Source organism: Micromonospora coxensis (assembly GCF_900090295.1).
Taxonomy (GTDB): Bacteria; Actinomycetota; Actinomycetes; order Mycobacteriales; family Micromonosporaceae; genus Micromonospora; species Micromonospora coxensis.
On the sequence record NZ_LT607753.1, the window covers coordinates 2,384,841 to 2,441,590 of the forward strand.

General features: G+C 74.5%; 47 protein-coding genes, 1 tRNA gene and 1 pseudogene (2 of these 49 cut by a window edge). 20 read left to right on the forward strand and 29 right to left on the reverse strand.

What is annotated here, in order from left to right:
• The 4 genes from GA0070614_RS10655 to prmC all read right to left on the reverse strand — a co-directional run.
• Window positions 1–836, reverse strand: the 5' portion of a protein-coding gene (locus GA0070614_RS10655; RefSeq protein ID WP_088975808.1) for a transglycosylase domain-containing protein. The gene continues 1,282 nt to the left of window position 1, outside the view; 836 of the gene's 2,118 nt are visible here — the first part of the coding sequence; its start codon is at window positions 834–836; the stop codon falls past the left edge of the window.
• A gap of 210 nt (window positions 837–1,046) precedes the next feature.
• Complete coding sequence (locus GA0070614_RS10660; protein WP_088975809.1) at window positions 1,047–1,658, reverse strand: arsenate reductase/protein-tyrosine-phosphatase family protein; 612 nt, start codon at window positions 1,656–1,658, stop codon at window positions 1,047–1,049.
• Window positions 1,659–2,303, reverse strand: coding sequence for an L-threonylcarbamoyladenylate synthase (locus GA0070614_RS10665; RefSeq protein ID WP_088979361.1), 645 nt, complete (start codon window positions 2,301–2,303; stop codon window positions 1,659–1,661).
• On the reverse strand, window positions 2,303–3,250 hold the full coding sequence (gene prmC, locus GA0070614_RS10670; RefSeq protein ID WP_088975810.1) for a peptide chain release factor N(5)-glutamine methyltransferase: 948 nt from the start codon (window positions 3,248–3,250) through the stop codon (window positions 2,303–2,305). Before prmC ends, GA0070614_RS10665 begins: the two co-directional genes overlap by 1 nt.
• A 75-nt stretch (window positions 3,251–3,325) precedes the next feature.
• Here prmC and GA0070614_RS10675 point away from each other — a divergent pair, with 75 nt between their 5' ends.
• The gene (locus tag GA0070614_RS10675; RefSeq protein ID WP_088975811.1) at window positions 3,326–4,870 is read left to right on the forward strand and encodes a GGDEF domain-containing protein; all 1,545 of its coding nucleotides are present in this window, start codon (window positions 3,326–3,328) and stop codon (window positions 4,868–4,870) included.
• Window positions 4,871–5,033: 163 nt separating this feature from the next.
• On the opposite strand, the gene prfA is transcribed toward GA0070614_RS10675, so the two are convergent.
• A complete protein-coding gene (gene prfA, locus GA0070614_RS10680; RefSeq protein ID WP_088975812.1) occupies window positions 5,034–6,122 on the reverse strand; it encodes a peptide chain release factor 1 in 1,089 nt (362 codons plus the stop codon).
• A 123-nt stretch (window positions 6,123–6,245) separates the two neighbouring features.
• The gene (gene rpmE / locus GA0070614_RS10685; RefSeq protein WP_088975813.1) at window positions 6,246–6,470 is read right to left on the reverse strand and encodes a 50S ribosomal protein L31; all 225 of its coding nucleotides are present in this window, start codon (window positions 6,468–6,470) and stop codon (window positions 6,246–6,248) included.
• Window positions 6,471–6,706: 236 nt separating this feature from the next.
• Here rpmE and GA0070614_RS10690 point away from each other — a divergent pair, with 236 nt between their 5' ends.
• Window positions 6,707–7,642: a phosphatase domain-containing protein gene (locus tag GA0070614_RS10690; protein ID WP_231933605.1), complete on the forward strand. Its 936-nt coding sequence runs from the start codon at window positions 6,707–6,709 to the stop codon at window positions 7,640–7,642.
• An 81-nt stretch (window positions 7,643–7,723) separates the two neighbouring features.
• On the opposite strand, the gene GA0070614_RS10695 is transcribed toward GA0070614_RS10690, so the two are convergent.
• The 3 genes from GA0070614_RS10695 to thrB form a co-directional block, all read right to left on the reverse strand.
• Window positions 7,724–11,209 carry a phosphodiester glycosidase family protein gene (locus GA0070614_RS10695; protein WP_088975815.1) on the reverse strand — a complete coding sequence of 1,162 codons (3,486 nt, stop codon included), beginning with the start codon at window positions 11,207–11,209 and terminating at the stop codon, window positions 7,724–7,726.
• Between the two features lie 140 nt (window positions 11,210–11,349).
• Window positions 11,350–13,446, reverse strand: a complete 2,097-nt coding sequence (rho, locus tag GA0070614_RS10700; RefSeq protein ID WP_088975816.1) for a transcription termination factor Rho — start codon at window positions 13,444–13,446, stop codon at window positions 11,350–11,352.
• Window positions 13,447–13,743: 297 nt separating this feature from the next.
• Window positions 13,744–14,688: a homoserine kinase gene (thrB, locus tag GA0070614_RS10705; RefSeq protein WP_088975817.1), complete on the reverse strand. Its 945-nt coding sequence runs from the start codon at window positions 14,686–14,688 to the stop codon at window positions 13,744–13,746.
• Between the two features lie 104 nt (window positions 14,689–14,792).
• On the opposite strand from thrB, the gene GA0070614_RS10710 reads away from it, so the two are divergent.
• Window positions 14,793–15,347: a hypothetical protein gene (locus GA0070614_RS10710; RefSeq protein ID WP_088975818.1), complete on the forward strand. Its 555-nt coding sequence runs from the start codon at window positions 14,793–14,795 to the stop codon at window positions 15,345–15,347.
• Window positions 15,348–15,445: 98 nt separating this feature from the next.
• Here the strand turns inward: GA0070614_RS10710 and GA0070614_RS10715 are convergent, their stop codons facing one another.
• The 6 genes from GA0070614_RS10715 to argS all read right to left on the reverse strand — a co-directional run bounded on the left by GA0070614_RS10715 (window position 15,446) and on the right by argS (window position 25,801).
• On the reverse strand, window positions 15,446–16,690 hold the full coding sequence (locus GA0070614_RS10715) for an MFS transporter (protein WP_088975819.1): 1,245 nt from the start codon (window positions 16,688–16,690) through the stop codon (window positions 15,446–15,448).
• A 119-nt stretch (window positions 16,691–16,809) separates the two neighbouring features.
• Complete coding sequence (locus GA0070614_RS10720) at window positions 16,810–20,073, reverse strand: efflux RND transporter permease subunit (RefSeq protein ID WP_088975820.1); 3,264 nt, start codon at window positions 20,071–20,073, stop codon at window positions 16,810–16,812.
• Window positions 20,074–20,263: 190 nt separating this feature from the next.
• Complete coding sequence (gene thrC, locus GA0070614_RS10725; protein WP_088975821.1) at window positions 20,264–21,313, reverse strand: threonine synthase; 1,050 nt, start codon at window positions 21,311–21,313, stop codon at window positions 20,264–20,266.
• Window positions 21,314–21,428: 115 nt separating this feature from the next.
• Window positions 21,429–22,739: a homoserine dehydrogenase gene (locus GA0070614_RS10730; protein ID WP_172892586.1), complete on the reverse strand. Its 1,311-nt coding sequence runs from the start codon at window positions 22,737–22,739 to the stop codon at window positions 21,429–21,431.
• Window positions 22,740–22,747: 8 nt separating this feature from the next.
• Complete coding sequence (gene lysA / locus GA0070614_RS10735; protein WP_088975823.1) at window positions 22,748–24,133, reverse strand: diaminopimelate decarboxylase; 1,386 nt, start codon at window positions 24,131–24,133, stop codon at window positions 22,748–22,750.
• Window positions 24,134–24,136: 3 nt separating this feature from the next.
• A complete protein-coding gene (argS, locus tag GA0070614_RS10740; protein ID WP_088975824.1) occupies window positions 24,137–25,801 on the reverse strand; it encodes an arginine--tRNA ligase in 1,665 nt (554 codons plus the stop codon).
• A gap of 100 nt (window positions 25,802–25,901) precedes the next feature.
• Here argS and GA0070614_RS10745 point away from each other — a divergent pair, with 100 nt between their 5' ends.
• From GA0070614_RS10745 to GA0070614_RS10760, 4 genes are all read left to right on the forward strand, one after another.
• Window positions 25,902–26,708: a DUF3105 domain-containing protein gene (locus tag GA0070614_RS10745; protein WP_088975825.1), complete on the forward strand. Its 807-nt coding sequence runs from the start codon at window positions 25,902–25,904 to the stop codon at window positions 26,706–26,708.
• A 13-nt stretch (window positions 26,709–26,721) separates the two neighbouring features.
• Complete coding sequence (locus GA0070614_RS10750; RefSeq protein WP_088975826.1) at window positions 26,722–27,378, forward strand: DUF305 domain-containing protein; 657 nt, start codon at window positions 26,722–26,724, stop codon at window positions 27,376–27,378.
• Window positions 27,379–27,553: 175 nt separating this feature from the next.
• Complete coding sequence (locus GA0070614_RS10755; RefSeq protein WP_088975827.1) at window positions 27,554–28,249, forward strand: winged helix-turn-helix domain-containing protein; 696 nt, start codon at window positions 27,554–27,556, stop codon at window positions 28,247–28,249.
• A gap of 180 nt (window positions 28,250–28,429) precedes the next feature.
• Window positions 28,430–28,501 (forward strand) — tRNA-Arg (locus GA0070614_RS10760).
• Window positions 28,502–28,568: 67 nt separating this feature from the next.
• Here the strand turns inward: GA0070614_RS10760 and ligD are convergent.
• Window positions 28,569–29,540, reverse strand: coding sequence for a non-homologous end-joining DNA ligase (ligD, locus tag GA0070614_RS10765; protein WP_088975828.1), 972 nt, complete (start codon window positions 29,538–29,540; stop codon window positions 28,569–28,571).
• A 101-nt stretch (window positions 29,541–29,641) separates the two neighbouring features.
• Between ligD and GA0070614_RS10770 the strand changes: the two genes are divergently transcribed.
• The 4 genes from GA0070614_RS10770 to GA0070614_RS10785 are packed head-to-tail and all read left to right on the forward strand — an operon-like array spanning window position 29,642 to window position 33,181.
• Window positions 29,642–29,860 carry a hypothetical protein gene (locus tag GA0070614_RS10770; RefSeq protein WP_157744978.1) on the forward strand — a complete coding sequence of 73 codons (219 nt, stop codon included), beginning with the start codon at window positions 29,642–29,644 and terminating at the stop codon, window positions 29,858–29,860.
• Window positions 29,857–31,374 (forward strand): multicopper oxidase family protein, encoded by a 1,518-nt coding sequence (locus GA0070614_RS10775; protein ID WP_172892407.1) that lies wholly within the window; start codon window positions 29,857–29,859, stop codon window positions 31,372–31,374. The genes GA0070614_RS10770 and GA0070614_RS10775 overlap by 4 nt, the downstream gene beginning before the upstream one ends.
• Window positions 31,371–32,513: a sensor histidine kinase gene (locus GA0070614_RS10780; protein WP_157744979.1), complete on the forward strand. Its 1,143-nt coding sequence runs from the start codon at window positions 31,371–31,373 to the stop codon at window positions 32,511–32,513. The genes GA0070614_RS10775 and GA0070614_RS10780 overlap by 4 nt, the downstream gene beginning before the upstream one ends.
• A complete protein-coding gene (locus GA0070614_RS10785; RefSeq protein ID WP_088975831.1) occupies window positions 32,510–33,181 on the forward strand; it encodes a response regulator in 672 nt (223 codons plus the stop codon). Before GA0070614_RS10780 ends, GA0070614_RS10785 begins: the two co-directional genes overlap by 4 nt.
• Here GA0070614_RS10785 and GA0070614_RS10790 read toward each other — a convergent pair.
• On the reverse strand, window positions 33,126–33,950 hold the full coding sequence (locus tag GA0070614_RS10790; RefSeq protein ID WP_088975832.1) for an isocitrate lyase/PEP mutase family protein: 825 nt from the start codon (window positions 33,948–33,950) through the stop codon (window positions 33,126–33,128). The two genes, GA0070614_RS10785 and GA0070614_RS10790, sit on opposite strands and share 56 nt — an antisense overlap.
• 53 nt (window positions 33,951–34,003) lie before the next feature.
• Here GA0070614_RS10790 and pdxR point away from each other — a divergent pair, with 53 nt between their 5' ends.
• A complete protein-coding gene (gene pdxR / locus GA0070614_RS10795) occupies window positions 34,004–35,413 on the forward strand; it encodes a MocR-like pyridoxine biosynthesis transcription factor PdxR (protein ID WP_088979363.1) in 1,410 nt (469 codons plus the stop codon).
• Window positions 35,414–35,468: 55 nt separating this feature from the next.
• Here the strand turns inward: pdxR and GA0070614_RS10800 are convergent, their stop codons facing one another.
• Window positions 35,469–36,971 carry an MFS transporter gene (locus tag GA0070614_RS10800; protein WP_088975833.1) on the reverse strand — a complete coding sequence of 501 codons (1,503 nt, stop codon included), beginning with the start codon at window positions 36,969–36,971 and terminating at the stop codon, window positions 35,469–35,471.
• Window positions 36,972–37,050: 79 nt separating this feature from the next.
• Between GA0070614_RS10800 and GA0070614_RS10805 the strand changes: the two genes are divergently transcribed.
• The 3 genes from GA0070614_RS10805 (at window position 37,051) to GA0070614_RS10815 (ending at window position 40,294) form a co-directional block, all read left to right on the forward strand.
• Window positions 37,051–37,446, forward strand: coding sequence for a winged helix-turn-helix transcriptional regulator (locus tag GA0070614_RS10805; RefSeq protein ID WP_088975834.1), 396 nt, complete (start codon window positions 37,051–37,053; stop codon window positions 37,444–37,446).
• Between the two features lie 78 nt (window positions 37,447–37,524).
• The gene (locus GA0070614_RS10810) at window positions 37,525–38,103 is read left to right on the forward strand and encodes a TetR/AcrR family transcriptional regulator (protein ID WP_088979364.1); all 579 of its coding nucleotides are present in this window, start codon (window positions 37,525–37,527) and stop codon (window positions 38,101–38,103) included.
• 13 nt (window positions 38,104–38,116) lie between these two features.
• Window positions 38,117–40,294: an MMPL family transporter gene (locus GA0070614_RS10815; RefSeq protein WP_088975835.1), complete on the forward strand. Its 2,178-nt coding sequence runs from the start codon at window positions 38,117–38,119 to the stop codon at window positions 40,292–40,294.
• Window positions 40,295–40,349: 55 nt separating this feature from the next.
• On the opposite strand, the gene GA0070614_RS10820 is transcribed toward GA0070614_RS10815, so the two are convergent.
• Complete coding sequence (locus GA0070614_RS10820) at window positions 40,350–41,606, reverse strand: erythromycin esterase family protein (protein WP_088975836.1); 1,257 nt, start codon at window positions 41,604–41,606, stop codon at window positions 40,350–40,352.
• A gap of 90 nt (window positions 41,607–41,696) precedes the next feature.
• On the opposite strand from GA0070614_RS10820, the gene GA0070614_RS10825 reads away from it, so the two are divergent.
• Window positions 41,697–41,888, forward strand: a complete 192-nt coding sequence (locus GA0070614_RS10825; protein WP_088975837.1) for a DUF2795 domain-containing protein — start codon at window positions 41,697–41,699, stop codon at window positions 41,886–41,888.
• Between the two features lie 12 nt (window positions 41,889–41,900).
• Here GA0070614_RS10825 and GA0070614_RS10830 read toward each other — a convergent pair whose 3' ends face one another.
• The 6 genes and pseudogenes from GA0070614_RS10830 to GA0070614_RS10855 all read right to left on the reverse strand — a co-directional run bounded on the left by GA0070614_RS10830 (window position 41,901) and on the right by GA0070614_RS10855 (window position 48,121).
• Entirely contained in the window at window positions 41,901–43,649 is a 1,749-nt protein-coding gene (locus GA0070614_RS10830) for a molybdopterin-dependent oxidoreductase (RefSeq protein ID WP_088975838.1), read from the reverse strand.
• Between the two features lie 35 nt (window positions 43,650–43,684).
• Complete coding sequence (locus tag GA0070614_RS10835; RefSeq protein WP_088975839.1) at window positions 43,685–44,323, reverse strand: fasciclin domain-containing protein; 639 nt, start codon at window positions 44,321–44,323, stop codon at window positions 43,685–43,687.
• 95 nt (window positions 44,324–44,418) lie between these two features.
• A complete protein-coding gene (locus GA0070614_RS10840; protein ID WP_088975840.1) occupies window positions 44,419–45,156 on the reverse strand; it encodes an anti-sigma factor in 738 nt (245 codons plus the stop codon).
• Entirely contained in the window at window positions 45,153–45,791 is a 639-nt protein-coding gene (sigK, locus tag GA0070614_RS10845; protein WP_088975841.1) for an ECF RNA polymerase sigma factor SigK, read from the reverse strand. Before sigK ends, GA0070614_RS10840 begins: the two co-directional genes overlap by 4 nt.
• 82 nt (window positions 45,792–45,873) lie before the next feature.
• Window positions 45,874–46,665, reverse strand: a pseudogene (erm, locus tag GA0070614_RS10850) (ErmE/ErmH/ErmO/ErmR family 23S rRNA (adenine(2058)-N(6))-methyltransferase); the annotation flags it as partial.
• A 556-nt stretch (window positions 46,666–47,221) separates the two neighbouring features.
• Window positions 47,222–48,121, reverse strand: coding sequence for a Gfo/Idh/MocA family protein (locus tag GA0070614_RS10855; RefSeq protein WP_172892408.1), 900 nt, complete (start codon window positions 48,119–48,121; stop codon window positions 47,222–47,224).
• A 615-nt stretch (window positions 48,122–48,736) separates the two neighbouring features.
• On the opposite strand from GA0070614_RS10855, the gene GA0070614_RS10860 reads away from it, so the two are divergent.
• Window positions 48,737–49,132, forward strand: coding sequence for a hypothetical protein (locus tag GA0070614_RS10860; protein WP_172892409.1), 396 nt, complete (start codon window positions 48,737–48,739; stop codon window positions 49,130–49,132).
• On the forward strand, window positions 49,125–49,535 hold the full coding sequence (locus GA0070614_RS10865) for a hypothetical protein (RefSeq protein ID WP_088975844.1): 411 nt from the start codon (window positions 49,125–49,127) through the stop codon (window positions 49,533–49,535). Before GA0070614_RS10860 ends, GA0070614_RS10865 begins: the two co-directional genes overlap by 8 nt.
• A gap of 340 nt (window positions 49,536–49,875) precedes the next feature.
• On the opposite strand, the gene fabG is transcribed toward GA0070614_RS10865, so the two are convergent.
• Both fabG and GA0070614_RS10875 read right to left on the reverse strand, forming a co-directional pair.
• Entirely contained in the window at window positions 49,876–50,634 is a 759-nt protein-coding gene (gene fabG / locus GA0070614_RS10870; protein WP_088975845.1) for a 3-oxoacyl-ACP reductase FabG, read from the reverse strand.
• Between the two features lie 89 nt (window positions 50,635–50,723).
• Window positions 50,724–52,376 (reverse strand): alpha-amylase family protein, encoded by a 1,653-nt coding sequence (locus tag GA0070614_RS10875; protein WP_088979366.1) that lies wholly within the window; start codon window positions 52,374–52,376, stop codon window positions 50,724–50,726.
• Window positions 52,377–52,553: 177 nt separating this feature from the next.
• Between GA0070614_RS10875 and GA0070614_RS10880 the strand changes: the two genes are divergently transcribed.
• The gene (locus tag GA0070614_RS10880; protein ID WP_088979367.1) at window positions 52,554–53,168 is read left to right on the forward strand and encodes a DUF1349 domain-containing protein; all 615 of its coding nucleotides are present in this window, start codon (window positions 52,554–52,556) and stop codon (window positions 53,166–53,168) included.
• A 95-nt stretch (window positions 53,169–53,263) separates the two neighbouring features.
• Entirely contained in the window at window positions 53,264–53,935 is a 672-nt protein-coding gene (locus tag GA0070614_RS10885; protein WP_088975846.1) for a DedA family protein, read from the forward strand.
• Window positions 53,936–54,008: 73 nt separating this feature from the next.
• Here the strand turns inward: GA0070614_RS10885 and GA0070614_RS10890 are convergent, their stop codons facing one another.
• Both GA0070614_RS10890 and GA0070614_RS10895 read right to left on the reverse strand, forming a co-directional pair.
• Window positions 54,009–55,406, reverse strand: coding sequence for a chitinase (locus tag GA0070614_RS10890; protein WP_088975847.1), 1,398 nt, complete (start codon window positions 55,404–55,406; stop codon window positions 54,009–54,011).
• Between the two features lie 140 nt (window positions 55,407–55,546).
• On the reverse strand, window positions 55,547–56,750 hold the 3' portion of the coding sequence (locus GA0070614_RS10895; RefSeq protein WP_088975848.1) for a carbohydrate-binding protein. It continues 218 nt past the right edge of the window; 1,204 of the gene's 1,422 nt are visible here — the last part of the coding sequence; the start codon falls outside the window, past its right edge; the stop codon is at window positions 55,547–55,549.

Sequence of the window (56,750 nt, forward strand, 5' to 3'; positions counted from 1 at the left end):
GGCCGCAACTCCAGCGGGGCCTCCTTGGCCCGCGCCGCGTCGTCCGGCGGCACCTGTCCCAGCTCCACCAGCCGGTCCAGCACGTAGCCGCGGCGGCCCAGTGCGGCGTCGGCGTCGCCGTTGATCGGGTCGTCGGTGTCGGGCGAGCGGACCAGGCCGGCCAGCAGGGCCGCCTGGGCGAGCGTGAGCTGGGCGGGTGGGATCGAGAAGTAGCGCTTGCTGGCCGCGGCGATCCCGTACGCCCCGGCGCCGAAATAGGCGATGTTGAGGTAGCGCTTGAGGATCTCGTCCTTGCTCAGCCCCCGCTCCAGCGCGAGGGCGTACCGCATCTCCCGGATCTTGCGGGCGGCGGTGATCTCGGTGGCCGCCTGGCGCTGCTCTTTGGTCAGCCGGGGGTCGCCCGCCAGCACGTTGCGCACGTACTGCATGGTCAGCGTGGAGGCGCCCTGCCGGGCGACGCCGTCCCGTCGGTTGTTGGTGAAGGCGCGCACCACGCCCCGGACGTCCACCCCCTTGTGCTGGTGGAACCGGGCGTCCTCGGCGGCCACGATGGCCTGCCGCATCACCGGGGCCACCTTGTCCAGCGGCACGTCCACCCGGTCCTCGGTGTAGAAGGACGTGATCAGGGTGCGGCCGTCGTTGGCGTACAGGTTCGACCGCTGGATCGTCGGTGGCTTGCGCAGGCTCTCCGGCAGTTCGGAGTACGGCAGGGCGAACGCGCCGAAGCCGATCCCGAACACCAGCGCGGCCGGCAGGGCCGCCACCGCCAGCACCAGCCCGGCGAGCACGCCGGCGATCACCACGGTGAACAACTTGTCGAGATGGGCCCGGATCATCAGCTCTCCCCGCAGGAGCCGGCAGGACCCGTCCAGAATGACCCGCTATGCCTCTTCCGCCCTCACGTTTCCCCAGATCCGGAGGAAATTCGCGAGCGGGACGCGGCGCGCAGCGCCGGACACGCCGCCCCCGGTCACCCGGGAGGGTGGTCGGCCGATCCGGCCGGCTCGTGCCGCCGCCGGGCCACCGGCCACGACGCCGGCCGCCGGTCAGGGCAGCAGGGCCGCCGTGAGCGGGTGGACGGTCTCCTCGATCTCGTCGGCGACCCGGCTGAAGCACTGGTCGCCCCGCCCCCACGGGTCGTCCAGGTCGTCCGAGTGCAGCGGGGACGCCCCCTCGCGGGCCGCGTCGGCGGCCGCCACCAGCGCCACGCCCCGGGCGTACACGGCGTCGGGGGTGGGCTGCGCCGCCGGCAGGGCGGCGGCGTCGACCAGCCCGAGCAGCCGGCCGAACTCACCGAGCACGAAGGTGCGGGCGGCGGCGTCCGGACGCAGCGCCACCACGTACTCCTGCTGGTCGGCGGTGGCGGTGAGGACGAGGTCCGCGGCGTCGATCAGATCCGAGCGCAGCTTGCGGGCGGCGAAGCCGTCGACGTCACCGCCACGGGCGAGCACCTGGCGGGCGGCCGGCGGGTTCATCTCCTCGCCGGCGTGCCAGCCACCGGTGCCCGCGCTGTGACTGTGCAGCAGCTCGTCGGCGCGGGCCGGATCGACGCCGAGCCGGTCCAGCCGCTGGCGGACGGCCAGCGCCAGCAGCCGCTCGGCCATCGGGGACCGGCAGATGTTGCCCATGCAGACGTGCAGGACGGTGAACGGCGGCACTCAGGCCCCCTGCTGGTCGAGGATGTCCGGGACGACGTCCCGCAGCTTGTCCAGACCGATCGCGCCGAGGCGCAGCACCCGCGGCACCTCGTTGGTGAGGTCGACGATCGTGCTCGGCACCGGATCCGGGCAGGGCCCGGCCTCCAGGTAGGCGCGGACCTGGTACCCGAGCTGGTCGCGTGCCTCCTCGGCGGTCAGCGCGGCCGGCTGGCCGGCCTTGTTGGCCGACGCGACCGCCATCGGGCCGGTCTCCCGCAGCACCTCCAGCGCGACCGGGTGCAGCGGCATCCGCACCGCCACCGTGCCGCTGGCGTCGCCCAGGTCCCAGGCCAGGCTCGGCGAGTGCTCCACGACGATCGTCAGCGCCCCCGGCCAGAACGCCTCGACCAGGTCGCGGGCCGCGCGGGGCAGCGAGAAGACCAGGCCGTCGAGGGTGTGCCGGGAGCCGATCAGCACCGGCGGCGCCTGCCGGGTGCCGCCCTTGGCGTCGGCCAGGGCCTTGACCGCGTACGGGGTGAAGGCGTCCGCCCCGACCCCGTAGACCGTGTCCGTCGGCAGGACGACCAGCTCGCCGTTCTTGACCGCCTCGACGGCAGCGGCGATGCCGCGGTCCCGGTCGGCGGGCGACCGACAGTCGTAGAGCATCACGAGGAGCCAGTCTGCCACGCCGGGGCGGCGCCGGGGCGGGGGCCGTCCGCCCGGCGGGACGCGGTGGCGAACCGGGCCCGGCCGGCCAGGTCGCGGTGCTCCTCGACCTCGGCGTACCGGCCGTCGGCGGCGAGCAGCGCCGGCACCGCCGCGCCGTGCGTGTCGTCGTGCTCGACGCCCAGCCCACCGCCGGGGCGCAGCAGCTCGGCCGCGCGCGACAGCACCGGCCGGATCACGTCCAGGCCGTCCGCCCCGCCGAAGACCGCCTCGTCCGGGTCGTGCCCGGCCACCTCCGGCGGTACGACCACCGCGCGCGGTACGTACGGCGGGTTGCAGAGCAGCACGTCGACCCGGCCGACCAGGGCGGCCAGCAGCCGCGGATCGGTGACGTCGGCGGCGACCACCTCGATCGACCGGTCCCCCGCCGCGGCCCGCTCGGCGGCGTTGCGCCGCAGCCACGCCAGCGCGGCCGGCGAGCGCTCCACGGCCACCACCCGCGCCGCCGGCACCTCCTGGGCCACCGCCAGGGCGATCGCGCCGGAGCCGGAGCACAGGTCGACCACCAGCGGGTCGGGCCGGCGCCGGGCCCGGTCGATCCCCCAGCCGGCGAGCAGCTCGGTCTCCGGGCGGGGCGTGAACACCCCCGGCCCGACGGCCAGCTCCAGGTGCCGGAAGCCGGCCCGGCCGGTCAGGTGCTGCAACGGCTCCCGCCCGGCCCGGCGGGCCACCAGCGCCTCGAACCGGTCCCGCTGGCCGGGGTCGAAGCCGTCGGCGAGCGCCAGCCGCCCCCGGGGCACGTCCAGCACGTACGCGGCGAGCTGCTCGGCCTCCGCCCGGGCCGAGGCGACCCCGGCGTCGGCGAGGACCCGGGCGGCGCGGGCCACGGCCAGTGAAGGCCGCTCGCGTTCTGTCCCTTCGGAGGGGTGGCGCGGCAGGGAGGTCACGACATAATCATGAAGCGTCGCGGCCCCCACCACGAGCGGGTGCGTCCCGACGCACACCGACAGGGAGGTTGGCAGGTGGCGTGGCTCGACCGGGTCGACGACCAGGTTGACGCTCTCCAACGCTCCCGGGCGTTGCAGGAGGCGAGCCGCTCGGCCGAGGCGTGCGGGCTGCTCGACCGGGTGCTGCGCACCACCGACGACCCGAACGCCCGGGCCGACGCGTCGGTCCAGCGGCTCTGCGCACTGATCAATCTCGGCCGCACGGCGGAGTTCACCCGGGCCATCGAGGAGGCCTCCGACGCCGTCCGCGACCTGCCGGAGCCGTACCTGCACGGGCACCTCAACGCGCTGGCCGCGCTGGCCGCACACCACCAGGGCGCGCTGGACCGCTGCGTCACCCATCTGGTCCGGGCCGCCCGGGCGCTCGGCGCGGCCGAGGAGGAGGACCGGGACACCGCCTGGGGCTGGCACGACCTGGCGATGGCGTACTCCTACCTGAGCTTCCACGGTTACGCGCTCGGCGCGATCGAGCGGGCCCGCCAGCACGGGCTGGCCGCCGGGCTCCCCGAGGAGGTCTTCGCCGCGCCGGGCATTCGGCTGCGCAACGCGGTCGCCCTCGACCACAACGGCGACAGCGACGGCTGCCTGCGGGTGCTCCGGGACATCGCCATCGACCTGGCCCGGTTCGTCCGCGACGGGCGCAGCGACCGGCTGCGCCCCAGCAGTCTGGCCGCGTACGGCTACGCGGCGGCCCGTCGCGCGGCCCTCGGCGACCCGGTGGAGAGCGGCACGCAGTCCGACCCGGTCCGCCTGCTCGGCCACGGCGGGGACAGCGCCCGGGCCCGGGACATGCGCCAGCTCGGGCAGATCTGCCTGGCGATCGCCGGCGGCCGGCCGATCGAGGCGATCACCCGCCTGGACAGCGCCCGGGTCTCCAACGAGACGCTCGGGGCGGCCGAGCCGTCCCGGCTGCGCAGCATCGCCTTCGCCCGGGCGGGCGACCACGCCGCCGCGCACCGGGCCGACCGGATGGCGTTCCGCCTCGCCGCCCAGCGCAACGACCGGCTGCGCGACGTCTACATCGACGGCATCGCCGCCCGCATCGACCACGAGGAGATGCGCCGCGAGGCCGCCCGGTACGAGGGCGAGGCGCTCACCGACCCGCTGACCGGCCTGCCCAACCGCCGCCGGCTGGAGCGCTACGTCGCCTCGGTGACGGCCCGGGGCGAGCGGGTGGTGATCGGCGTCTGCGACCTGGACGGCTTCAAGGCGGTCAACACCCACCACGGCCACCACTCCGGCGACCTGGTCCTGCAACGCATCGCCGGGGTGATCAACCGGGTGATGCGCCGGGGCGACTTCGTGGCCCGCTACGGCGGGGACGAGTTCGTCGTGGTGCTGTCCGGGGCCGGGATGACCGAGGCCGCCGAGGTGGCCCGGCGCATCGACGCCGCGGTGCGCACCGAGGACTGGGAGTCACTGGTGCCCGGCACCCCGGTCGGGGTGAGCATCGGCTTCGCCGAGGTCGAGGGCGGGGCGGCCCGGGAAGCGCTCGGCGCGGCGTTCGAGACCGCCGACCGGGAGATGCTGCGCGCCAAACACCGCCCCCACGCCTCCTGACCCCCACCCCACCACCGCGCCCTCAAATCCCCCACCCCACCACCGCGCCCTGCCGAGGCGCCTCTTTCAGAGAAAGAGTGGCTATTCCGCGCGGAATAGCCACTCTTTCTCTGAAAGTGCGGACGGGGTGGGGCCGTGCGGGGTGGGGTGGGGTGGGGTGGGGTCAGCGGCGGGTGAGTTCGGGGTCGCCGGCCAGGCGGGCGGCGCGGTCGGCCTCGGCGAGGGCGTCCAGGACGCCGTCCAGGTCACCGGCGAGGGCCAGGTCCAGGTTGTACGCCGTGTAGCCGATGCGGTGGTCGGTGATCCGGTTCTGCGGGAAGTTGTAGGTGCGGATCCGCTCCGAGCGGTCCACCGTGCGCACCTGCGCCTTGCGGGCGTCGGAGGCGGCGGCGTCGGCCTGCTCCTGGGCCACCGCGAGCAGCCGGGCGCGCAGGATGCGCATCGCCTGCTCACGGTTCTGCAACTGGGACTTCTCGTTCTGGCAGGAGACCACGACACCGGTCGGCAGGTGGGTGATCCGGACCGCCGAGTCGGTCGTGTTGACCGACTGCCCGCCCGGCCCCGACGAGCGGAACACGTCGATGCGCAGGTCGTTCGGGTCGATGGTGACGTCGACGTCCTCGGCCTCGGGGAGCACGAGCACGCCGGCGGCGCTGGTGTGGATGCGCCCCTGCGACTCGGTGACCGGGACGCGCTGCACCCGGTGCACGCCCCCCTCCCACTTGAGCCGGGACCAGACCCCGTTGCCACCCTCGGGGACGCCCTTGGTCTTGATGGCCAGCGAGACGTCCTTGACCCCGCCCAGGTCGGAGTCCTGCGCGTCGATCACCTCGGTGAGCCAGCCACGACGCTCGGCGTACCGGGTGTACATCCGCAGCAGGTCCCCGGCGAAGAGCGCCGACTCCTCACCGCCCTCGCCGGCCTTGATCTCGATGATCACGTCCTTGGCGTCGTGCGGGTCGCGCGGGATGAGCAGCTCGGCCAGACGCTCCTCCAGCGCCGGCAGGGTGCCCGCGATCGCGTCGGCCTCGGCGGCGAAGGACGGGTCCTCCGCGGCCAGTTCCCGGGCCGCGGCCAGGTCGGCGCGGGCCTGCTCCAGCTCACCGGCGGCCTTGTGCAGCGGCACCAGTTCGGCGTACCGGCGGCCGACCCGGCGGGCGGTGCCCTGGTCGGCGTGGATGGCCGGGTCGGCCAGCCGCTTCTCCAACTCCGCGTACTCGTCGAGGAGGGCGGCCAGACGCTCGCTGCTCATGCGGGGGTGCTCCTTCGACGATCGGGCGGACGGGGCGAGCTGCTGGTCGGACGACCAGAAAGGGGACAGAACGGACGACGCCCGCGCCCGGCACGGAGCCGGACACGGGCGTCGTCGGGAAAGCTACTTGGCCTTCTTCGCCTGAACCTTGGCGTACTTCTGCTGGAACTTGGCGACCCGGCCGGCGGTGTCGAGGACGCGCTGCTTACCGGTGTAGAACGGGTGGCAGGCGCTGCAGGTCTCGACGTGGATGGCGCCGCCCTTGGCGGTGCTGCGGGTCGTGAAGGTGTTACCGCAGGAGCAGGAGACCTCGGTGGTCACGTACTCCGGGTGGATGTTGGGCTTCATGTCGCCTCGGTCCTCTCGTCGGTGGTCGCCGGGTCGCCGCTGATCTCCCCGTCGCCTGGTGCGCGACGGACTCGGGCGTGAACCGGAACCGGTGGCCGATTGACCAGTGTGCCATGGGCGTGAGCCGACCCGTCAGGCGGGCCGCACGATCGGTCCGCACACGCCAACGCCCGGCGCACCTGCCGCATTCCCACTGCCCGGGAGCAGCATTCACGGCGGCGGCGTACGGTGGGGACGTGCCCGATTCGTCCCCGATCCGCAGCGGGACGGGCAGGACGCCCCGTCTGGTCGCCACCCGAGGGTTGCCCGCCTCCGGCAAGACCACCTTCGCCCGTACGCTCCAGCCGGCCGTGGTCCGGGTCAACCGGGACGACCTGCGCCGGATGCTGCACGGCGAGCGGCTCTTCACCCAACGCGCCGAGTACCAGGTGACGCTCGTGCAGCGGGCCCAGGTGGAGGCCCTGCTGGGCTCCGGGGCCAGCGTCTGCGTCGACGACACCAACCTGCGCTCGCGCACCCTGCGCGAGTGGGCCGACCTGGCCGCCCGCCACGGCGCGCGGTTCGAGGTGCACGACTTCACCGACGTGCCGCTGGACGAGTGCCTGCGCCGCGACGCCGCGCGCGCCGAGGGCGACCGGGTCGGCGAGGCGGCCATCCGCCGGCTGCACGAGCGCTACCTGGCCCACCGGCCGCTGCCGTTGCCGGTGCCCACGGCCCGCACCGGCCGGCCCGCCGAGGTGGCCACCGCGCCGTCCGGACCACCGGAGATCGTGCTGGTCGACATCGACGGCACGGTCGCGCTGACCGTCTCGCGCAGCCCGTACGACATGACCCGGGTCGGCGAGGACGCGCCGAACGAGGCGGTGATCGCGGCGGTCCGGGCGATGCACGCCGCCGGGTACGGGGTGGTCTTCTGCTCGGGCCGGGACGCCTCCGCCCGCGAGGCGACGGTGGCCTGGCTGGACCGGCACGTCCGGGTGCCGTACCTCGGGCTGCACCTGCGCGCGGTGGGCGACCGGCGCAAGGACGCCGTGGTGAAGCAGGAGATCTACGAACGCGAGGTGCGCGACCGCTACCGGGTGGCCGGCGTCTTCGACGACCGGCAGCAGGTGGTGCGGATGTGGCGCTCGCTGGGACTGACCGTCTTCCAGGTCGCCGAGGGCGACTTCTGAGCCGGTGGGCCGGCGGGGGTGACCCCGCCGGCCCACCCGGGTGACCGGGCACGCGTCGCACCCGCGCGCCCCGGACACCCGTCAGGCGGCGGGAGCCTCCCCCTGGTCCACCGCCGTCACCGCGACCGTCGCCTCGGCGCGCACGCCGTTGACGGTCACCGCCAGCACCACCGACGCGCCCGGCCGCAACGCGGTCAGCTCCCCGGTCGCCGGGTCGAAGCGCGCCACGTGCCACGGCTTCACCCCGGCCGCCGACCCGACGTGCACCGACGGTGAGGCCGACCAGTCCGCGCTCACCGGCGCCGCCACCGGCACGGTCCGGCCGCCGGGCTGGGTCAGCGTCGCCGTCACCCGGGCCGGGGCGCCCACCGCGACGGTGGCCGGGGCGGTCACCGCCAGCCGGTCGACGTGCGGGTGGAACTCGACGGCGACCCAGCGCGGCCCTTCGGCGAGCGGGTCGCGCCGGGCCCGGTCGGCCTCGGCCGGGGTGACCGGGTCGACGCCGACCTCCGTCCAGCCGGTGAAGCCACCGAGCTGCGCCGGGGTGGACGGGTTCTTGCCGGCGTTGCCGTTGATCACGTACGGCACCCCGTCGACCCGGTCGGCGTGGAAGGTGCCGACGTGCCCGCCGACGAAGAGCGCGCCCTTGCCGGTGCGGTGCTGGAAGTCGGCGAGCCACTGCTCCAGCAGCGCCGCCTCCTTGCGGTCGGTGAGCTGGCTGGCCTTCGCCGGGCTCGGGTCGCGCGGCGGGTGGTGGTGCAGCACCACGACCGAGCCGACCGCCGGGTCCCCGGCGGCGGAGTCGAGCGCCTCGCGCAGCATCCGCACCTGGTCGAAGCCGCCGCCGCGCAGCGTGCCAGTGGCCGAGTTCAGCATGACGAACCGGGTGCCCCGGTGGTCGAGGACCCGGTGCGTGGCACCGAAGACGGCCCGGAAGTTGTCGATCGGCGCGCCCATGATCTCGTGGTTGCCGGGGACGTAGTACCAGGGCACCTCGCCGCCCAGCTCCTCGTCGAGCAGCCGCTTCGCCAGCGCGAAGTCGGCCGGGTACGCGGTGTCCACGAAGTCCCCGTCGACGACCAGGAGGTCGGGGTCGGCGGCCCGGACCTCGCGCAGCGTACGGCGGGCCTGGGCGACCAGGTCGCTGTCGGGGTCGGCGGCGACGAACTGGGCGTCGGACATGACCGCGAAGCGCCAGGGCGCGCCGTCGACGGTGCCGTCGCGCAGCACCACCCGGTCGGTGCGGGCCGGCTCGGCGGGTACGTCCACAGTGGGTGGCACCTTCGCCACCAGGTCGTCGACGATCACCTCGCTGGTGTACTGCGCCTCCGGCCGCGTCTCGGCCACGTAGAACCGGCGCACCCGCAGCGGGTACTGCACCCCGGCCGGGACGGCGAACTCGACGTACCGCCAGCCGCTCCAGGTGACCAGTGGGCCGCGCAGCACGTGCTGGGTGTCCTGCGCGTCGTGCAGGTGCAGGCTGGGCCACTCCCCGGTGCCGTTGCCGTGGATCCACATCCCGAACGCCTGCGGCTGGCCGGGCACCGGGATCCAGGCCGGCGGGTCGGCGTACGCGGCCCGGGTGCCGGTCGAGCGGCTGAAGTCGTACGACATCCGCAGCCCGGTGCCGGTGCGCCCGGGGGCGGGGGCGACCGAGCCGGCGGCCCGGGCCTGGCTGAACCGCCAGGACGCCGCGTCGTCGAAGCCGGCCACCGGCACGTCGGTCAGCCCGACGGTGACCGGCAGGACCGTGACGTGGTCGCCGACCCGGGCGGTGACCAGGGCCGAGCCGCTGTCGGTGCGCGCCTTCACCGACAGGTTGCCGTCGGCGGTGGGGGTGACCTCCAGCAGCTCACGGTCGTACTCCAGCCGCAGGTCGGCCGGCTCGATCGGGGCGGTGTTCCCCTCCGCGTCGTAGCCGACGACACCGAACAGGCCGGTGTCCCCGGCCCGGTTCAGCCCGACCCGGTCCACGGTGGAGTCGACCCGGGCCAGCGGGCCGAGCACGGTCAGGTCGAGGGTGCCGCTGGCGGCGTCCCGCCAGGCGGTGACGGTGCTCCGGCCGGGGGCGCCGGCGGTGAAGACGCCGTCGCGCACCGTGCCGTGCACCGCCGGGTTCGCCCGCCACCGGGGCGTGCCGGCCGCCGGGCCGTACGTCTCGTCGTGGCCGGCGGCGGTGAGCCGGCGGGTCAGGCCGGGGAAGACCCGGTCGGGGCGGCCACCCCGGACCGGGGCGACGCCGGGCGCGGCGGTCGGGTCGCTCGCGGTCTCCAGCCAGTACCCGGTGAGCCGGCCGCTGCCCTGCGGGGCGTAGACGGCCAGGCCGTTGGGCACGGCCCGTTCGACGCCGTCGGACGGGCTGTTCTCCACCTGCACGGCCGCCGCGCCGGGCTCCCGGGCGAGCAGGGTGGACGAGCCGCCACCGTCCAGGTTGAGCGCGTGGTGCGCGCCGAGTTCGGCCATCATCCGGCCCATCTCGGTCTGCGTGACGCCCCGGCTGTCCACCTGCCGGCCGTCCACGGTGAGCAGGATCATGCGCCGGCCGTCGGCGGAGAACCCGACCGCGGTGCGCGGGGCCAGGGTCGGGTCGGCGACGGACTGCACCACGCCGTCGCGGACCAGCACGTTGCCGCCACCGACGGCGGCGCGCAGCGGGCCGCCGTCGGAGGGCTTCGGCTGCCAGGTCAGGTCGACCGGGTCACCGGGGCGCAGCGCGGCCAGCGCGTCGGCGCCCGCGTCCCGGCCGAGCAGCACGGTGCTGCCGGCCGGGATCGGCCCCTCACCCGCCGCGCCGGCCACCGAGACGACCCGCCCGTCCCGGACGAGCACCTCGGCCACCCGGGCCGCCCCGGCGACCGCGCGCGCCCGGGGGTACGACCCCCAGAGCGCGGTGAAGACGCCGACGCCGCCGGCCTGCACCATGTTGTTGAACTGGGTCAGGCGCAGCGGTCCGGCGGGCAGCGTGGCGGTGCCGTCGAAGTGCACCTGCACCACCCGGCCGAGGCCGTCGGCGGTGATCGCGGCGGCGTTGTCGTGGCCGGCGACCGGCGACTGGACCAGCTCGCCGTCCTGGATGCCGACGCCCTGCGCCGCGCCGGAGTTGTTGATGTCGAAGAAGTCGCCGTTGACGGCGGCCACCGCGCGGGACCGGTCCACCGCGGCACGCAGCGGCTCGGCCTTCGCCACCGCGCCGGAGTTGACGTAGTCGACCCGCAGCCCGCCGCCGAGGTCGGCGGTGAGCGCGTCGGCGCGCAACCAGCCGGCCGCGTCGTACCGGTCGAAGGAGGTCAGGTGCAGCCCCGGCGCGACCGGCCGGGTGGTCCGTTCGGTCTCCAGGCCACCGGCCGGCTCGACGCCGGTGGTCGTCGCGGTCGTGGCGACGCCGGCGGCCGGGTCGCGGGCCAGCGTGACCGAACCGGCGGGGTGTGACGAGGAGCGGGGGGCGTCCTCGGCGGCGGTGCCGACGCCGGGGTCGGCCGCCGCGACCGGTACGGGCCCGGCCAGGCTGATCAGCGGCGTCAGCAGCAGGACGCCGGCGAGATGGGCGGTACGACTGCGGGTGCGCATGGACGACAGTCAACCCGAAGGCGAACAGGAGTTTCAATACTTCACGCTGAACTGAAGGAAAACTTCAGGCCACCCGGGCCCCGGTACGCGGAAGGGCACGACCGGCGACCGGTCGTGCCCTTCCGTCGTCTCGGCCCGGACTACTCGCCCGGCGTCGACTTCGCGATCTGCATCAGGAACTCGATGTTGGTGCGGGACTGCTTGAGCCGGTCCAGCAGCAGGTCGAGCGCCGCCTGCGAGTCCAGCGAGTGCAGCACCTTGCGGAGCTTGTGCACGATGGCCAGCTCCTCCGGCGCGAGCAGGATCTCCTCCTTGCGCGTGCCGGACGGGTGGATGTCGATGGCCGGGAAGGTCCGCTTGTCGGCGATCTTCCGGTCCAGCTTCAGCTCCGCGTTACCGGTGCCCTTGAACTCCTCGAAGATGACCGTGTCCGCCATGGACCCGGTCTCCACCAGCGCGGTGGCGAGGATGGTCAGCGAGCCGCCGTTCTCGATGTTGCGGGCCGCACCCAGGAAGCGCTTCGGCGGGTACAGCGCGGTGGAGTCGATACCACCCGACATGATCCGGCCGCTGGCCGGCGCCGCCAGGTTGTACGACCGCCCGAGCCGGGTCACCGAGTCGAGCAGCACGACGACGTCGTGGCCCAGCTCGACCAGGCGCTTGGCCCGCTCGATCGCCAGCTCCGCCACCGTGGTGTGGTCCTGCGGCGGACGGTCGAACGTGGCCGCGATGACCTCGCCCTTCACCGACCGCTGCATGTCGGTGACCTCTTCGGGCCGCTCGTCCACCAGCACCACCATCAGGTGGCACTCCGGGTTGTTGTGCGTGATCGCGTTCGCGATCGCCTGCAGCACCATGGTCTTACCGGCCTTCGGCGGCGACACGATCAGCGCGCGCTGCCCCTTGCCGATCGGCATGACCAGGTCGATCACCCGGGTGGTGAGGATGTGCGGCTCGGTCTCCAGCCGCAGCCGCTCCTGCGGGTAGAGCGGGGTGAGCTTGTAGAACTCGGGACGGCGCTTGGCCTCGTCCGGCTCCATGCCGTTGATGGTGTCCAGGCGGACCAGCGGGTTGTACTTGTCCCGCCGCTGCTCGCCGTCACGGGCGGCCCGCACCGCACCGGTGATCGCGTCACCACGGCGCAGGCCGTACTTCTTGATCTGCGACATGGAGACGTACACGTCGTTCGGGCCGGCCAGGTAGCCGGTGGTCCGGACGAAGGCGTAGTTGTCGAGCACGTCGATGATGCCGGCCACCGGGACGAGCACGTCGTCCTCGCCGACCTGCGGCTCGCGGCCGCCACCGTCGTTGCCGCCCTCGGCCCGCTCGCCCCGGCCCCGCCGGCGGTCACGGAAACGGCTGCGCCGGCCACGCCGGCCGCCGCCCTCGCCGTCCTCGTCGGAGTCGTCGACACGCTGCGTCCGGTCGCCACCGCGGTCGTTGCGGTCGCCCCGGTCGTTGCGGTCACCCCGGTCGTTGCGGTCGCCGCGCTCGGCCCGCTCGTTGCGGTCACCGCCCCGCTCGGCCCGCTCGCCCCGGTCGTTACGGTCACCACGGTCACCGCGCTCGGCCCGGTCACCCCGGTCGTTGCGCTCACCGCGCTCGACCCGGTCACCACGCTCGCCGCGCTCGGCCCGGTCCCCACGCTCGGTCCGCTCGCCGCGCTCGGCACGGTCACCACGGTCACCGCGCTCGGCCCGGTCCCCACGATCGGCCCGCTCGGCCCGGTCGCCGCGCTCGGCGCGGTCGGCGCGGTCCCGGCCACCTCGACCCTCGCCGCGCTCGGCGCGCTCGCCCGTCTCGGGGGCGGCCTCCTCGGTCCGGGTCTCGGCCGTCCGGGTCTCGGTCGCGGCGGCCCGGCTGCGCCGGGTCCGGGTACGCCCCTCGGGCTCCCCGGCGGCGGCCGGAGCCTGCTCAGCGGGGCGCTCGGCGGTCTCGCGCACCTCGGCGTGGACCTCTTCCCGGGCCGGGGCGGTCGCGGCCGCGACCTCGGCCCGCGGTCGAGGGGTGCCGGTGGCGGCGCCGCCCTGCTGCCGCTCGGAGATCGCGCTGATCAGCTCGCCCTTGCGCATGCGAGCCGTACCGGAGATGCCGAGCGACGCGGCCAGGCTCTGGAGCTCCGGCAGCAGCATCGCCGACAGGCCGGTACCGCTGCGCCGACGACGGGCAGGGGCGGCAGTGGTGGCATCGCCAGCGACGTTGGAAACATCCGACGTCACGTCGGTGGTGTCGCTCAATGGATTCCTTCCCTCGATAGGCCGGGACTGCCCGGAGTCGACAAGCTCAGGTGGCCGGGCGGCCTCGGTGCACCCGCCTCGCAGGGACGCGTCGCGGGAGTCTGTGGCACAGCAGCCGGGCGGTTTCCCGACTCACCAACCTCGGTGAGCAGGTCTCGCCGTCTGCGGCGACCTGTGGAAACTGCGGTGCGGCGTGTGCCTTGGCAGGGGTGACGGGCTGACCGCCGAGAGCTTCGGGGGTGCGCCGACCCGCAGGGAGATCGCATGCTTCGCGGCTGTGCTGAGTCTAGAGCGTAATCAACTCTTCCGACCTGCGGCAACAGGGCCCCGCTCGGCGTGTCCCAGTCTACCCCGCGCGACGGTCGCACCGCTCGCCTCTATCGCCAACCGCCAGACCTGCCATTCTGTTCCCGGCGCGAAGTCGGCGGGCGGCTCGGTCAGGGCCAGCACGGTGGGCCCCGCCCCACTGACCACGGCCGCCACACCGGCCGCACGCAACGCGGCGACCAGAGCGGCCGTCTGTGGCATGCCGGGGGCGCGGTAGTCCTGGTGCAGCCGGTCGACGGTGGCCGGCAGCAGCAGCGCCGGCGCGGCGGTCAGGGCGTGCACCAGCAGGGCGGCCCGGCCGGCGTTCAGCGCGGCGTCGGCGTGCGGGACGGTGGCCGGCAGCGCCGCCCGCGCCGTCTCGGTGAGGCCCCGCTCGGCCGGGACGAAGACGGTGGGCCGGACCCCCTCGGCGACGGGCAGCGAGACCGCGCCGGCCCCGGACGGCTCCGTCCAGGCGATCGTGAAGCCGCCCAGCAGGCAGGGGGCCACGTTGTCCGGGTGGCCCTCGATCTCGGCCGCCAGCCGCAGCGCCCCGGCGTCGTCGAGCCGCTCGACGCCGTCGGTCACCAGGGCCCGGGCCAGCAGCACCCCGGCCACGATCGCCGCCGAGGACGAACCCAGCCCACGGGCCTGCGGGATCCGGTTGACGCACTCCAGCGCCAGCCCGGCCGGCTGCCCACCCAGCACGTCGAAGGTACGGCGCATCGCCCGGGCCACCAGGTGCCGGTCGTCCTCCGGCAGCTCACCGGCGCCCTCGCCGTGCACCGCCACGCGTACGCCCCCGGAGGTCACCTCCGCCGTCACGTCGTCGTGCAGCCCGAGGGCGAGACCGAGCGCGTCGAAGCCCGGACCGAGGTTGGCGCTGGTGGCGGGGACCCGGACCCGGACCGGACCGGCGGTGAAAGTCAACGGCACCGGCTCATGCTAGGGCCCCGGACCGCCGTCGCGGAGCGTCGCCCGGAGCGTGGGACTTGATCGCCACGGCTAGCCTGACCCCCGACATCGGCAGCGGAGGCGGCATGGGGCGCTACGGATTCTCGATCCTGACTCTCGGCATGGAGCTACCCACCATCGCGGTCCTGGTGACCGCCCTGGTGCTGGCCGCGACCCGCCGGGACCGGCTGCCGGCCCGGGCCCGGGTGCTGCTGACCTCCGGCACGCTCGTGCTGCTGGCGGCCGGGCTGGTCGCCCTGGCCTGGAGCCTCGCCTTCCCGCACCTGATCGGCGCCGACTGGATGCGCGACGGCGGCTACCGGCGCATCAGCCTGATCAGCTTCGCGGTGACGGCGGTGACGGCGCTGGGCTTCCCGGTCGGGCTCGGGTTGCTGCTCGGCGCGGTGTTCGCCGGCCGTGGACGCGCCGACGCGCCGGCCGGCCCGTGGGGCGCCTGGACCGCGCCGGCCGTCGACGCGGCACCCTCCGCCACACCCGCCGGAGCCGGCACGACACCCGCCACCACGCCCGGCGAGGTCGGCACCACGCCGTCCGCCACGCCGGGCGGGGTCGGCACCACGCCGCCCGCCACCCAGTGGGGCGGCAGCGACCTGCCCTCGCCCGCCTCCGACCGGGACTGACGAGCCGGGGCGGGTCGGACGATCGGATCGGCGGTGACGCCGCCGGGGCCGACGAGCCGGAGGGGTCGGGCGATCGGGTCGGCGGTGACGCCGCCGGGTCAGGTCGTCGGCGTCGGCTGCGGCTCGACGGCCGGGTCGGAGAGCGAGAGGCGGCGGGTGGCGATCCGCCAGCCCACCGCGTACACCAGGGTCACCAGGCCGCAGCCGGCCAGCACCACCCGCTCGTCGACCACGTCCACCACCGAGGCGACCACGAGCTGACTGACCGAGATGGCCAGCGTCGCGAGCATCATGTCGGTGGCGAAGATCCGGCCGCGCAGCCGGTCCGGCACCTCGCCCTGGAGGGCGAAGTTGGAGAGCACCCAGTTGCTGCCGCCGCCGAAGTGGGCGACGAAGACCAGCAGCAGCACCAGCGGGAACCAACCGGCCACCGAGGCGCCCAGGTAGGACAGGCCGTACAGGGACATCGACACGGCCAGGCCGGGCAGCAGCCAGGCCCGGTTGGTGAGCACCCGGCGCATCAGGATCGGCCCGACCAGCGCCCCCGCGCCCCGGGCGGCGAAGAGCAGACCGGTGCCGACGGAGCCCGCCCCGTACACGGCGGCGAGCAGCGGGAAGACGGTGAGCACGCCGTTGCCCAGGCCGACCGCCGACTTCACGGTGACCAGCGCGAGCACCCGGGGCCGGTGCCCGATGTGACCGAGGGCCTCCCGGATCGCCGCCCAGGTGCGCGGCGTCGGCCGGTCGGCCTCGCGGGGGGCCTGCAACGGACGGCGGATCAACGCGGCCAGGCCCGCCGCCAGCGCCAGGCCGACCGCCGCCACCCAGAAGCTGGTGTACGGCCCGGTGGCCGCGCTCAGCACCCCGCCGAGCGAGGCGCCGACCACGGTCATCGTGCCCCACGCCGAGCCGGCGACCGCGTTGCCGGCGGCCAGCTCCTCCGGATCGAGCACGTTGGGCAGGGCGGCCTGGGCGGCGGGCGAGTAGAACGCCTTGGCGACCGCCAGCACGGCGATGCCCGCCATCGCCAACCAGGCGGTGCCGGCGTCCCGGACGCCGAGCAGCAGCAGCACGCCGACCAGGGCGGCCAGGTTCGCCACCATCATGATCTTCTTGCGGTCGAAGCGGTCCGCGATCGTGCCCGTGTACGGCAGCAGCAGCGCCACGACACCGGTGTCCAGAGCGAGCACGAGGGCTCCCCAGACGCCGCTGCCGGTCAGCTCGGGCAGCAGCACGAGCAGCGGCACCATGACGAACCAGTCGGCCCCGAAGACCACCAGCTCGGCCAGGAAGAGATTGCGGAAGTCCCGGTTACGGGTCAGGACCGAGAGGGTGGAGGACACGTACCGAAACCCTACCCCGCCGGTCACACCCCGACCGGGCAGTGCGACCCGTCCGACCGCCGAACGACCGCGCCCCCGGCCGGTCGTACCGGTCCGGGGGCGCGTCGTGCCGCTTCGGGCTACTCCGTCGGGGGCAGCGGCGACGTGCGGCTCTTCGGCAGGCGCAGCACCTCGAACTGGTCGGTGCCGTCCACCAGCGCGGCCGAGGGCGCCGGCCGGGCCGGAGGCGGCGCGTCTGCCGTACCGTCGGCGGCGCCGGCGCCCACCGCGGCCGGGACGGCGGCGGGCGCCTCGGCCCCGGCGTCGGCCCGCCGATCGGGGGCGGACCCACCGGAGCGCCGGGCCCGCCGCTCCCGCAGCGACTCCCTGGTCCGCTCCACCATGGTGTAGAGCGTCGGCACCAGCACCAGGGTCAGCAGCGTGGAGCTGAGCAGGCCGCCGATCACCACCACCGCGAGCGGCTGGGAGATGAACCCGCCCTGCCCGGTGAGCCCGAGGGCCATCGGCAGGAGCGCGAAGATGGTGGCGACCGCGGTCATCAGGATCGGCCGCAGCCGGCGCCGGCCGCCCTCGACCACCGCCTCGGTCACGCCCATCCCCTGCGCCCGGTACTGGTTGACCAGGTCGAGCAGCACGATCGCGTTGGTCACCACGATGCCGACCAGCATCAGCACGCCGATCAGCGCCGGCACGCCGAGCGGGGTGCCGGTGGCCAGCAGCAGGCCGATCGCGCCGGTCGCGGCGAACGGGATCGAGATCAGCAGGATCAGCGCCTGGGTGATGCTGCGGAAGGTCGCCACCATGATCAGGAAGACGATGGCGATCGCCGCGAGCACGGCCAGCCCCAGGTCGGCGAAGGCCTCCTGCTGGTCGGCGCTCGCCCCGCCGACGGTGACCGTCGCGCCCGGCACGTCGATGGCGTCCAGCCGCTTCTTCAGCTCGGTCGTGGTCGCGCCGAGGTTCGAGCCGGTGGCCGAGCCGGTCACCGAGACGCTGCGCTCACCGTCGATCCGGGTGACCTGCTGCGGCCCGGTGCCCTCGGTGACGTCGGCGATGGCGTCCAGCGGGACCGGACCGACCCGCAGCGCGCGCAGTTGCTCCACGGTCAGCGGCGGGGTCGCCGCCGTCCGCAGGACCACGTCCTGCTGGCCGCCGTCGAGCGTCACCTGCCCGAGCGGGGCACCCCGGTACGCCTGGGCCACGAGCTGCCCGACCGCCGCCTCGCTCAACCCGACCTTGGCCGCGGCGAGCCGGTCGACGACCACGTCGACGCGCGGCACCCGGGTCGCCAGGCCGGACTGCACGTCCTCGACGCCCGGCGTGCCCTCCATCGCCGCGCGGGCGGCGTCGGCGGCCCGGGTCAGCGTCTCCTGGTCGGCGGCCTGGACGACCACCTCCAGCTTGTCGCCCTGCCCCTGGCCGAAGGTCAGCTCGCCGACCTGGTCGCCGAGGGGCGCGAACCGCTCGCGGAGGACCTCCTTCATCTCCTTCGCGTCGGTGTCGTCGCCCAGCGCCAGCGACCAGCGGGCGACGTTGTTGCCGCCGCCGCCCTCCCACGGCCGGTCGCTGCCGCCCGCCGTCACCTGGTACGTCTCGACGCCGTCGGTGCGGGCCAGCACCTCCTCGACCGTGCGGGCGGCCTGGTCGGTGGCGGCCAGGCCGGCGCCGGCCGGCAGCTCCTGCGTCATGGTGAGGGTGTCCTGGCCGGAGTCGTCCAGGAAGTTCGTCTCGAGCTGCCGGGAGAGGCCGAAGGTGCCGAGCAGCACCAGCATGCCCACCGCCACGGTGATCCAGCGGGTGGCCCGGGACCGGGTGGCGAACCCGATCGCCGGCAGGTACGCCCGCTGCAACGGGCTGCGCAGCTCCCTGGCCTCGGCGGCCCGGCGCACCTCGGCGTCGTCCGCGCCGGTGCGGGGCTTGAGGAACCAGTACGCCAGCACCGGGATCACGGTCAGCGAGACCAACAGCGAGGCGAGCAGGGCCACCGTCACGGTGATCGCGAAGGGCGCGAAGAGCTGCCCGACGAAACCACCCACCAGCGCGATCGGCGCGAACACGGCGACCGTGGTGAGGGTGGACGCGGTGACCGCGCCGGCCACCTCGCGGACCGCGGTGACGATCGCGGCCCGCTTCTCCTCGCCGTACTCCAGGTGGCGTTTGATGTTCTCCAACACCACGATCGAGTCGTCGACCACCCGGCCGACCGCGATGGTGAGCGCGCCGAGGGTGAGCAGGTTGAGCGAGTAGTCGCCGATCCAGAGCGCGATCAGCGCCACCACCACCGACAGCGGGATGGAGACCGCGGTGACCACCGTGGAGCGCACCGACAGCAGGAAGACCAGGATCACCACCACGGCCATCACCAGGCCGAGCAGGCCCTCGGTGGTGAGGCTCTCGATCGACTTCTCCACGAACGGCGCCTGGTCGAAGACGACGGTCAGCTCGGCGCCCGAGTCGGCGCGCAGGTCGGCCAGCCGGTCGCGGATCTCGTGGGAGATGCGGACCGCGTTGCCGTCGAGGGTGGCGGTGACCTCGACGCCGAGGCTCTCCTTGCCGTTGGTGCGGGTGATCGCGGTGGCCGGCGCGATCTGCTGCTCCACCGTCGCCACGTCGCCGAGGCGGACCGGGGGCGCCTTCGGCGCGCTCGGGGTCAGCACGATGCCGCGCAGCTCGTCCAGGGTGGTGACCGGGGCGCCGACCTGCACCGGCAGGGCCCGGGTGCCGTCGGTGACCGCCCCGGCGGGAATCGAGACGCCGTTGGACTTGAGCGCCGTGCCGATCGCGGTGGGGGCGAGCCGGGCGGCGGCGAACCTGGCCGGGTCCGGGGTGATCGTCACGACCTGCTCGCGGGTCCCGGTCACCGCGACCGTGCGGACGCCGTCGATCCCCTCCAGCTCGGGTACGACGGTGGTGCGCAGCTTCTCGGCCAGCGCCTGCTCGTCGCCGCCGCCGCTGGCGGCGAGCACCACCGCCGGCAGGTCGTCGGTGCTGCCGGTCAGCACCTGCGGGTCGACGCCCTCGGGCAGCTGCGCCTGGATCCGGCCCAGCGCGGTCTGCATCTTGCTGGCCGCGTCGTCGACGTCTGTGCCGAAGGTGAACTCGACGGCGACGGTGGCCGAGCCCTCCCGGGAGGTGGAGGTGATCTTCTCCAGCCCGGGCAGTCCCTGGATGCTGTTCTCGATCGGCTCGGTGACCTGGGACTCGACGATCTCGGGGCCGGCGCCGGGGTAGACGGCGACGACGAACGCCCCCGGGAACTCCAGGGACGGCAGGAGCTGCTGCTTGAGCGAGGGCACCGCGAACGCCCCGAACAGCGCGGTGACCACCGCGATCAGGGCGACGAGACCCCGGTTGGCGAGACTGGCTCTGGCGAGCAACGACATCGGCGTGACTCACTTCTGCGAAGGCGGCGACGAGGTACGCAAAGTCTGCCCGACCCGCCCTACCCCACCCCACCCGCCCCCGTACCCACCCGTCGCGAGGCGATCAAGAAGTTCGGGCGATCGGTAAGCGCTTGCCGGTGCGCAGATCCCTTGATCGCCGCGGCGGGAGGCCGCAGGTGGACGGTGGGGGTCAGGCCAGGTCGAGGGAGCGGGCGGCGGAGAGGGGGTCGTTGGCGATGGTGACCGGGGAGGGAGCCGTGGAGATGGCCCACTCCGGGTCCTTCAGGCCGTGGCCGGTGACCGTGCAGACCACCCTGGAGCCGGCCGGGATCCGGCCCGCCGCGCCCTGCTGGAGCAGACCGGCGACGCTCGCCGCGCTGCCCAGCTCCACGAAGACCCCCACCTCCCGGGCGAGCAGCCGGTACGCCGACAGGATCTCCCGGTCGGTGACCGCCGCGATCAGCCCCCGCGAGGCGTCCCGGGCGTCGACCGCCTTCGTCCAGCTCGCCGGGTTGCCGATCCGGATCGCGGTGGCGATGGTGGACGGCTCCGGCACCACCTTGCCGGTGACGATCGGGGCCGCCCCGGCGGCCTGGAAGCCGTACATCTGCGGGGCCCGGGTGGCGTTGCCGACCGCCAGCTCCTCCGAGTAGCCCATCCAGTAGGCCGAGACGTTGCCGGCGTTGCCGACCGGCAGGCAGTGGATGTCCGGGGCGTCGCCGAGCGCCTCGACGATCTCGAAGGCGGCGGTCTTCTGCCCGTGCAGCCGGTCCGGGTTGACGGAGTTGACCAGGGCCACCGGGTAGTCCAGGGCGAGCTTCGAGGCGAGCGCCAGGCAGTCGTCGAAGTTGCCCTGCACCTGGAGCAGCTTCGCGCCGTGCACCAGCGCCTGGGCCAGCTTGCCCAGCGCGATCTTGCCCTGCGGCACCAGCACCGCGCAGGTGATCCCGGCACGGGCCGCGTACGCCGCGGCGGAGGCGCTGGTGTTGCCGGTGGACGCGCAGATGATCGCCTTGTCGCCCGCCTCGACCGCCTTGGAGACCGCGACGGTCATGCCCCGGTCCTTGAACGAGCCGGTCGGGTTGGCCCCCTCGACCTTCAGCCAGACGTCGGCGTCGAGCCGCGCGGAGAGCACCGGCGCGGGCAGCAGCGGAGTGTTCCCCTCGTGCAGGGTGACGACGGGAGTCGCGTCGGTGACCGGCAGCCGGTCCCGGTACGTCTCGATCAGACCCCGCCACATGTCGCTCTCCTCGCCTTCGTCGCCCCGGGCCACGCCGGGGCCCCTACCCAGAGTGGACCAGCCGCCCGGACCGGCCGACGGCACACCCGCCCGTAACCACCAGGCGAGACGCGCGCTACGCGCCGCCCTCGACCCGCAGCACGCTCGCCACCGAGCGGACGATCTCCAGCCCGCGCAGCTCCCGCACGGTGGCGGCGAGCGCGGCGTCCGGGGCGACGTGGGTGACGATGACCAGCTCCGCGTCGCCCCGACCGGCCGGGCCGCCGCCCGCCGGGCCCTGCCGGACGGTGGCGATGGAGACCTCGTGCCGGGCGAAGACCCCGGCCACCGCCTCCAGCACACCCGGCCGGTCGGCCACGTCGAGGCTGATGTGGTAGCGGGTCAGCGCCTCCCCCATCGGCCGCACCGCCAGGTCGGCGTACGCGGACTCGCTGGCCGCGCGGGCCCCGGCGAGCCGGTTGCGGGCCACCGCCACCACGTCGCCGAGCACCGCGCTGGCGGTCGGCGCACCACCGGCGCCCCGGCCGTAGAACATGAGCTGCCCGGCCGCCTCGGCCTCGACGAAGACCGCGTTGAAGGCGTCGGAGACGCTGGCCAGGGGGTGGGTGAGCGGAATCATCGCCGGGTGCACCCGGACGCTGACCGTCTCCCGGCCGGCGGCGTCGGCGCCCCGGGCGGCGATGCAGAGCAGCTTGATGGTGCAGCCCATCGCCTTGGCGCTGGCCACGTCCGCCGCGGTCACCTCGGTGATGCCCTCGCGGTGCACGTCGGCGGCGGTGACCCGGGTGTGGAAGGCCAGCGAGGCGAGGATGGCCGCCTTGGCGGCGGCGTCGAAGCCCTCCACGTCGGCCGTCGGGTCGGCCTCGGCGTACCCCAGCTCGGTCGCCTCCTCCAGCGCCTCGGCGAAGCCGGCGCCGGTGGCGTCCATGGCGGAGAGGATGAAGTTGGTGGTGCCGTTGACGATGCCGGTGACCCGGTTGATCCGGTCCCCGTGCAGCGACTCGCGCAGCGGGCGCAGCAGCGGGATCGCCCCGGCCACGCTGGCCTCGTAGTAGAGGTCGGCGCCACCCTCGGCGGCCGCGTCGTGCAGGGACGCCCCGTCCTCGGCCAGCAGCGCCTTGTTCGCGGTGACCACGCTCTTGCCGGCCCGCAGCGCCTCGACCAGCCAGCTCCGGGCCGGCTCGATGCCGCCGACGACCTCGACCACCACGTCCACGTCCTCGCGCTTGATCAGCGCGAGCGGGTCGGTGGTGAAGATCGCCGGGTCCACCGGCAGGTCGCCGCGGTCGCGCCCGACCCGGCGTACGGCGATGCCGGCGATCTCCAGCGGAGCGCCGATCCGGGCCGCGAGGTCGGCCGACTGCTCGTGCAGCAGCCGGACCACCTCGCTGCCCACGGTCCCGCAGCCGAGCAGCGCCAAACGCACAGGTGACGTCATCCCACATCCAAAGCGAGCAGGTCCTCTTCGGTCTCCCGCCGGACGATCAGCCGGGCCGCGCCCTCGCGCACCGCGACCACCGGGGGCCGGGGCACGTGGTTGTAGTTGCTGGCCATGCTGCGGCAGTAGGCGCCCGTGCCGGGCACCGCCACAAGATCTCCGGGCTGCACGTCGGCGGGCAGGAATTCATCCTTCACCACGATGTCCCCGGACTCACAATGCTTTCCCACCACGCGGGCGAGCAGCGCCGGTGCCGACGAGGCCCGGTTGGCCAGCGTCGCCGAGTACGACGCGTCGTACAGGGCGGTGCGGATGTTGTCGCTCATCCCGCCGTCCACGCTGACGTACGTCCGGATGCCGTCGACGTCCTTGACGGTGCCCACCTCGTACAGGGTGAAGACCGCGGGGCCGACGATGGCCCGACCCGGCTCGATCGACAGGTGCGGCACGGCCAGCCGCTCGCTGGCGCACTCCGAGTCGACGATCTTGCGCAGCCGCTTGGCCAGGTCCTGCGGGCTGGCCGGGTCGTCCTGCGTGGTGTACGCGATGCCGAAGCCACCGCCGAGGTCCAGCTCGGGCAGCTCCACCCCGCGCGCGTCGCGGATCTGCGCCTGCAGGGCGAGCACCCGGCGGGCGGAGACCTCGAAGCCGCTGGCGTCGAAGATCTGCGAGCCGATGTGCGAGTGCAGGCCGCGCAGGTCCAGCACGCCCTCGTCGAGGACCTTGAAGGCGGCCGCTGCGGCGGCCCCGCCGGCGAGGGAGAAGCCGAACTTCTGGTCCTCGTGGGCGGTGGCGATGAACTCGTGGGTGTGCGCCTCGACGCCGACGGTGACCCGGATCAGCACGCCGGGGCGTACCCCCCGCTCGCGGGCGAGCGCGGTGAGCCGGTCGATCTCGGTGAACGAGTCGAGGATGATCCGCCCGACCCCGGCGTCCAGCGCCCGGGTCAGCTCGGCCACCGACTTGTTGTTGCCGTGGAAGCCGATCCGCTCGGGCGGCATCCCGGCCGAGAGCGCCGTGGCCAGCTCGCCGCCGGTGCAGACGTCGAGGTGCAGACCCTCCTCGGCGATCATCCGGACCACCGCCCGGCAGAGGAACGCCTTGCCGGCGTAGTAGACGTCCACGTCGCTGAAGGCGGCGCGGAAGTCGCGGCAGCGCGAGCGCAGGTCGTCCTCGTCGAGCACGTACACCGGGGTGCCGAACTCGGCGGCGATGTCGCGGACGCCGAGGCCGGCGACGGTGAGCGCGCCGTCCGCGGCGCGCGCGACGTTGCGCGGCCACAGCTGCGGCACCAGGGCGTTGACGTCGACCGGGGTACGCAGCCACGCCGGCCCCCGGTGGCCGATGTCGCCGTGCAGGGCGCCTGCCTCGTGCGCGCGCATGTGCTACATCCTCTCCGGGGCGGAGACGCCGAGCAGCCGCAGGCCGTTGGCGATGACCACCCGGGTCGCGTCGTTGAGCCAGAGCCGGGCGCGGTGCAGGTCGGTGACCTCCTCCTCGCCGCGCGGCAGGATCCGGCAGTTGTCGTAGAACCGGTGGTAGGCGCCGGCCAGGTCCTCCAGGTACCGCGCCACCCGGTGCGGACCGCGCAGCTCGGCCGCCGTCGCCACCACGTCGGGGAACTCGGCGAGCGCCTTGAGCAGCTCGTTCTCCTTCTCGTGCCCGAGCAGCTCGGCCCGGAAGGCCGCGCCGTCGCCCCGGGTCAGCCCGATCTCGGCGGCGTTGCGGCCGACGCTGGCGGTCCGGGCGGCCACGTACTGCACGTAGTAGACCGGATTGTCGCGGGTGGCCCGGGTCCACAGCTCGACGTCGATGTCGATCGGGGAGTCGCTGGAGTAGCGGGCCAGCGCGTACCGGGAGGCGTCCACGCCGATCGCGTCGACCAGGTCCTCCAGGGTGACCACCGTGCCGGCCCGCTTGCTCATCCGCACCGGGGCGCCGTCGCGGACCAGGTTGACCAGCTGGCCGATGAGGATCTCCAGGTTGCGCTCCGGGTCGTCACCGAAGCAGGCGGCCATCGCCTTCATCCGGCCGATGTAGCCGTGGTGGTCGGCGCCCAGCATGATCACGACCCGCTCGAAGCCGCGCTCGCGCTTGTCGAGGTAGTACGCGCAGTCGGCGGCGAAGTAGGTCCACTCGCCGTTGGACTTGCGCAGCACCCGGTCCTTGTCGTCGCCGAAGTCGGTGGTGCGCAGCCAGGTCGCGCCCTCGGCCTCGAAGACGTGGCCCTGCTCGCGCAGCCGGTGCAGGGCGAGGTCCAGCTCACCCCGGTCGTGCAGGTCCTTCTCGTTGAAGTACGTGTCGAACTCGACGCCGAAGCCGGCCAGCGAGGACTTGATCTCGGCGAACATCAGCGCGACGCCCTCGACCCGGAAGACCTCCTGGGCGGCGGCGTCGTCCAGCTCCAGCACGTCGGGGCGGATCCGCCGGACCGCCTCGGCGATCTCCGCGATGTACGCCCCGCCGTACCCGTCCTCGGGGGCGGGCTCACCCTTGGCGGCGGCGAGCAGCGACCGGGCGAACCGGTCGATCTGGGAGCCGGCGTCGTTGAAGTAGTACTCCGTGCCGACCTGGGCGCCGGTGGCCCGCAGCAGCCGGCTGAGCGCGTCGCCGACGGCGGCCCAGCGGACCCCGCCGATGTGCACCGGGCCGGTCGGGTTGGCCGAGACGAACTCCAGGTTGATCTTCAAGCCGGCGAGCCGGTCGCTGCGGCCGTACTCCTCGCCGGCCTCGACGATCACCCGGGCGAGCTGGCCGGCGGCGGCCGCGTCGAGCCGGATGTTCAGGAAGCCGGGGCCGGCGATCTCCACCGACTTGACCCCGGCGGCCCGGCCGAGCTGCTCGGCCAGGGCGGTGGCCAGCTCGCGCGGCGGCACCCCCACCTTCTTGCTGAGCTGCAGCGCCAGCGTCGAGGCGTAGTCCCCGTGCTCGGGATTGCGCGGTCGCTCGACCGCGGTCTTCGCCGGGAGCGCGGCGGGGTCCAGCCCCCGCTCGGTGAAGACGGCGTGGGCTGCGGAGAGGACGACCTCGGCGAGTTCTGCAGGAGTCACCGAACCATGCTAGCGGGGGTAGACTCGGGCACCGCGGCGGCGACCCAGCATGTGAACCCGGCCCGCCAGATCCCCTGACCGACCGACCTGACGAGGCACGATGAGCATCAGCACCCCGGGTGGCCCGGAGCGCCGCCCGACCGTGGTCAGCACCGGCAAGAAGCCGGCGGCAGGCCGGCCCGCGTCCGGCGCCAAGCCGGGGGCCGGCAAGTCGACGGGCACTCCCCGGCAGACGGCGGGCGGTAAGGGCCCCCGTAAGCCGATCGCCCCGGTGAAGGTGAGCCAGGGCCGGTCGTGGGGGCCGATCGCGCTCTTCGTCGCCGTCGGCGTGCTCGCCGCGTCGATCATCGGCTACGGCGCGTACGCGGCCTTCCAGGGCTCCAAGCCGTGGGAGAAGCGGGCCGCCGACATCGACGGCATCGTCGACTTCCGGGCCAAGGACGACAAGCTGGTCCAGGGCGGCCAGCACCAGCAGGGCGCGATCAAGTACGACATCACCCCGCCGGTCGCCGGCCCGCACAACGCGGCCTGGCAGAACTGCATGGGTGACGTCTACGACGCCCCGATCTCCAGCGAGCACGCGGTGCACAGCCTGGAGCACGGCGCGGTCTGGATCACCTACCGCCCCGACCTGCCCGCCGACCAGGTGGCGAAGCTGCGCGAGAAGGTCCAGGGCAAGGAGAAGCTGATGCTCAGCCCGTACGAGGGGCTGGACAAGGCGATCTCGCTGCAGGCCTGGGGTTACCAGCTCAAGGTCGACAACGCCGACGACGGCCGGATCGACGAGTTCATCAAGACGCTGCGGGTGAACGCCTCCGTCGAGGGCCCGAACGCCAACTGCGGCCAGGGCATCACCGCGACCGGCACCGCGCCGCGCGATCTCGGCAACCAGATGCAGAGCCAGTGACGAGGGACGCCCGATGACCGCACCCACGACGACGGCGCAGGCCCCGGTCACCGACCCCGGTGACCGGCGGCCGGCCCGCCGCTTCGGCACCCTGGCGCTCGCGGCCGCCGTCGTGGTCGGCCTCCTGCTCGGGTACGCGGGCGGCCTGCTCACGCCGACGTTCACCCGTCCGGGTGACACCTCGGCGGAGGCGGGCTTCGCCCGGGACATGACCAGCCACCACGCCCAGGCGGTGGAGATGGGGCTGATCGCCTTCCAGCGGGGCGCCGACCCCGAGGTGCGCCAGGTCGGCGGGGACATCGCCACCGGCCAGCAGGGCGAGATCGGCACCATGCAGACCTGGCTGCGCTCCTGGGGGCTGGACCCGACCGGCTCGGAGCCGGCGATGGCCTGGATGCCCGACGGCAAGGCCGGTGTGCAGAACGGGCTGATGCCCGGCATGGCCACCCCGGAGGAGATGGCGAAGCTGCGCGCCGCTCAGGGCGCGGAGCTGGACCGGCTCTTCCTGCAGATGATGATCAAGCACCACCTGGGCGGGATCCACATGATCCAGGGCATCCTCGACGCCGGTGGCGACGACGACGTGCTCAAGGTCGCCCAGACGATGAAGAACACCCAGCAGACGGACCTGGTCAACCTCCAGAACGCCCTGAAGCGTCTGGGCGGCTGACCGACCCGCCGCGCCCGAGGCCCGCGTACCGCTCCGGCGGACGCGGGCCTCGTCGCGTTCCGTGAGGCCCAAAGTCTGTTTGGCGCTTATAGCACCTTGTGACCGATTACGTGCGTTGGAGACTTTTCTACCTACATATCGTGACCAGTTGCGATTCGGGCTCGTTGCGCAGGACGTGGGGGTTGCACTGAGAGACGCGCGGCGTTCGGTCACCAGCTGGTGCCGACGCCACACCATCGGCGGTGACGGAGCGGTGGCAGCCGTCCGTCGCGGACACCGGCAGGGCGAGCCCGGAACGCTCAGCCGCGAACAGGAACTCGAACTGATCGACGTCCTGCGGGGCGTCCACCCCGACACGTTCGGGCTGGACGAGGAACTCTGGACGCGACAGAGCCTGACCACGCTGATCCATCGCCAGTTCGACCTGGCGATGGACGCCGGCACGGTCGGGGCGTACCTGCGGGCCTGGGGGCTGGGTCCGCGCGAGCCACGGGAGCGGGCCTGCGGGCTCTGCGTCGGCGCGGTCGAGCGCTGGGTACGCAGCGAGTACCCGGCGATCACCCGGGCCGCCCAGGAGCACGCCGCGGAGGTCTACTGGATCGGCCGGGTACGCCTGCGCGGCACCATGCCGGCCGCCGACGTGATCTCCGCGGTCTCCTCGCGGGGCCGGGTGCGGTTCATGGTGACCACGCCGAGCGTGGACCCGCCGCTACCCCGGGAGTTCGTGCTGCGGCTCAGCGGCGCCGACGAGCGCACCGTGCACCTGATCGTCGACGGCTCGTGGCCCAAGAACGAGTGGCCGCGCCGCCTGCCCCGCCGCATCGTCCTGCACCCGCTGCCCAGCTGCGGCCGCACCCTCCTCGCCGCCTGACCCACCCTCCCCTCCCGGCCAGCCCGGTGATCATGGAGTTGGGGCACTCGTGGAGATCCACTCCGCCGCCAACCTGATGATCACCGCAGGTCGTCACGGGGGTGGCCGACACGGGCGGGGGCCGGGAGATACCGATTGGGTGATCGGGGAAGGGGTTTGCTACTCTTTCCGGGTCGCTGAGCCCCCGTAGCTCAGGGGATAGAGCACCGCCCTCCGGAGGCGGGGGCGCAGGTTCGAATCCTGCCGGGGGCACAGACACGAGAAGCCCGGGCCATCGGCCCGGGCTTCTCCGCGTTCCCGACCCGCGTCGCGCCGTCCGTCACCCGCCGGGCCGGTCGGCCTCGCGCCGGGCGCGGGCCCGCCGCTTCCCCTCGTGCATGGCCTGCACCCGGGCCACCGGGATGGTCCGCCCCTCGGCCACCAGGTCGGCGGGGAGGCGCTGCGGCGCGGGCATCGCCTCCGCCCACGGGTCACGGTCGGCCACCAGCGCGGGAACGGTCCGCACCGTGAAGTCGCCGGGGGTGACCGCGTCGAGGTCGTCCCAGGCCACCGGGCAGGAGACCGGCAGGCCGGGCCGCACCCGGGGGCTGTACGCGGCGACCACCGTCGCTCCGCCGGCCCGGGTCGGGTCGACGAAGACCCGGCCGCCCCGGTCCTCGCGGATGAAGGCGGTGGTGGCCAACGCCGGGTCGAGCCGTTCGGTGTGCACGGCGAGCGCCCGGGTCGCGGCGGCCGCCTCCTCGGCGGTGGTCTCCCCGGCCACCGGCACGAAGACGTGCAGCCCCTTCGCGCCGCTGGTCTTCACCGCGCCGGCCAGCCCCACGTCGGCCAGCGCCTGCCGCACCAGCGCGGCGGTCCGGACGACCGGGCCGAACGCGTCCCCCTCCGGCGGGTCCAGGTCGAGCACCAGATGGGTGGGGTGCTCCGGCCGCGCCACGGTGGACAGCGTCGGGTGGTACTCGATCGCCCGCTGGTTGGCGAACCAGAGCAGGGTGCGCCGGTCGTCGCAGAGCGCGTACGACACCTGCCGGTGCGACGCCTCCGCCCACACCGAGGTACGACGCACCCAGTCGGGCGTGTACTTCGGCAGGTTCTTCTGCATGAACGGGTCCTGGCCGCGCAGCAGCCGGATCACCGACAGCGGCCGGTCGGCCAGCCCGGGCAGGATCCGCTCGCGGACCGCGTCCAGGTAGTCGACCAGGTCGCGCTTGGTGACGTCACCACCGGCGAGCAGCGGCTGGTCCAGGTTGGTCAGCCCGACGCCGTCCCGGGTCTCGTCCGCGTCCCCCATCCGACCACCCTGGCGGCCGGGCCGGGCCCGGTCAACCGGAAGCGCCGGAATAGCTCCCCGGAGCGATGCCGGGCGGTGGTGACGCTCCTAGCGTCACCGGCATGGCCCGATCTCGTACCCGATCCCTGCCCGTGCGCCGGCTGCTCGGCGCGGCGTTGGCCCTCTTCGGCGTGTTCGTCCTCTTCGGCGGGCTGTTCGTGCCGCCGCACGTGATCCTCCGCGAGCCGGCCGTGGTGCCGGCGCCCGAGTCCTGGCTGGCCGGCTGGTTGATCCTGGTGGGGCTGGCCGTCGGCGTCTGGCCCGGGCGGAAGGACCGGTGACCTCCCGACGTCGGCTGCTGCGGCTGGCCGGGTTGGTCGGGCTGGCGACCGTGGCGCCCGCCGCCGCGCTGGCCGGCCACATCTGGGTCGGCTCGGGCCGGGGCAACGTCGGCCGCGTCCGGTTCGACCGTCCCCTGGCGATCCCACCGGTCGCCGAGGGCCGCCGGGACGACGCGGGGCGGCTGGTCCACGAACTGACCCTGCGCACCGGCACGACCGAGTTGCTGCCCGGACGCACCACCGACACCTGGGGCGTCAACGGGGCGTACCTGGGTCCGACCCTGCGGATGCGCCGGGGCGACCGGGTGGCCCCCCTGGTCCGCAACGCCCTGCCACAGGCCACCACCCTGCACTGGCACGGGATGGAGCTGCCGGCCGCCGCCGACGGCGGTCCGCACCACCTGGTCCCGCCGGGTGGCCGGTGGCAGCCCTCCTGGCGGGTGGACCAGCCGGCCGCGACGCTCTGGTACCACCCCCACCCGCACGGCTCCACCCGGCACCACGTCCACCGTGGTCTGGCGGGCCTGCTCCTGGTCGACGACGACCGGGCCACGGGCCTGCTCCCCGAGCGCTACGGCGTGGACGACGTCCCGGTCATCCTGCAGGACCGGACGGTACGCGAGGACGGGGGCACGGACACCGCCGGCATCGACTTCGCCGGCACCGACATCGTGGGGCTGCTCGGTGAGGACGTCTTCGTCAACGGCACCTGGGGGCCGGTGCTGCGGGTGACGAGCGAGCGGGTGCGGCTTCGGGTGTTGAACGCCTCCAACGCCCGGGTGTACGACCTCGCTCTCGCCGACGGCCGCTCCTTCCACGTGGTGGCCTCCGACGCCGGGTTGCTGCCGGCTCCGGTGGAGACCGACCACGTCCCGTTGAGCCCGGGTGAGCGGGTCGAGCTGCTGGTCACCGTCCGGCCCGGCGAACGGTTGCTGCTGCTCAGCCGTCCACCCGACCTCGGGGCGAACGTGCTGTACGACCGGCTGGCCGGAGGCGACGACGAGTTCCACCTGCTCCTGCTCGCGGCGGACGACCGGCTGACCCCGTCGCCTCCCGTCCCGGCCGCGCTGCCGGCCGCCCCACCGGTCCCGACGCCCCCGCCGGGCCGGCCCGACCGGCACTTCGAGCTGGGCGACTTCACGATCAACGGCAGGACGGCGGACCTCGGCCGGATCGACTTCGCCGTGCCGCTCGGGACGACGGAGCGGTGGCGGATCCGCAACACCCAGGGCGTGCCGCACAACTTCCACGTGCACAACGCGGCGTTCACGGTCGGCGGGACCGTACCGCCGGAGCTGCGTGGCCGCAAGGACACGGTGTTCGTCCCGCCCGGGGCCGAGGTGACGCTCCTGGTCGCGTTCGGTCAGCACGCCGACCCGGCGCGTCCGTACATGTTCCACTGCCACCTGCTGGCGCACGAGGACGCCGGCATGATGGGACAGTACGTCGTCGTACCGCCCGGGACGGAGGACCAGGTGAGCCCGACGCACCCGCGCCCGCACGGGCACCCGTGAGACACGCCGACGCGGCGATGGCCGTGATCGTCACCGGTTCGGTCTGGGTGGCCGCCGACATCGCCGTCGAGCCGGCGAGCCGCTCGCCGGGGCTGGCCGGCTGGACGCTCGGCGCCGTGCTGGGCGGCCTGCACCTGGCCGGCCGACGCCGGCCGGTGCCGGTGCTGCTGCTCTCCGCCGTGGCGGTGGTCGCCTACCACGTGGCCGGCTACCCGGCGATCGGCCTGGGCTGGCCGCTGCTGGTGCCGTACGCGGTGGCGGCCGCCGCGGGACGACTGCCGGCCGCCGCCCTGACCGCCGTCGTCATCGCCGCCGGTGACGTCGGGTGGCGTACCGGGGTCGAGGGCGAGCCGCTGCTGCCGGTGGTGGTCGGCGAGGCGCAGACCCTGGTCGTCGTCGGCCTGGCCCTGGCCGTCGGGGAGGCGGCGTGGCAGCGCCGCCGCTGGGCGGGCGAGGTGCGGGAACGGCTGGCCCGGGCCGCCGAGGAGAGCCGTCGGGAGGCAGCCCGACGGCTGGCCGAACAGCGCCTCGCCGTCGCGGCCGACCTGCACGACGTGGCCGCGCACAGCCTGGTGGTGATCGGGTTGCAGCTGCGGATCGCCGAGGAGACGGTGGAGTCCGACCCACGCGCCTGCCGCGAGGCGGTGGCGGCGGCGCTGACCGCCCACGACGAAGCGTTGCGGGAGACCACGAGGACGGTCCGGCTGCTGCGCGACGGTGACGGCCCGGGCGGGGCCCCGCTCGCGCCGGCGCCCGGCCTGGCCGACCTGGAGCGGCTCCGGGAGGTGGCCGGCGCGGCCGGGGTGGAGCTGGAGGTGCGGGTCGATCACGGGTCGCGGGTGAGCGGCTCGGCGGCGCTCGCCCTCTACCGGATCTGCCAGGAGGCGCTGACGAACACCATCCGGCACTCCGGCGCGCGGCGGGCCCGCCTCCTGGTGGAGAGCACCGACGACGGGGTGCGCCTGCGCTTCGACGACGACGGCCGGCCGGGACCGGTGCCCGCCCAGGGCGGCCACGGGTTGACCGGCATGTCCGAGCGGGCCCGCAGCGTCGGTGGTCGGCTGCGTGCCGGCCCCGGCCCCGGCCAGGGTTTCCTGGTGGAGGCCTGGCTGCCGGCCGACGCCGGTGCGCCCCGGTGACCGTCCGGGTGCTGCTCGCCGACGACCAGCGGGCGGTGCGCGCGGCACTGCGCTCCCTCCTGGACCGCACCGGTGACATCCGCGTGGTCGGCGAGGCGCGCGACGGGGAGGAGGCCGTGGCGCTCAGTGCCCACCTGCGTCCCGACGTGGTGCTGATGGACGTACGGATGCCGGGCGTCGACGGCATCACGGCCACCCGGCGGATCGTGGCCCGACACGGCGACGACTCGGCGCGGGTCATCGTGCTCACCACCTTCGACCTGGACGAGTACGTCTTCGCCGCGCTGCGTGCCGGCGCGAGCGGCTTCCTGCTGAAGAACGCGCCGCCGGCCAGCCTCCGTGAGTCCGTACGGGTGGTCGCGTCGGGCCAGGCGCTGCTGGACCCGGCGGTCACCCGGCGGGTCATCGCCCGCTACGCCGACCCGCCCCGGCCGGCCGAGGCCGCCGCCCTGGACGGCCTCACCGCGCGGGAGCGGGAGGTCGCGCTGCTCATCGCCGCCGGGCTGAGCAACGAGGAGATCGCCGCCCACCTGGTGCTCAGCGAGTGGACGGTCAAGACCCACGTCCGGCACATCCTCGACAAGCTCGGCGTGCGCGACCGGGTACACGTCGTCATCGCGGTGCACCGTGCCGGCCTGGACCGGCCCGACCCGCGCCGGCCCGGCTGACCGGGACGGGTCGACCGGGGAACGGGTCACCGCCGGCGGCCAGCGCGGTCAGCATCGCGCCGGCCCGGGCGCGGGCGGCGGCGTACACGCCGGAGCCGAGGCTGATCCGGGCCACCCCGAGCCGGGCCAGCTCGGCGACGGTCGGCGTGTCGGGGCGGAGCATCACGTTCACCGGGCCGCCGACCTCCGCCACGAACCGGCCGACCAGCGCCGGGTCGGCCAGCAGGATCGGGTAGACGCAGTCCGCGCCGGCCGCCAGGTAGCGGCGGGCCCGCCGGACCCCCTCGTCGAACCCGCCGGCCGGGTCACCGCCGGCACGCAGGAAGACGTCGACCCGGGCGTTGACCACCAGGGCCTCCCCGGCCGCCGCGCGTACGGCCGCGAGCAGGTCGGCCTGCTCGTCCACGTCGCACAGTTCCCTGGTACGCGGGTCGGAGTCCTCCAGGTTGAGCCCGGCCGCCCCGGTGGCGAGCAGCCGCTCGACCAGCTCGGCCGGGCGCAGCCCGTACCCCCGCTCCAGGTCGGCGGTGACCGGGACGGCGACCGTCCGGACCACCCGGGCCACCGCGTCGAACATCTCCCCCACCGGCGTGGCCTCGCCGTCGGCGTGGCCCAGCGCCTCGGCCACGGCGGCGCTGCTGGTGGCGACGGCGGGGAAGCCGGCGTCGGCCACGGCACGGGCCGAGCCGGCGTCCCAGGCGTTCGGCAGGATCAGCGGGTCACCCGGTCGGTGCAGGGCGCGCAGGGCGGCGGCGGTACGGATCGTCATGGCCCGATTCTCGGCCGGTGACCGGCCCACGCCTAAGCTCCAATCCCGTGTCGATGGACTGGGCCGGTTTCGGCGTCGACCTGCACCTGGAGTTGGACGCCACCGGCGGACGCCGGGCCGGTCTGGAACGCGCCCTGCGGGCGGCGATCCGGGACGGGCGGCTGCCGCCGTCGACCCGGCTGCCCGCGACCCGCGCGCTCGCCGCCGAACTGGGCCTGGCCCGGGGTACGGTCAGCGCCGCCTACGACCAGCTCGTCGCCGAGGGCTGGCTGGTGGCCCGGGTCGGCGCCGGCACCGAGGTGAGCGCGCTGCGGCAGATCCCGCCGCCCTCCCCCGCCCGGCCGGCGGGCCCCGCCACCCCCCGGTACGACCTGCGCCCGGGCAGCCCCGACCTGGCGGCCTTCCCGGTCACCGCCTGGCTGCGGGCGACCCGCCGGGCGCTGGCCGTCGCGCCGGTGAGCGCGTACGGGTACGGCGACCCGCGCGGGCGTCCCGAGCTGCGCGCCGCGCTCGCCGGCTATCTGGGCCGGGCCCGGGGCTTGCTCGCCGACCCGGAGCGGATCGTGGTCACCACCGGGTACGCGCAGGCGCTGGTCCTGCTCACCACGGTGCTGCGCGGCACCGGCCCGCCGGTGCTGGCGATGGAGGACCCCGGACTGCCCTTCCACCGCGAGGTGGTCCGCCGCCAGGGCGCCCGTGTGCTGCCGCTGCCGGTGGACGACCGGGGCGCGCGGACCGACCTGCTCGGCGTCGGCGCGCTGGCCGGGGTCGCCGCCGCCGTGCTCACCCCGGCGCACCAGTACCCGACCGGGGTGACCCTGCACCCGGCCCGCCGGCACGCGCTGACCGGCTGGGCGCGCGACGCCGACGCCCTGGTGGTGGAGGACGACTACGACGGCGAGTTCCGCTACGACCGGCAGCCGGTCGGCGCGGTGCAGGGCATGGCCCCGGAGCAGGTCGCGTACGTCGGCACCGCGGCCAAGACGCTCGGGCCGGGGCTGCGGCTGGCCTGGCTGATGCTGCCGGCCCGGCTGGTGGAGCCGGTGGTGGAGGCCAAACGGCACCTGGACGTGCAGACCGAGGTGGTCGGGCAGCTCGCCCTCGCCGACCTGATCACCACCCACGGGTACGACCGGCAGGTACGGACCGTGCGCCGCCGCTACCGGCAGCGACGCGACCTGCTGCTGGAGCGCCTCGGCGGGTGGGCGGCCGTGGGCGGGGTCTCGGCCGGGCTGCACGCCACCGTGGCGCTGCCGCCGGACGGGCCCGGCGAGGCCGAGGTGCTGGCCGGGGCGAGCGCCCGGGGGCTGGCGCTGGCCGGCCTGGACGCGCACCGGCACCACCCCGGCAGTGGTGGTGCACCCGGCCTCGTCGTCGGGTACGCCACCGCGCCGGGGCACCGGTACCCGGCCGCCCTGGACGTGCTCGCCGACGTGCTGCGTACCACCGGCGGCCGGACCTGACCACGGCCCGGCCCGGCGGCGCCGCCGGCCCCCGTGTCCGACGGCGCCGCCCGGCTCATCCGACCCGCTCGACCACCGCATCCCGCTCGACCCCGGCGGCCGGAGCGGTCATCGCGCCGGGCTCGGCCACGGCACCGCGATCGGTCGCAGTGGCCTGCTCGACCGCCGGCCGGGTGGGGCGGCGCAGCGCCGTCAGCGCCACCAGCAGCGCGGCGGTGACCAGGGCCGCGGCGACGGTGAACGCGGTCCGGTAGCCGGCGGCGAGCGCCTCCGCCTCGACCCAGCCGGCGTCCCGCAGGCCGTCGCTGCGCGCGGCGGCGAGGGTGGCCAGCGCGGCGAGCCCGAGCGCGCCGCCGACCTGCTGCGTGGTGTTGACCAGCCCGGACGCGAGTCCGGCGTCGGCCGGGTCGGCGCCGGCCATGGCGAGCGTGGTGACCGCCGGCAGGGTCAGCCCGCCGGCCAGGCCGAAGACCAGCATCGCCGGGAGCACGTCGGTCAGGTACCGGCCGTCGGCCGGCAGCCGGGCCAGCAGCAGGAACGCGAGGACCGCCAGGCCCAGTCCGGCGACCAGCACGGCCCGTCCGCCGTAGCGGGCGATCAGCCGGCCGGCCAGTCCGAGCGAGATCGCCGCGATCATCACCGGGGTGGGCAGGAAGGCCAGTCCGGTGGCGGCCGGCGCGAATCCGAGCACGAGCTGGAGTTCCAGCGCGAGCAGGAACTGGAAGCCGAAGAAGGCGGCCACCGCGAGGAACTGCACCACGTTGGCGGCGACCAGGTCCGGCGTACGCAGGATCCGGGGCGGCAGCAGCGGGTGGGCGGCGACCATCTGCCGCAGCGCGAAACCCCCGAGCAGCGCCACGCCCAGCGCGCCGGCGGCGAGGGTGCGCGGCGAGGTCCAGCCGTGCTCGCCGGTGCCGACGATGGCGACCACCGTGGCCATCAGCCCGCCGGTGACCAGCGTCGCGCCGGCCAGGTCGAGCCCGCCGCGCAGTCCGACCCCCCGGTCCCCCGGCACCCACCGCAGGGCGCCGGCCAGGATGGCCGCCCCGATCGGCAGGTTGATCAGGAAGATCGCCCGCCAGCCGGCCCACTCGGTGAGCAGCCCGCCGGCGAGCAGCCCGATGGACGAGCCGGCGGCCCCGGTGAAGCTGAAAACCGCGATGGCCCGGGCCCGCTCCGCCGGGGCGGGGAAGAGCGCGACGATCATGCCGAGGCCGACCGCGGTGGTGAGCGCGCCGCCCGCGCCCTGGAGGAACCGGGCGACGACCAGGGTCGCCGGGTCGACGGCGAGCGCGCAGGCCAGCGAGGCGAGGGTGAAGAGGGTGACCCCGCCGAGGAGGACCCGGCGGCGACCGGCCAGGTCGCCGAGGCGGCCGGCGAGCAGGAGCAGCCCGCCGAAGGCGACCAGGTAGGCGTTCACCACCCAGGCCAGCCCGGTCGCGGAGAAGCCGAGGTCGTCGTCGATGGCCGGCAGCGCCACCGCGACGATGCTGCCATCCAGAATGATCATGAGGCTGCCGGCGCAGAGGACGAGCAGCGCCTTCCAGCGGTCTCCCATCGGGTCACTCCCTGGGTGCACGGTTTGTTACCGAGGACATCGTCTGTGACCATGACACCGAGCGGAAGGAGGCACTTTCGTGTCCCAGGGGAACGACTGTGTGACCATCGGCGCGGCCCAGGCGCGGGCCTGCACCGTCCGGGAGGCGCTGGACCGGGTGGGCGGCAAGTGGAGCATCGGCATCCTGGTCGCCGCCGCCCGAGGGCCGGTCCGCTTCACCGAACTGGAGCGGGAGGTGGAGGGGATCAGCCGGCGGATGCTCACGCTGACCCTGCGCAACCTGGAACGTGACGGCCTGCTGCACCGGAAGGTGTACCCGACCGTGCCGCCCAAGGTCGAGTACACCGCCACCCCGATGGCGCGGGAGCTGTACGACTCCCTGGTGGCGCTCACCGACTGGGCCGAGCGCCACCGGCTGGCGATCAGCGCGGCGCGGGCGGCGTACGACCGGGAGCACGGCGTCACCGACGACTGAGCGGGTGTGGCGAAGGCCACCCGATCACTCTGACCGATCGGTCAGGCTCTGACCGATCGGTCAGGCATGCTGGTGGGCATGGCTCGCGTGACCCCGCAGACGCACGGCGACATCCTGGCCGCCGCGGCGCGGCGGTTCGCGGTGACCGGCTACAAGGGCACCTCGTTGCAGGACATCGCCCGGGAGGTCGGCTGCTCCAAGGCGGCGGTGCTCTACCACTTCGCCAACAAGGAGGCCCTGCTCGCCGAGCTGATGGCCAAGCCGCTCGACGTGCTGCGGCAGCTCGACGAACAGCTCGCCGGCCTCGACGGCGCCGACGCCCAACGGGCCGCCGCGGAGGGCTTCGTCGACCTCGCGGTGCGCTTCCGTCGGGAGATCGCCCTGCTCCGCGGCGAGTTCCCCGACCTGCTGGCGCAACCGGCGTTCGCCCACGTCCAACGGATCTCCGAGCGGCTGATCGACGCGCTCACCGGGCACACCGACCGGGTGGCGGCCCGGATCGCCGCCCTGGTGCTGCTCGCCGGGATCCCCGAGGCGTGCGCCGAGTTCGTGGACGTCCCCGACGACGAGCTGCGTCGCGCCCTGCTGGCCATCGCCCGACGGGTGCTGGCCCCGCTGGACCCGCCACCACCACCCGCCCCATCCGTCAACCACTGAGGACAAGGATCTGATGGCGACCCTGCTGTACCGGCTCGGCCGGGCCTCACTGCGCCGCCGGCGACTCGTCGTCGCCGTCTGGCTCGTCGTACTCGTCGGCCTCGGCGTCGCCGCGGCGACGCTGAAGGGCCCCACGGCGAGCAACTTCACCATGCCCGGCACCGAGTCGCAGCAGGCGCTCGACCTGCTCGCCGAGCGGTTCCCGGCGGCCAGCGGCGCGACCGGCACCATCGCGGTCAAGGCGCCCGCACCCGGCCAGCTCGGCACCCCCGAGGGGCAGGCCGTGGTCGGCCAGGTCGTCCAGGAGGCCGCCGCGCTGCCCGGCGTGGTCGGCGCCGTCGACCCGTTCCAGGTCCAGGCGCTCTCCCCCGACGGCCGGTACGCCCTGGTCCAGGTGCAGTTCGCCGAGGGCGCGGACGCGGTGACCGACGAGCAGCGCGAGGCGTACGAGAAGGTCGGCGCGCAGGCCGAGGCGCAGGGCTGGCAGATCGCGCCCGGCGGTGAGGTGCTCAACGCCGAGCCGGAGGTCGGCTCCACCGAGGCGCTGGGCGTGCTGGTCGCCGCGATCGTCCTCGTCATCACCTTCGGCTCGCTGGTCGCCGCCGGGATGACCATGCTCAACGCGCTGATCGGCGTCGGCGTCGGCATGGCCGGCCTGTTCGCCCTCAGCGGCGTGGTCGAGCTGACCAGCACCGCGCCGATCCTGGCCCTGATGCTCGGCCTGGCGGTCGGCATCGACTACTCGCTCTTCATCACCTCCCGGCACCGGCAGAACCTGCTCGACGGGCTGGAGCCGGACGAGGCGGTCGGCCGGGCCGTGGGCACCGCCGGCTCCGCCGTGGTCTTCGCCGGCGCGACCGTGGTCATCGCGCTGGCCGGCCTGGCCGTGGTGGACATCCCGTTCCTCACCGTGATGGGTCTCGCCGCCGCCGGCACGGTCACCGTCGCGGTGCTGGTCGCCATCACCCTCGCCCCGGCGCTGCTCGGCTTCGCCGGCCGTCGGGTGCTGCCCCGCAAGCTGCGCGGACGCGAGGCGGTCGAGTCCCCCGCCACCGGCTCGGAGGACCGTTCCGGCTTCGGCTTCCGCTGGGCGCACTGGGTGACGAAGCTGCGCGTCCCGGTGATCCTGGTCGGCGTGCTCGGCCTCGGGCTGCTCGCGCTGCCCGCCCAGGACATGCGGCTGGCCCTGCCGGACGCCGCCACCGCCCCGGAGGGCACCCCGGCCCGGGTCAGCAACGACGTCATCCGGGAGGGCTTCGGCCCCGGCTTCACCGGCCGGCTCGCGGTGGTCGTCACCTCCGACTCGCCGCAGACCACCCAGGCCGCCGTGCCGCAGGTGACCGCGCTGATCCAGCGTACGGAGAACGTGCTGGCCGTGGCCCCGCCGCAGGTCGACCCCTCGGGCCGGACCGCGCTGCTCGGGGTCATCCCCAAGACCGGGCCGACCGACGCGGCCACCGAGACGCTGGTCAACGACATCCGGGCGGAGGTCGGCTCGATCGGCGGCGCGCAGGTGCTGCTCACCGGCGTCACCGCGATCGGCATCGACGTCTCCGAGAAGCTCACCGACGCGCTGCCGGTCTACCTGCTGCTCGTGGTCGGCCTGTCGATCCTGCTGCTGATGCTGGTGTTCCGCTCGATCCTGGTGCCGGTCAAGGCGGCGCTGGGCTTCCTGCTCACCGTGGCCGCCACCTTCGGCATCACGGTCTGGGTGTTCCAGCAGGGCAACCTGGCCGGCCTGGTCGGCCTGGACACCCCCGGCCCGCTGATCAGCTTCCTGCCGATCCTGCTCATCGGCATCCTGTTCGGCCTGGCCATGGACTACGAGGTCTTCCTCGTCTCCCGGATGCGGGAGGACTTCGTGCACGGCGACACCGCCCACCAGGCCACCATCAACGGCATGGGCCACGGCGCGCGGGTGGTCACCGCCGCCGCGCTGATCATGATCTCGGTCTTCGGCGGCTTCGTCTTCCTCGACGACCCGGTCATCAAGTCGATGGGCTTCGCGCTGGCCGTCGGCGTCGCGATCGACGCGTTCGTGGTCCGGATGACCATCGTCCCGGCGGTGATGTCGCTGCTGAACAACTCCGCCTGGTGGCTGCCGCGCTGGCTGGACAAGGTCCTGCCGAACGTGGACGTCGAGGGCGAGGGGCTGCGGGCCCACCTCGACCGGGAACCGGCCAACGTCTGACCGGCCTACGTGACCAGGGCCCCCGCCGCACCCGGCGGGGGCCCTGTCCGGTGTCCTAGACGCCCGCCGGGTACGTCTCCATCTCGCCCACCGCGGGGAGGGCGGGCAGCGGGTGCAGCGCCGTGGTCTCGTCGCACCAGATGAACGCGTCGTACCGGTCGGCCAGCCGGGTCGGCACGTAGTTGCCCCAGGACTCGAAGCTCGGGTCGTAGACCACCCCGATGGCGCGGTGGTCGAGCGGCGCGGTGGCCCACTCCGGCTGGTCGGGTCCACCGAGGACGAGCACCGCCCGCTCCGGCATCAGCTCGTGCAGCCGCCGCTCCAGCGAACCCTCCCGGGCCGGTGGCACCACCATCACCTCGGCCGGTGAGCCCCAACGCGGAGCGGCGATCACCGTGCCCCGGTAGCCGCCGAAGCCGACCAGCGCGACCGCGTCGGAGCCCAGCCGCTCCCGGGCGAGCTGGCCGATGTTGACCATGCCGCCGTCGGCCATGTCGGTGGCCCGGGCGTCACCGACGTGGGTGTTGTGCGCCCACACGATGCCCCGGGACCCGGGACCGTAGTGCTCCAGCAGCCGGTCCAGGGTGTCGGCCATGTGGATGTCCCGGACGTTCCACGACTCCGGTCCGCCGTGCACCATCGCCCGGTAGTAGCGCTCCGCGCCGGCCACCACCTGCGCGTTCTGCCAGGCCGCGAAGGCCGCCGGGCCGTCCGCCACGGCGTGTTCACGGGTACGCGCCAGCAGCCGCACCACCTCCTCCTCGCACCGGGCGGAGACGAACCGGCTCGCGGCGCCGTACTCCTCGACCCGCCTGCCGTACGGCTCGAAGCAGCGGTAGGCGTCCTGCGCGGCCTCCAGCGAGCGCGGGTCCTCCTCGCCCAGGTAGTCGAAGATGGCCTGCATGGACTCCCAGAGGCTGTAGACGTCCAGCCCGTGGAAGCCCGCGCGCCCGCCCTCCGGGCGCTCCGCGTTCCACGCCCTCAACCAACGGCAGAAACGGTCCACCTCGGCGTTCGCCCACATCCAGGTGGGCCACCGCGCGAAGCTCTCCAGCGCGACACGCGGATCCGCCGCCCCGCCGGGCGCGCCGGTCACCGACCGGTTCACCCGATCGCAGTCCGGCCAGTCCCCCTCCACCGCGACGAACGAGAAGCCCTGCTCGGCGATGAGCCGGCGGGTGAGCTGCTCACGCAGCCGGTAGTAGTCGTAGCTGCCGTGGGTGGCCTCGCCGATCATCACCACCCGGGCGTCCCGGACGCGCGCCAGCAACGGGTCGAAGTCGCTCGGCGCGCCGAGCCGCTGAACCAGCATGCGAGCGGCTACCCGGCGGCCCGGCGGACAAACACCCCGCCGCGCCGGGGCGGCGGGTGTGGCGGCGGGCTGAGGGGGTAGCCGGGCGGCATGACCGTTACCGGGGTGCAGTTGCAGGAGTACCTGGCCGGGCTCGACTATCCGGTCTCCCGCGAGGACCTCATCCGGTGGGCCCAGGAGAACGGGGGCAGCACGGAACTGCTCCAGATGCTCCGGGCCCTGCCCGCCGAGCAGTTCAACGACCCGGCCGAGCTGCACGAGTCGCTGGCCACACTGGCCTGACGGGCCGCCGGATCAGGTGACCGTCACGCTGACCGTGTGCCAGCCGGTCGCGCCGTCGGGGAAGGGCGGACGACGCTGCTCCGGCTGCACCGCGCCGGTGCCGTCGGTGGCGCGTACTCGCAGGCTGTGCCCGCCCGGGGTGGCCGGCCAGGCGTACCGCCACTGGACCCAGGTGTCGGTGGAGGCGGTGGGGAGCAGCTCGGCGGGCCGCCAGTCGCCACCGTCCACGGACACCTCCACGGCGGCGATGCCCCGGTGCTGCGCCCAGGCCACCCCGGCGACCACCACCCGGCCGGCGTCCAGCCGGGCGAACGGCGTCGGCCGGTCGATCCGGGAGGCCGTCTTCACCGGTGCCCGCCGGGCCCAGCCCCGCCGCACCCAGTACGCATCGAACGCGTCGAAGGTGGACACCTCCAGCTCGACCACCCACTTGCAGGAGCCGGCGTACCCGTAGACGCCGGGGGTGAGCATCCGCACCGGGAAGCCGTGGGTGAAGGGCAGCGGCTCGCCGTTCATGCCGACCGCCAGCATCGCGTCCCGCCCGTCGAGCAGGGTGTCCAGCGGCGTGCCGATCGTCATCCCCTCCTGCGAACGGGCGACGAGCTGATCCGCGCCGGCACGCACGCCGGCCTCGCGCAGCAGCGGGGCGAGCGGCGCGCCGAGCCACCGGGCGGTGCCGACGTACGGGCCGCCGACCTCGCTGGAGACACAGCTCAACGTGATGTCCCGCTCCACCAGCCCCCGGTCGAGCAGGGCGGCGAAGTCCAGCTCCACCGGCCGGTCGACCATCCCGTGCAGCCGCAGCCGCCAGGCGTCGGCGTCGAGGCGGGGCACGGTCAGCGCGGTGTCGACCCGGTAGAAGTCGGCGTTGCGGGTGTGGAAACCGGGGGCCGTGCCGGGCGGCAGCGGCGTCGCCCGGCTCACCGGGGCGGGCAGCCGGACGGCCGCCCGGGACCGGGCCGCGTCGACCGCTCCCTCCCGGCGCAGCAGCACCGCGCCGCTACCGGCCAGCACGGTCCCCGCCGCCACCGCGACGCCGTTGCGCACCACATCCCGCCGGGTCGGCCCGCCCGGGCCGGCAACGCCGCCGGGATCCGACGCCGACGATCCGGCCGGCAGCCTCGTCGACACCGGCGACCCGGCCGGTACCGGCGCACCGGACGAAAGCTGCGCGGACGCCGACGACCCGGCCGGGAGCGGCACCGGCACCGGAGTCCCCTCCGGTTGCGGCTCGGACGCCGACGACCCGGCCGGGAGCGGCGGCGACGCCCCCTCCGGTGTGCCGGCGGCCGGTGGGGCCGGGGTCCGGACCGCCGTCCCGGTGCGCGGCGACCGGCCGATCCCCGGCAGCGGCACGACGCGCAGCAGGACGGCGGCCGCCGCCGCGCCGGCCAGCGCCGGCAGGGCGTCCACCGGCCGGGCGTCGGGGCGGGTCAGCGCGGCGAGCGCGCCGGCTGCGCCGAGCACCGCCGGGCCGAGCAGCCCGAGCAGCGGACGCCGCCGGGACAGCACCCCGGTGGCGGCGGCCAGCAGTGCCAGCGCCAGCCCGATCCCGCCGATCAGCAACGGCTTGTCGTACGTGCCGAAGGTGCGGACGGCGAACTCCTTGACCGGGGTCGGCGCCCCGTCGACGACGGCGGCGCCGACCGCGACGATCGGTGCGGCCTGCGGCCGGACGGCCGTGGCGAGCAGTTCCGCGAGCGCCACCCCGGCGGCGGCGGCCAGCAGTCCCGATCCGGCCGGTACGAGGACACGACGCACGGTGGACCTCCTCTCCACGGCTCGTCCGGCGGCGGTCAGGACTTCGGCATCAGGACCGAGTCGACGATGTAGACGGTCGCGTTGGCGGTCTGCACGTTGCCGCAGACCACCATGGAGTTGCCGTTGACGGTGAACTCCGTGCCGCTGCCGCCGACCATCACCTCGCCGCCCTGGAGCGTCTTGTGGGTGCCGGCGAGCTGCGCCGGGGCGAGCCGGCCGGAGACCACGTGGTAGGTCAGCACGTCGGTGAGCGTCTTCTTGTCGGCGAGCACCTTGTCCAGGTCGGCCTTCGGGATCTTGCCGAACGCGTCGTTGGTCGGGGCGAAGACGGTGACGCCCTGGGCGCTGTTGAGCGAGTCGACCAGGTCGGCCTGCTTGACCGCGCCGACCAGGGTGCTCAGCAGCGGGTTGCCGGAGGCGGCGGTGGCGACCGGCACCTTCGCCATCGCCGCGAAGCTGCCCGGGTTCGACGCGTCGGTCGGCACACCCGCGCAGCCGGGGCCGAACTGACCGTCGGCCATGGCCGGGGCGGTGCTGGCCGGGGCGCTGCTGGGCATCGGGGCGCTGGTGGCCGGAGCGGCGGCACCGGTGTCCTCGCTGTCGCCACCGCAGGCGGCGAGGCCCAGGGCGACGGTGGCGGCGAACGCGACGGCGGTGAACTTCGTGGGGCGCATCGGGTGAATCCCTCCATCGGGTGAAACCTGCTGTCTGAGAGGGATTCGTCGCCCGGACCCGACCGGATGGGTCGGATCCGGGAAAAATTGGCCGATCAGGTCAGGACCAACGCCACCAGGGGCGTCATCGTCGGCTGCGCCGAGCCCCCGGCCGGCTCCTCGGTCACCCCGAACAGGCCCTTGCCGCGTACCCCGCCGACCAGCACGGTCCCCGCGCCCTGGCCGGCCGGGAGGACACCGGCCGAGGTGGCGGTGGCGCCCTCGATCAGCCAGAGCTGGTAGGCCCGGCCGGCCGCCGGGGCGGTCAACCCGTCGAGCAGCGCCACGCCCTCGTCACGGGCGGCGGAGGCCACCAGGGTGACCCGGCCACCGGCCGGGACCGCCCCGGTGCGGACCACCGCGTCCGGGGCGGCGAGCACCGCCCGTACCCGCTCCGTCTCGCCCCGGGCCGACACCGCCGCCTCGCGCGCGTCGCGTACCCGCTGCTCCTGGACCATCCAGGTGGCCGCGCCCGCGCCGCCGGCCAGGGCCACGGCGGCGGCTGCGGCGGTCAACCGGCGCCGCCACCGGCCGCGCGCCGCCGGCCCGTCCCGGCCCGCCCGGCCGGGGCGTTCCTGCGGGGTACGCCGGATCTCCGCCAGCACCGCGTCGCGCAGCCTCGGCGGCGGTACGGACCAGGTCGGGTCGGCGAGCCGGGCGGCCGCCTCGCGCAGTTCGGCCACCTCCAGCGCGCAGGTCTCGCAGGCGTCGAGGTGCCGGACGAACGCGGCCCGCTCGACGTCGTCGACCGCGTCGAGCACGTACGCGCCGGCCAGCGCGTGGATGTCGGTCATCGGCCCAGCTCCACTCCGAGGCAGTCGCGCAGACGGATCAGCCCGTCGCGCATCCGGGTCTTGACGGTCGGCAGGGCGGTGTCGAGCAGGCCGGCGACCTCCCGGTAGCTGTGCCCGCCGTAGTAGGCCAGCGTGATCGCCTCCCGCTGCACCTGGGTCAGCTCGGTGAGGCAGCGGCGCACCTGCTGGCGTTCCAGCCGCGCCGCCGCCTCCTCGGCCACCTCGTCGTACGGCGTCTCGCCGGAGCCCGCGGCGACCCTGCGGACCCGCTCGGCGCCGGCCTGCTCGGAGCGGACCCGGTCCACCGCGCGCCGGTGCGCGATGGTGAAGACCCAGGCGGTGGCGGAGCCCCGGGCCGGGTCGAAGCGGGCGGCGGTGCGCCACACCTCGACCAGTACCTCCTGGGTCACCTCCTCGGCCTGCGCCGGATCGCGCAGCACCCGCCGCACCAGCCCGTGCACCCGGGGCGAGACGAGCGCGTACAGCCGCTCGAAGGCCGCCTCGTCGCCGCGGGCGACCGCGCGCAGCAGGTCGTCGGCCTCGGCGCGCGGGTCCGGCACGTCGGGGACCGCCCGCAGTCGGGGCCCGCCCTCGGGCGGTGGGGTGCGGTCACCGTCGATGTCGCCGTGGGTCATCCGGCCCCGCCCTCCGTCCGCTCCTGCTGCCAGCACGGTAGGCATTCGGCGCGGACGGCGGACCGGATGGGTGCGGATCCACCGCGTGCAGCAGGCGGAACAGGACCAGCCACTGCTCCGGCCAGACCAGCCCGACCGGCGTCGCCGGGTCCAGCCGGGCGGCCCGCAGCGCCCCGTCGACCCGGGCCCGCCGATGCGCCGTGCGCAGCGAGGCCGCCAGCGAGCCGCCGGCGCCGCCGAAGCCCAGCTCCACCATCCTCCGGTACGCCGGCAGCGCCGCCGGGGGCAGCAACGGCTCGGTCCGGCGCTCGACGCGCAGGATCCCGCCGTCCACCCCCGGCACCGGACGGAACGCGCCGCGGGGCACCCGCCCGGCCAGCCGCCAGTGGTGCTCCGGCCAGGTGAGGACGGTCAGCCGGCTCCACCGGCCGTGGTCGCCGCTGCGCTTGCGGGCGTACTCCAGCTGGGTGAGCAGGGTGGCCGCCCGCAGGCCGGGCGCGGCCAGGCACCAGCGGACCACCGCGGCGGTCAGCGACCACGGAATGTTCCCGACGACGTGGAACGGCTCGTCGGGCGGGACGGAGGCGAGGAAGTCCACCTGTCGGTGGGTGACCCGGGGCAGCCGCGCGCAGACCGCGGCGAGGTCCGGCGCGACGGTCGGGTCCACCTCGTACGCGACCAGCCGGCCGCAGCGGGTGGCGAGCGGGCGGGTCAGCCGTCCTCGCCCGGCCCCCACCTCCAGCACCAGGTCGTCGGGGGTGAGTCGGGCCGCCTGGACCAGCCGTGCGACGGCGGCCGGGTCGACGAGGAAGTTCTGGGACAGCACGCGACGGGACCGGTCACGTGCGGTGGTACGGGTTCGGCGGGGCGCCACGAAATCGTCCTGTCTGTCGCCGGTCGGCGACGGTCCGGACAGGCGGCACGACGGCGGGCCTGTCCGAGCGGATCGGGACTCGGACGACCCTGGAGATCGGCGTCAGGACGCGGGCGCGCGAGGGCGACCGTCGGTTCGCGTCGGCGGGTGCAGAGCGCTCTGCACCCGGTTACGCGACACCCCGGTCGAGGACCTGCCCGACGGTTCTGCACCCGGCTGCGCGATGCGGAGTCGGACGCCCCCGGCGAGCCGGCCGGGGTGGGCGAATACCCCGGTCCAGGGGCTGCCCGACGGCGCGGTGCGACAGGGGCGGACGGCGGCACCGGATCGGTGCGCGACACACCGGCCGGCCCGGTGATCGGGCGGCGGGTGTACGCGGGTCAGGTCAGGCGCGGTGGGCGTCCCGGCCGGCCAGGGCCGGGCGCCGGACTCGCGGACGGGAGACCTGCAGGAGGCCCCACGTGGCCGGCGCGACGGCCACGTCGATCAGGGCATGCGTGCACATGGCGGCCAGCCTAGTGACCGACCCGTCGGCCGGCGACGCAATTTCCCGGCCTCAGAGGTCGAGGGTGCGCCCCGCCCGGCGGGCCGCCTCGGCGGCGGCCAGGATCTCCACCACCTCCCGACCGAAGCGCACGTCGCAGCGGTGGTCCCGGGTGCCCGCGTCGATCTCCTCGACGAGCTGGTCGATCGCCGTGCCGAACGCGGTCAGCGCGCTACCGTCGGCCGGCGGGACGGTTTCGGTGCCGTTCTCGCCGAAGAAGACGAAGTCGCGGGTCATCGCCGCGCGCGGCGCGTCCAGGGTGAGCGAGAGCGCGCTGGTCGCGCCGCCGTCGTGGGTGAGCAGCAGGTGCACCAGCCCGCTCGGCCCGTCCATCGCGGCGACCCGGGTCACCCGGCCGAGCACCGGCAGGATGATCGACAGCGCGTGCGGGCCGATGTCCCAGAGGGCGCCGTGCTCGCGCCGCCACTGCGAGTCGCCGTACGGGTTGCCGGGCTGGTAGATCGAGGCGAACATGGTCGCCCGCGCGTGCTGCCAGCCGCCGGCCGCGGCGGTCGAGGCGAGGAAGCCGGTGATGTTCGGGTGGAACCGCTGGGTGAAGAAGACCACCGAGGCGACCCCGGACTGCTGCGCGGCGGCGACCAACCGGTCGGCGTCGGCGAGATTCAGCGCGAGGGGCTTGTCCAGCAGCAGGTGACGGCCGGCGATGGCGGCGCGTACGGCGATGTCGACCTGCACGTCCGGTGGGAGCGCCACCGCCACCGCGTCGCACGCGTCGAGCAGCGCGTCGACGTCGTCGTACGCCGGCACGCCGTGCCGATCGGCGAGCGCGGCGGCCCGCTCCGGGTTGCGCCCCCAGACCCCGACGAGGTCGGCGCGCGGGTGCGCGTCGATCGCCGCGGCGTGCGTCTCCGCCGCCCAGTGGCCGGTGCCGAACAAACCGAACCGCAGCACGAGGTACCCCCGGGTGTCGTCCCCCGCCGCGGCGACACCCGCGGCCGTGATCCACGCTAGTCGCCGGTCCGCCCCCGCGCAGCCGACGCGGCCGGGCCGGGTCGCCCGCGCCGGGTCAGGCCGGGCCAGGCCGGGCCGGGCCAGGCCGGGCCGGGCCAGGCCGGGCCGGGCCAGGCCGGGCCGGGCCGGGCCAGGCCGGGCCGGGTCAGCCCGGGCCCGGCCGGGTCAGCCCGGGCCCGGCCGGGTCAGCCCGGGCCCGGCCGGGTCAGCCCGGGCACGCTGTGCCCGGGCCGGGTCGGCCACGCTGGGCCGGGTCGGCCGGGCCGCGCCGGGCCGGGCCGGGCCGGGCTGGGCTGGGCCGGGCTGGGCCGGGCCGCGCCGGGTCGGCCGCGTCGACGGCAACCCTCGGACTGGTCCTAGGGGCGGGCTCGGCGCGGCTGGCTCGAACTGCTGGCGACCCGGCCACTGCGGCCAGGCCGAGCAGCACCGCGAGGAGCCGGGCGGCGCCGGGGGTGCCCGGCCGACACGTCGCTCGGGCACCGACCGGGCCGACGGCGAGTACTACGACGGTTAGTAGGCTGTGCCGGTGACCGAGACCGGGACCGGATGCCCCCGATGACCAACGCAGCCTCGACCGCGACGCCGGTGGACGGGATCCTCGCGACGGCAACGATCGTGCTGTCGCTCGTACTCGCGCTCTGGAGCCTGGTGGCGGCGGTGCGCCACCGCGCGCCGGACCGCCTCCAGTTCGTCGGCCTCGCGGTCCTTGAGGTCGCGCTGCTCGCGCTGACCGTGTCGGCGCTGGTCGCGCTCGGTGGGAGCGAGCGGCCGGACGAGCCCGGCGCGTTCTTCGGCTACCTGGTGACGCTGGTCTGCCTGCCGCCGCTGGCCTGGGTGCTGGCGAAGATGGAGCCGACCCGCTGGGGCTCCGCGATCGTCTGCGCGGTCTGCCTCGTGCTGCCGGTGGTCGTGGTCCGGCTCCAGCAGACCTGGGACCTCGCCGGTGGCTGACCCGGACACGCCGACGACCAACTCCGGGCCGGGACGGCTGCTGATCGCGGTCTACATCCTGTTCGCGATCGCCGCCACCTCGCGGGCCACGCTCCAGCTCGTCACGAAGTTCGACGAGGCGCCGGTGGCGTACCTGCTCTCCGCGCTCGCGGCACTGATCTACATCGTGGCCGCCGTGGGGCTGGCCCGCGCCGGGCACGCCGGCCGCCGGGTCGCGCTCGCCTGCTGCTCGGTGGAGCTGGTCGGAGTGCTCGGCGTCGGCGTGCTCAGCCTGGCCGACCCCGAGCTCTTCCCCGACGAGACGGTCTGGTCGGGCTTCGGCAGCGGGTACGGCTACATCCCGCTGGTGCTGCCGGTGCTGGGCCTGCTCTGGCTCTGGCGCACCCGCCACACCACCCGCTGACCGCCTCACTCCGTCACCCCAGCGCCGCCGCGCCGCCCCGCGTGCTCCGCGCCGCCACCCTGCCCTGCGCTGCCGCCCTACCCGCGCGCTCCGCGCCGCCGGCCGTTCGCGCAGGCCCGCCCGACCCGGGCCGCCGGCCCGCCCGCCTCGCGCCGCCGGCCCACCGCGCGCAGTTTCACGGAAAGAGTGGCTATGGAACGCGGAATGGCCACTCTTTCCGTGAAAGAGTGGCCATTCCCCGCAGGGGCGGCGCGCACGACGCGGCGCGACGTGGCGTGGCGTGGCGCGGTGTGGCGTGGCGTGGCGCGGTGTGGCGTGGCGTGGCGCGGTGTCGGCCGGGTCAGTCCTTGGGGCCGCCGGCGACGTAGATGACCTGGCCGGAGACGAAGGACGCCCCCTCGCTGACCAGGAACGAGATGGTGTGCGCGACGTCCTCGGGGCGGCCGGGGCGACGCACCGGGATCTCGGCGGCGGCGTGCTCCTGGAGCGCGTCGAAGTCGACCTTCATCCGGGCGGCGGTGGCGGCGGTCATGTCGGTGACGATGAAGCCCGGCGCGACCGCGTTGACGGTGACGCCGAACGGGCCCAGCTCGATGGCGAGGGTCTTGGTGAAGCCCTGGAGGCCGGCCTTGGCGGCGGAGTAGTTCGCCTGCCCCCGGTTGCCCAGCGCGGAGGTGCTGGACAGGTTGACGATCCGGCCCCACTTCCGCTCGACCATGTGCTTCTGCGCGGCCTGGCTGAACAGGAAGGCGCCCCGCAGGTGCACGCCCATGACGGTGTCCCAGTCGGCGTCGGTCATCTTGAACAGCAGGTTGTCGCGGAGCACACCGGCGTTGTTGACCAGCACGGTCGGCGCGCCCAGTTCGGCGGCGACCCGCTCGACGGCGGCCTCCACCTGGGCCCGGTCCGACACGTCGGCGCCGACGCCGAGGGCGCGGCCACCGGCGGCGGCGATCGCGTCCACCGTCTCCTTGGTCGCCGACTCCTCGATGTCGACCACGGCGACGGCCATGCCGTCGGCGGCCAGCCGGCGGGCGGTGGCCGCGCCGATGCCGCGCGCGGCTCCCGTCACGATGGCGACGCGGGGCTCCTCCGACATGATTACCTCCCGGTAACTTGGGCTCGATCGAAGGAGCTTAACCCAGCCGCGCGCCGGCCCGTCCCGGCCTCAGCGGGCCCGTCCCGGCCTCAGAACGCGGCTCCCCGGCACAGCCGGATCCAGCGGTAGCCGTAGCCGGCCAGCTTGAGGCTGTCGAGCTTGCCCACCTCGCCGTAACCCCGGTCGGCGAGGACGTCGATCGGCAGGTCCGCCTCCGGGGCGAGCGAGCCGAGGTCGACCTCGACGTCCTCGGTGCCGAGGTTGTGCAGGAAGACCATGGTGCCGGTGGGCCCGTCGGCGCGGTGCGCCAGCACTCCCGGCGGCATCGGCACGTCGATGTGGGTGGTGGAGCCCGAGCCGATCTCCGGGGCCTCGCGGAGCGTACGGATCATCCGCTCGAACCAGGCCAGCAGCGACTTCGGGTCGTTGCGCTGGGCGGTCACGTTGACCCGCTGGAAGCTGAAGTCGCCCTTGTCGATCACCGGCCGGACCAGCTTCTCCGGCTCCGCCGTGGAGAACCCCGCGTTCTCCTTGTACGACCACTGCATCGGGGTACGGATGGCCTGCCGGCCGGACAGCGACAGGTCCTCGCCCATGCCGATCTCCTCGCCGTAGCGCAGCACCGGCGTGCCGCGCAGCGAGAACTGCAGCGCGTACGCCAGCTCGATGCGCCGGCGGTCGTTGCCGAGCATCGGGGCGAGCCGGCGTCGGATGCCCCGGTCGTAGATGCGCATGTGCTCCTCGGGGCCGAACTCGGCGTACACCTGGTTGCGCTGCTCGGCGGTGAGCCGGGAGAGGTCGATCTCGTCGTGGTTGCGCAGGAAGGTGGCCCACTGCCCGCCGGTGGGCAGCGTCGGGGTGTCCCGCAGCGCCTCGATCACCGGCTCCGGGTCCTGGCGGGCCAGCGCCAGCATGAGCCGGCCGTTGAGCATGAAGTCGAAGAGCATGTGGATGCGGTTGCCGGAACCGGATCCGTCGCCGAAGAAGGCGGGGAGCTGGTCGGGCTCCACGTTGGCCTCGGCGAGCAGGACGGCGTCGCCGCGACGCCACTGCACGTGCTGGCGCAGCTCGGTCAGGAACTCGAAGTCCTTGGGCGAGTTCGGGTTGCCCGGTTCGGTCAGCTCGATGATGAACGGCACCGCGTCCATCCGGAAGCCGGAGACGCCGAGCTGGAGCCAGAACGAGACGATCTTCTTGACCTCCTCGCGGACCTTCGGGTTCGCCATGTTGAGGTCGGGTTGGTACTTGTAGAACCGGTGGTAGTACCAGGCCTTCGCGGTCCGGTCGTAGCTCCACGTCTCGTGCTGCTCACCGGGGAAGACCATGCCCTGCCGGCGGTCGTCCGGCTCGGTGTCGGACCAGACGTACCAGTCGCGGTACGGCGAGTCGGGCGAGGAGCGGGCGGACTGGAACCAGGGGTGCTCGTCCGAGGTGTGGTTGACCACCAGGTCGATGATCACCCGGATGCCCCGGTTCTGCGCCTGGTGCAGCAGCTCGGCGAAGTCGCCGAGGGTGCCGAAGCGGGGGTCGACGTTGTAGAAGTCGGTGACGTCGTAGCCGTCGTCGCGGTTCGGTGACGGGTGGATCGGGTGCAGCCACAGGCAGGTCACCCCCAGCCGGGCCAGGTAGTCGAGCCGGCCGATCAGCCCACGGATGTCACCCACCCCGTCGCCGTCGGAGTCCGCGTACGTGTCGATGTCGAGGCAGTAGACGACCGCCTCGGAGTACCACCTGTCACCCATGCCGACCATATGTCTCCGACCGGCCGCCCCGGCAAACACGAAGACCCGCCGTCCCCGCGCCCCCGACGATGATCCACTTTGTGTGCGGCGGGTCGCGGTCTCCCGGAACAGGGACACCGCGACACGCCGCAAGTGGCGTCGATCATGATGCCCGGCGGCGGTGGGTACGGTGCCGACATGACGCAGCACGCCGAGGAGGCACTCCGGGACGTCGACTGGGACACCGGCGAGTGGTTGCACGCCCCGGTCCGGGTGACACGGACCGACGAGGGCGACCTGCTGGTGGAGCCGGGCGCGGAGACGGACTTCTGGCGGCACACCAGCTACGGCTTCGTGCACGACGACGGACCGGCGCTGCTCGCCGCGCTGCCCGCCGGCGCCGCCGTCGAGGTGAGCTTCCGGTTGGACTACGCCGCGCAGTTCGACCAGGCCGGGGTGCTGGTCCGGGTGGACGAGCGGAACTGGGTCAAGGCCGGGGTGGAGGTCAGCGACGGCCAGCCGCAGGTGGGGGCGGTGGTCACCCGGGAGGTCTCCGACTGGTCGGTGGCCCCGGTGCCGGAGTGGGCGGGGCGGGAGGTGACCGTCCGGGCCAGCCGGGACGGTGACGCGCTGACCGTCCGGGCCCGGGTGGACGACGAGCCGTGGCGGCTGGTCCGGCTCGCCCCGCTCGCGCCGGAGGCGGCGGCGCTGGCCGGGCCGTACTGCTGCTCGCCGACACGGGGTGGGCTGACCGTCCGGTTCACCGGCTGGCGTCGGGGGCCGGCCGACCGCGCGCTGCACCCGGAGCACTGAGCACGACGTCAGTGGGCGTGGTCACCGCGAGGTGTGGCCGGGAGCTGTGGGGGTACCACCTTCCGATCCCCGGCAGCTCCCGCGGAAGGACGCCCATGGCGCACGCCCAGAACGTGGACCCGAACCAGTTCACCGGGCTGACCGGGTGGGTGGCCGGCGTCATCGACTCGCTCGGCGCGCTCGGGGTCGCCTTCCTGGTGGCCCTGGAGAGCATCATCCCGCCCATCCCCAGCGAGATCGTGCTGGCGATGGCCGGCTACCTGGCCAGTGAGGGCCGGTTCAACCTCGTGCTGATCGTGCTGGCCGCGACGGCCGGCTCGCTGGCCGGGGCGTTGGTGCTCTACTGGGTCGGCGCGGCCCTCGGGGAGGACCGGCTCAAGCACTGGCTCGACCGGCTGCCCCTGGTCGACCTGGACGACCTGGAGAAGGCCGACCGTTGGTTCGAGCGGTACGGCCGCTGGGCGGTGCTGATCGGCCGGGTGGTGCCGGTGGTCCGCAGCCTGGTGTCGGTGCCGGCCGGGGCGAACCGGATGCCGATGGGCGAGTTCGTCCTGCTCACCACGCTGGGCAGCGGGGTGTGGAACGCGCTGATCGTCGGCCTGGGCTACGCGCTCGGCTCCCGTTGGGAGGACGTGGACCGCTACAGCAGCTGGTTCAACTACGCGATCTTCGTGGTCTTCGCTTTCATGATCGCCAGTTGGGCGATGAAGAAGCTGCGCCGGCGGCGGGCCCGGCGGGAGCGGGAGTCGGTGACCTCCGGCCGCTGACCGGCGACGCTCGCCACGCGGCGCCGGCCGGGCCGCCACCCGGAGGCGACGACCCGGCCGGCGGTCGGTCCGGTCAGGGCAGGGTGGCCAGGTGCGGCTTGACCGTGCGGGCGAAGCCGTTGCCGTTGCTGACGTCCCAGTTCACCGACCAGGTCATCGCGCCCCGGATGCCGGGGTAGGTGCGCGGCGGCCGGAAGCTGCCGCAGTTGGTGCCGCGCGCCAGGCAGTCCAGCGCGGCGTTCACCACGCTCGGCGCGACGATGCCGCCGCCGGCCGCGCCGGGGCCGGCGGGCAGGCCCAGGCCGACCTGGTCCGGGCGCAGGCCGTTCTCCAGCTGGATGCAGGCCAGCGCGACGATGAAGTTCACCGTCCCCTGGGCGTACGCGGCGTTCTGGTCGCAGCCGAGCATCGCCCCGGAGTTGTAGAACTGCGTGTTGACCACGGTGAGGATGTCCCGGATGTCCAGCGCGAGCTTGAAGTAGCCGGCGGCCGGGTTCTGCATGTCGATGGTCTGCGGGGCCATCGCGATGATCAGTCCCGGGCCCACCTTGGCCCGCAGGGCGCGCAGGGCCTGGGCCATGTACGTCGGGTTGAGGCCGTTCTCCAGGTCGATGTCGACGCCGTCGAAGCCGTACCGGCGGATCAGCGCGTGCACGGTGTCGGCGAAGGCGGTGGCCGAGGCGGCGTCGTTGACCGCGACCCGGCCGGCCTCGCCGCCGACGGAGAGGATGACCTTCTTGCCCCGCGACCGCAGGGTCTGCACGTCGGCGGTGAACTGCGCGTCGGTGTAGCCGCCGAGGGAGGCGGCCAGTCCCGGGTCGACGGCGAAGGTGACCGCGCCGGGGGTGGTGGTGGCCTCGCCGAAGGCGACCGCCACGATGTCGTACTCGCTCGGCACGTCGCGCAGCCGCAGTTCGACGGCGGGGTTGTCGAAGTTGTGCCAGTAGCCGGTGAGCAGGTGCTTCGGCAGGTCGCCGGTGGGCGGCGGCGGGGTGGTGGTCGGCGGCGGCGTGGTCGGCGGCGGGGTGGTGGGGGTCGGCGTCGGGGTGGTGGGCGTCGGGCTCGGGCCGGTCCCGCCGCCGCAGGGCGCGCCGTTGAGCAGGCAGTTGCCGGGTACGCCGGAGCCGCTGGCGAGGAAGCCGAAGGAGACCTGGGCGCCGGGGGCGACGGTGCCGTTCCAGGACCGGTTGGTGAAGGTGTGCCGCTGGCCGTTGCTGGTCAGCAGGGCGTCCCAGTAGGTGCCGAGGGTGGTCCCGGCGGGCAGGTCGAAGGAGAGGGTCCAGCCGGTGATGGTGCTGGTCCCGCCGTTGGTGATGGTGTACCTCCCCTCCCAGCCGCTGCCCCAGTCGGACGTCTTGGTGAAGGTGGCGGTGGGCCCGGCCGCGTACGCGGGCAGCGCGACCCAGACCGCGCCGATGGTCGCCGCGAGCGCGGTGACCAGGGAGATGACCAGTGAGCGGGAACGCGTCATGCGACCCTCCTGGGGAGATGGAGATCCATGGCTGTCGACGTCGGCGCCCCATTATTAAGAGTGTTAACTGTTTCTGTCCAGAGGGTGGCCCGGCCCCTCCCCCGGCTGGCGCGACGGGGACGGGCCGGGCCGGCGTCGGCTCAGCGCCGGAAGGTGAACCAGTTGACGTTGACGAAGTCGGCCGGCTGGCCGCTGGTGAACGTGAGGTAGACCGAGTGCCGGCCGGTGACCGTGGAGACGTTGCCCGGCACCGAGCGCCAGCTCTGCCAGCCGCCGGTGTTGGCGATCGCGAAGCTGCCGATCGGCGGGGCGGTCGGGCTGTCCACCCGTACCTCGACCAGCCCGCTCACCCCGGCGGCGGCGCCGGAGGCGACCCGGGCCACGAAGTCGCGCGGCGGGGTGGAGCCGAAGTCGACGTTGTCGTACCGGACCCAGTCGCCGTTGCGCAGCGCGCCGATGTTCTGCCCGCCCTCGGCGCACGCCTCGACGATCACCCCGTTCTGCGCGTTGAAGGACTCGGCCTGGACGGTCGCGTACGCGTCCCGCACTCCACCCGGGGGCGGGGTGGTCGGCGGCGGGGTGGTGCTCCCGCCGCCACGGCGGTAGACCGCCACGTAGTCGACGAGCATCGGCCGGCCCGGCACGGTGGCCGAGGTCGGCGTGGCGGACCCGGCCACCCCGTTCGGGAACGCGCCGCCCATCGCGACGTTGAGCAGCAGGAAGTAGCCGCCGTGGCCGGTCATCTGGGTCCAGTACGGCTCACCGACCCGGGTCTGGCTCACGGTGTGGAAGAGCTGTCCGTCGACGTACCAGCGCAGTTGCTGCGGGCTGACCGAGGCGTCCCACTCGAACCGGTAGGTGTGGAACGCCGACTGGCAGGTGGCGCCCGGACAGGCCCGGGACGCGCCGATGCCGTTGAACTCGTCGCACGGCCCGCCGGGGGCCACGCCGCAGTGCAGCACCCCCCAGACGGAGTTGATCCCGTTGACGTTCTCCATCACGTCGAACTCGCCGATGCCCGGCCAGTTCTGGTAGTTGCCCCGGTACGGCGAGCCGAGCGCCCAGAACGCGGGCCAGTACCCGGCGGCCTGCGCGCCGGTGACGTTCGGCATCTGGATCCGGCCCTCGATCGCGAGGACTCCCCCGGCCGGTGGCTTGAAGTCGGTGCGGACCGTCTCGATCCGGGCCGACGTCCACCGTCCGGCGGCATCGCGCAGCGGGGTGATCCGCAGGTTGCCGGCGCCGTCGTGGGCCAGGTTGGCGGTGCTGGCGGTGTACGTCTGGATCTCGCCGGTGCCCCAGTTGGCGGGACCGCCGGGGTAGCTGGTGCCGGTGTCGATGATC

Excerpts from the sequence above, each read along its gene's own strand:
- GA0070614_RS10745 (WP_088975825.1), top strand. The coding sequence starts at position 25,902 with ATGAGCATCAGCACCCCGGGTGGCCCGGAGCGCCGCCCGACCGTGGTC.
- GA0070614_RS10840 (WP_088975840.1), bottom strand. The coding sequence starts at position 45,156 with ATGACCGACATCCACGCGCTGGCCGGCGCGTACGTGCTCGACGCGGTC.
- GA0070614_RS10825 (WP_088975837.1), top strand. The coding sequence starts at position 41,697 with ATGACCGTTACCGGGGTGCAGTTGCAGGAGTACCTGGCCGGGCTCGAC.
- pdxR (WP_088979363.1), top strand. The coding sequence starts at position 34,004 with ATGGACTGGGCCGGTTTCGGCGTCGACCTGCACCTGGAGTTGGACGCC.
- fabG (WP_088975845.1), bottom strand. The coding sequence starts at position 50,634 with ATGTCGGAGGAGCCCCGCGTCGCCATCGTGACGGGAGCCGCGCGCGGC.
- GA0070614_RS10790 (WP_088975832.1), bottom strand. The coding sequence starts at position 33,950 with ATGACGATCCGTACCGCCGCCGCCCTGCGCGCCCTGCACCGACCGGGT.
- GA0070614_RS10860 (WP_172892409.1), top strand. The coding sequence starts at position 48,737 with ATGACCAACGCAGCCTCGACCGCGACGCCGGTGGACGGGATCCTCGCG.
- GA0070614_RS10750 (WP_088975826.1), top strand. The coding sequence starts at position 26,722 with ATGACCGCACCCACGACGACGGCGCAGGCCCCGGTCACCGACCCCGGT.
- GA0070614_RS10770 (WP_157744978.1), top strand. The coding sequence starts at position 29,642 with ATGGCCCGATCTCGTACCCGATCCCTGCCCGTGCGCCGGCTGCTCGGC.
- GA0070614_RS10710 (WP_088975818.1), top strand. The coding sequence starts at position 14,793 with ATGGGGCGCTACGGATTCTCGATCCTGACTCTCGGCATGGAGCTACCC.
- GA0070614_RS10815 (WP_088975835.1), top strand. The coding sequence starts at position 38,117 with ATGGCGACCCTGCTGTACCGGCTCGGCCGGGCCTCACTGCGCCGCCGG.
- GA0070614_RS10880 (WP_088979367.1), top strand. The coding sequence starts at position 52,554 with ATGACGCAGCACGCCGAGGAGGCACTCCGGGACGTCGACTGGGACACC.
- GA0070614_RS10835 (WP_088975839.1), bottom strand. The coding sequence starts at position 44,323 with ATGCGCCCCACGAAGTTCACCGCCGTCGCGTTCGCCGCCACCGTCGCC.
- prfA (WP_088975812.1), bottom strand. The coding sequence starts at position 6,122 with ATGAGCAGCGAGCGTCTGGCCGCCCTCCTCGACGAGTACGCGGAGTTG.
- ligD (WP_088975828.1), bottom strand. The coding sequence starts at position 29,540 with ATGGGGGACGCGGACGAGACCCGGGACGGCGTCGGGCTGACCAACCTG.
- sigK (WP_088975841.1), bottom strand. The coding sequence starts at position 45,791 with ATGACCCACGGCGACATCGACGGTGACCGCACCCCACCGCCCGAGGGC.
- thrC (WP_088975821.1), bottom strand. The coding sequence starts at position 21,313 with ATGTGGCGGGGTCTGATCGAGACGTACCGGGACCGGCTGCCGGTCACC.
- lysA (WP_088975823.1), bottom strand. The coding sequence starts at position 24,133 with ATGCGCGCGCACGAGGCAGGCGCCCTGCACGGCGACATCGGCCACCGG.
- GA0070614_RS10890 (WP_088975847.1), bottom strand. The coding sequence starts at position 55,406 with ATGACGCGTTCCCGCTCACTGGTCATCTCCCTGGTCACCGCGCTCGCG.
- GA0070614_RS10875 (WP_088979366.1), bottom strand. The coding sequence starts at position 52,376 with ATGGGTGACAGGTGGTACTCCGAGGCGGTCGTCTACTGCCTCGACATC.
- GA0070614_RS10885 (WP_088975846.1), top strand. The coding sequence starts at position 53,264 with ATGGCGCACGCCCAGAACGTGGACCCGAACCAGTTCACCGGGCTGACC.
- GA0070614_RS10820 (WP_088975836.1), bottom strand. The coding sequence starts at position 41,606 with ATGCTGGTTCAGCGGCTCGGCGCGCCGAGCGACTTCGACCCGTTGCTG.
- GA0070614_RS10720 (WP_088975820.1), bottom strand. The coding sequence starts at position 20,073 with ATGTCGTTGCTCGCCAGAGCCAGTCTCGCCAACCGGGGTCTCGTCGCC.
- GA0070614_RS10665 (WP_088979361.1), bottom strand. The coding sequence starts at position 2,303 with ATGCTCTACGACTGTCGGTCGCCCGCCGACCGGGACCGCGGCATCGCC.
- GA0070614_RS10800 (WP_088975833.1), bottom strand. The coding sequence starts at position 36,971 with ATGGGAGACCGCTGGAAGGCGCTGCTCGTCCTCTGCGCCGGCAGCCTC.
- rpmE (WP_088975813.1), bottom strand. The coding sequence starts at position 6,470 with ATGAAGCCCAACATCCACCCGGAGTACGTGACCACCGAGGTCTCCTGC.
- GA0070614_RS10695 (WP_088975815.1), bottom strand. The coding sequence starts at position 11,209 with ATGCGCACCCGCAGTCGTACCGCCCATCTCGCCGGCGTCCTGCTGCTG.
- GA0070614_RS10810 (WP_088979364.1), top strand. The coding sequence starts at position 37,525 with ATGGCTCGCGTGACCCCGCAGACGCACGGCGACATCCTGGCCGCCGCG.